General features: G+C 42.7%; 53 protein-coding genes and 1 tRNA gene (1 of these 54 only partly in view). 29 read left to right on the top strand and 25 right to left on the bottom strand.

The window, feature by feature from the left end; all coding sequences use genetic code 11:
- Positions 1–407: 407 nt before the first annotated feature.
- A complete protein-coding gene (locus ORQ98_RS14495; protein WP_274689525.1) occupies positions 408–854 on the top strand; it encodes a DUF4124 domain-containing protein in 447 nt (148 codons plus the stop codon).
- 53 nt (positions 855–907) lie between these two features.
- Here ORQ98_RS14495 and ORQ98_RS14490 read toward each other — a convergent pair whose 3' ends face one another.
- The 4 genes from ORQ98_RS14490 to mrcB form a co-directional block, all read right to left on the bottom strand.
- On the bottom strand, positions 908–1,354 hold the full coding sequence (locus ORQ98_RS14490; protein WP_274689524.1) for a DUF2195 family protein: 447 nt from the start codon (positions 1,352–1,354) through the stop codon (positions 908–910).
- 59 nt (positions 1,355–1,413) lie between these two features.
- A complete protein-coding gene (locus tag ORQ98_RS14485; RefSeq protein WP_274689523.1) occupies positions 1,414–1,728 on the bottom strand; it encodes a YqcC family protein in 315 nt (104 codons plus the stop codon).
- Between the two features lie 192 nt (positions 1,729–1,920).
- Positions 1,921–2,472 carry a tetratricopeptide repeat protein gene (locus ORQ98_RS14480; protein WP_274689522.1) on the bottom strand — a complete coding sequence of 184 codons (552 nt, stop codon included), beginning with the start codon at positions 2,470–2,472 and terminating at the stop codon, positions 1,921–1,923.
- Positions 2,473–2,487: 15 nt separating this feature from the next.
- Complete coding sequence (gene mrcB / locus ORQ98_RS14475) at positions 2,488–4,848, bottom strand: penicillin-binding protein 1B (protein ID WP_274689521.1); 2,361 nt, start codon at positions 4,846–4,848, stop codon at positions 2,488–2,490.
- Positions 4,849–5,576: 728 nt separating this feature from the next.
- Here mrcB and ORQ98_RS14470 point away from each other — a divergent pair.
- The 3 genes from ORQ98_RS14470 to ORQ98_RS14460 all read left to right on the top strand — a co-directional run bounded on the left by ORQ98_RS14470 (position 5,577) and on the right by ORQ98_RS14460 (position 8,875).
- A complete protein-coding gene (locus tag ORQ98_RS14470) occupies positions 5,577–5,852 on the top strand; it encodes a TfoX/Sxy family protein (RefSeq protein WP_163835792.1) in 276 nt (91 codons plus the stop codon).
- Between the two features lie 21 nt (positions 5,853–5,873).
- On the top strand, positions 5,874–6,692 hold the full coding sequence (locus ORQ98_RS14465; RefSeq protein ID WP_274689520.1) for a Crp/Fnr family transcriptional regulator: 819 nt from the start codon (positions 5,874–5,876) through the stop codon (positions 6,690–6,692).
- Between the two features lie 719 nt (positions 6,693–7,411).
- Positions 7,412–8,875, top strand: a complete 1,464-nt coding sequence (locus ORQ98_RS14460; protein WP_274689519.1) for an SEL1-like repeat protein — start codon at positions 7,412–7,414, stop codon at positions 8,873–8,875.
- Positions 8,876–8,960: 85 nt separating this feature from the next.
- Here ORQ98_RS14460 and ORQ98_RS14455 read toward each other — a convergent pair.
- The 9 genes from ORQ98_RS14455 to ORQ98_RS14415 form a co-directional block, all read right to left on the bottom strand.
- A tRNA-Lys gene (locus ORQ98_RS14455) sits at positions 8,961–9,036 on the bottom strand.
- Positions 9,037–9,137: 101 nt separating this feature from the next.
- A complete protein-coding gene (locus ORQ98_RS14450) occupies positions 9,138–10,055 on the bottom strand; it encodes a ChaN family lipoprotein (RefSeq protein ID WP_274689518.1) in 918 nt (305 codons plus the stop codon).
- 49 nt (positions 10,056–10,104) lie between these two features.
- A complete protein-coding gene (locus ORQ98_RS14445; protein WP_274689517.1) occupies positions 10,105–10,890 on the bottom strand; it encodes a heme ABC transporter ATP-binding protein in 786 nt (261 codons plus the stop codon).
- An 11-nt stretch (positions 10,891–10,901) separates the two neighbouring features.
- Positions 10,902–11,948: a FecCD family ABC transporter permease gene (locus ORQ98_RS14440; RefSeq protein ID WP_274689516.1), complete on the bottom strand. Its 1,047-nt coding sequence runs from the start codon at positions 11,946–11,948 to the stop codon at positions 10,902–10,904.
- 49 nt (positions 11,949–11,997) lie between these two features.
- The gene (locus ORQ98_RS14435) at positions 11,998–12,861 is read right to left on the bottom strand and encodes a heme/hemin ABC transporter substrate-binding protein (RefSeq protein WP_274689515.1); all 864 of its coding nucleotides are present in this window, start codon (positions 12,859–12,861) and stop codon (positions 11,998–12,000) included.
- A 5-nt stretch (positions 12,862–12,866) separates the two neighbouring features.
- Positions 12,867–13,289, bottom strand: coding sequence for an ExbD/TolR family protein (locus ORQ98_RS14430; RefSeq protein WP_274689514.1), 423 nt, complete (start codon positions 13,287–13,289; stop codon positions 12,867–12,869).
- Positions 13,286–13,957, bottom strand: a complete 672-nt coding sequence (locus ORQ98_RS14425; RefSeq protein ID WP_274689513.1) for a MotA/TolQ/ExbB proton channel family protein — start codon at positions 13,955–13,957, stop codon at positions 13,286–13,288. The genes ORQ98_RS14430 and ORQ98_RS14425 overlap by 4 nt, the downstream gene beginning before the upstream one ends.
- Before the next feature lie 13 nt (positions 13,958–13,970).
- Positions 13,971–14,762 (bottom strand): energy transducer TonB, encoded by a 792-nt coding sequence (locus ORQ98_RS14420; protein ID WP_274689512.1) that lies wholly within the window; start codon positions 14,760–14,762, stop codon positions 13,971–13,973.
- Positions 14,763–15,023: 261 nt separating this feature from the next.
- Positions 15,024–17,045: a TonB-dependent hemoglobin/transferrin/lactoferrin family receptor gene (locus ORQ98_RS14415; RefSeq protein WP_274689511.1), complete on the bottom strand. Its 2,022-nt coding sequence runs from the start codon at positions 17,043–17,045 to the stop codon at positions 15,024–15,026.
- 149 nt (positions 17,046–17,194) lie between these two features.
- Here ORQ98_RS14415 and ORQ98_RS14410 point away from each other — a divergent pair, with 149 nt between their 5' ends.
- Together ORQ98_RS14410 and ORQ98_RS14405 are read left to right on the top strand one after the other, a co-directional pair.
- Positions 17,195–17,347, top strand: coding sequence for a hypothetical protein (locus ORQ98_RS14410; protein ID WP_274689510.1), 153 nt, complete (start codon positions 17,195–17,197; stop codon positions 17,345–17,347).
- Positions 17,348–17,489: 142 nt separating this feature from the next.
- Positions 17,490–17,816, top strand: coding sequence for a Rieske (2Fe-2S) protein (locus ORQ98_RS14405; protein WP_274689509.1), 327 nt, complete (start codon positions 17,490–17,492; stop codon positions 17,814–17,816).
- Here ORQ98_RS14405 and sfsA read toward each other — a convergent pair.
- The gene (gene sfsA / locus ORQ98_RS14400) at positions 17,772–18,548 is read right to left on the bottom strand and encodes a DNA/RNA nuclease SfsA (RefSeq protein WP_274689508.1); all 777 of its coding nucleotides are present in this window, start codon (positions 18,546–18,548) and stop codon (positions 17,772–17,774) included. The genes ORQ98_RS14405 and sfsA overlap by 45 nt on opposite strands.
- Before the next feature lie 295 nt (positions 18,549–18,843).
- On the opposite strand from sfsA, the gene dksA reads away from it, so the two are divergent.
- Both dksA and gluQRS read left to right on the top strand, forming a co-directional pair.
- Positions 18,844–19,287 (top strand): RNA polymerase-binding protein DksA, encoded by a 444-nt coding sequence (dksA, locus tag ORQ98_RS14395; protein WP_274689507.1) that lies wholly within the window; start codon positions 18,844–18,846, stop codon positions 19,285–19,287.
- A gap of 76 nt (positions 19,288–19,363) precedes the next feature.
- A complete protein-coding gene (gluQRS, locus tag ORQ98_RS14390) occupies positions 19,364–20,269 on the top strand; it encodes a tRNA glutamyl-Q(34) synthetase GluQRS (protein ID WP_274689506.1) in 906 nt (301 codons plus the stop codon).
- Here the strand turns inward: gluQRS and ORQ98_RS14385 are convergent.
- A complete protein-coding gene (locus tag ORQ98_RS14385; protein ID WP_274689505.1) occupies positions 20,266–22,392 on the bottom strand; it encodes a flagellin N-terminal helical domain-containing protein in 2,127 nt (708 codons plus the stop codon). The two genes, gluQRS and ORQ98_RS14385, sit on opposite strands and share 4 nt — an antisense overlap.
- 199 nt (positions 22,393–22,591) lie before the next feature.
- On the opposite strand from ORQ98_RS14385, the gene ORQ98_RS14380 reads away from it, so the two are divergent.
- The 17 genes from ORQ98_RS14380 to acs all read left to right on the top strand — a co-directional run bounded on the left by ORQ98_RS14380 (position 22,592) and on the right by acs (position 43,524).
- The gene (locus ORQ98_RS14380; protein ID WP_274689504.1) at positions 22,592–23,059 is read left to right on the top strand and encodes a helix-turn-helix domain-containing protein; all 468 of its coding nucleotides are present in this window, start codon (positions 22,592–22,594) and stop codon (positions 23,057–23,059) included.
- Positions 23,056–23,370, top strand: a complete 315-nt coding sequence (locus tag ORQ98_RS14375) for a hypothetical protein (RefSeq protein WP_274689503.1) — start codon at positions 23,056–23,058, stop codon at positions 23,368–23,370. The genes ORQ98_RS14380 and ORQ98_RS14375 overlap by 4 nt, the downstream gene beginning before the upstream one ends.
- On the top strand, positions 23,370–23,615 hold the full coding sequence (locus ORQ98_RS14370) for a VapC50 family PIN domain-containing toxin (RefSeq protein ID WP_274689502.1): 246 nt from the start codon (positions 23,370–23,372) through the stop codon (positions 23,613–23,615). The genes ORQ98_RS14375 and ORQ98_RS14370 overlap by 1 nt, the downstream gene beginning before the upstream one ends.
- Positions 23,616–23,865: 250 nt before the next feature.
- The gene (locus ORQ98_RS14365; RefSeq protein WP_274689501.1) at positions 23,866–25,383 is read left to right on the top strand and encodes a hypothetical protein; all 1,518 of its coding nucleotides are present in this window, start codon (positions 23,866–23,868) and stop codon (positions 25,381–25,383) included.
- A gap of 281 nt (positions 25,384–25,664) precedes the next feature.
- Positions 25,665–28,598, top strand: coding sequence for an RHS repeat-associated core domain-containing protein (locus ORQ98_RS14360; protein ID WP_274689500.1), 2,934 nt, complete (start codon positions 25,665–25,667; stop codon positions 28,596–28,598).
- Between the two features lie 15 nt (positions 28,599–28,613).
- On the top strand, positions 28,614–29,000 hold the full coding sequence (locus tag ORQ98_RS14355) for a hypothetical protein (RefSeq protein WP_274689499.1): 387 nt from the start codon (positions 28,614–28,616) through the stop codon (positions 28,998–29,000).
- A 279-nt stretch (positions 29,001–29,279) separates the two neighbouring features.
- On the top strand, positions 29,280–29,456 hold the full coding sequence (locus tag ORQ98_RS14350; RefSeq protein ID WP_180569326.1) for a hypothetical protein: 177 nt from the start codon (positions 29,280–29,282) through the stop codon (positions 29,454–29,456).
- Positions 29,446–32,382: a sensor histidine kinase gene (locus ORQ98_RS14345; RefSeq protein ID WP_274689498.1), complete on the top strand. Its 2,937-nt coding sequence runs from the start codon at positions 29,446–29,448 to the stop codon at positions 32,380–32,382. Before ORQ98_RS14350 ends, ORQ98_RS14345 begins: the two co-directional genes overlap by 11 nt.
- Positions 32,383–32,464: 82 nt before the next feature.
- Complete coding sequence (locus ORQ98_RS14340) at positions 32,465–33,850, top strand: sigma-54-dependent transcriptional regulator (RefSeq protein WP_274689497.1); 1,386 nt, start codon at positions 32,465–32,467, stop codon at positions 33,848–33,850.
- 951 nt (positions 33,851–34,801) lie between these two features.
- Positions 34,802–36,202 (top strand): polynucleotide adenylyltransferase PcnB, encoded by a 1,401-nt coding sequence (gene pcnB / locus ORQ98_RS14335; RefSeq protein ID WP_274689496.1) that lies wholly within the window; start codon positions 34,802–34,804, stop codon positions 36,200–36,202.
- Entirely contained in the window at positions 36,199–36,714 is a 516-nt protein-coding gene (folK, locus tag ORQ98_RS14330) for a 2-amino-4-hydroxy-6-hydroxymethyldihydropteridine diphosphokinase (RefSeq protein ID WP_274689495.1), read from the top strand. Before pcnB ends, folK begins: the two co-directional genes overlap by 4 nt.
- A gap of 83 nt (positions 36,715–36,797) precedes the next feature.
- Complete coding sequence (gene panB, locus ORQ98_RS14325) at positions 36,798–37,595, top strand: 3-methyl-2-oxobutanoate hydroxymethyltransferase (protein WP_274689494.1); 798 nt, start codon at positions 36,798–36,800, stop codon at positions 37,593–37,595.
- A complete protein-coding gene (gene panC, locus ORQ98_RS14320; RefSeq protein WP_274689493.1) occupies positions 37,592–38,440 on the top strand; it encodes a pantoate--beta-alanine ligase in 849 nt (282 codons plus the stop codon). Before panB ends, panC begins: the two co-directional genes overlap by 4 nt.
- Before the next feature lie 16 nt (positions 38,441–38,456).
- Complete coding sequence (gene panD / locus ORQ98_RS14315; protein WP_274689492.1) at positions 38,457–38,837, top strand: aspartate 1-decarboxylase; 381 nt, start codon at positions 38,457–38,459, stop codon at positions 38,835–38,837.
- Positions 38,838–38,854: 17 nt separating this feature from the next.
- On the top strand, positions 38,855–40,534 hold the full coding sequence (gene pgi / locus ORQ98_RS14310; RefSeq protein WP_274689491.1) for a glucose-6-phosphate isomerase: 1,680 nt from the start codon (positions 38,855–38,857) through the stop codon (positions 40,532–40,534).
- A 175-nt stretch (positions 40,535–40,709) separates the two neighbouring features.
- Positions 40,710–41,423, top strand: a complete 714-nt coding sequence (locus ORQ98_RS14305; RefSeq protein WP_274689490.1) for a type 2 periplasmic-binding domain-containing protein — start codon at positions 40,710–40,712, stop codon at positions 41,421–41,423.
- A gap of 163 nt (positions 41,424–41,586) precedes the next feature.
- Positions 41,587–43,524 carry an acetate--CoA ligase gene (gene acs / locus ORQ98_RS14300; protein ID WP_274689489.1) on the top strand — a complete coding sequence of 646 codons (1,938 nt, stop codon included), beginning with the start codon at positions 41,587–41,589 and terminating at the stop codon, positions 43,522–43,524.
- An 80-nt stretch (positions 43,525–43,604) separates the two neighbouring features.
- Here the strand turns inward: acs and ORQ98_RS14295 are convergent, their stop codons facing one another.
- The 3 genes from ORQ98_RS14295 to ORQ98_RS14285 form a co-directional block, all read right to left on the bottom strand.
- Entirely contained in the window at positions 43,605–44,045 is a 441-nt protein-coding gene (locus ORQ98_RS14295; protein ID WP_274689488.1) for a DUF4124 domain-containing protein, read from the bottom strand.
- A 106-nt stretch (positions 44,046–44,151) separates the two neighbouring features.
- Positions 44,152–44,682 (bottom strand): DUF805 domain-containing protein, encoded by a 531-nt coding sequence (locus ORQ98_RS14290; protein ID WP_274689487.1) that lies wholly within the window; start codon positions 44,680–44,682, stop codon positions 44,152–44,154.
- A gap of 202 nt (positions 44,683–44,884) precedes the next feature.
- Positions 44,885–45,289 (bottom strand): DUF805 domain-containing protein, encoded by a 405-nt coding sequence (locus ORQ98_RS14285; protein ID WP_274689486.1) that lies wholly within the window; start codon positions 45,287–45,289, stop codon positions 44,885–44,887.
- Positions 45,290–45,811: 522 nt separating this feature from the next.
- Here ORQ98_RS14285 and ORQ98_RS14280 point away from each other — a divergent pair.
- Positions 45,812–46,168: a hypothetical protein gene (locus ORQ98_RS14280; protein ID WP_274689485.1), complete on the top strand. Its 357-nt coding sequence runs from the start codon at positions 45,812–45,814 to the stop codon at positions 46,166–46,168.
- Positions 46,169–47,247: 1,079 nt separating this feature from the next.
- Positions 47,248–48,747, top strand: a complete 1,500-nt coding sequence (locus tag ORQ98_RS14275) for a S8 family peptidase (protein WP_274689484.1) — start codon at positions 47,248–47,250, stop codon at positions 48,745–48,747.
- Positions 48,748–49,130: 383 nt separating this feature from the next.
- Here the strand turns inward: ORQ98_RS14275 and ORQ98_RS14270 are convergent, their stop codons facing one another.
- Complete coding sequence (locus ORQ98_RS14270; protein ID WP_274689483.1) at positions 49,131–50,915, bottom strand: acyl-CoA dehydrogenase C-terminal domain-containing protein; 1,785 nt, start codon at positions 50,913–50,915, stop codon at positions 49,131–49,133.
- A 192-nt stretch (positions 50,916–51,107) separates the two neighbouring features.
- Here ORQ98_RS14270 and ORQ98_RS14265 point away from each other — a divergent pair, with 192 nt between their 5' ends.
- Both ORQ98_RS14265 and ORQ98_RS14260 read left to right on the top strand, forming a co-directional pair.
- Entirely contained in the window at positions 51,108–51,704 is a 597-nt protein-coding gene (locus tag ORQ98_RS14265; protein WP_274689482.1) for an acyloxyacyl hydrolase, read from the top strand.
- A gap of 81 nt (positions 51,705–51,785) precedes the next feature.
- Positions 51,786–52,031 carry a hypothetical protein gene (locus ORQ98_RS14260; RefSeq protein ID WP_274689481.1) on the top strand — a complete coding sequence of 82 codons (246 nt, stop codon included), beginning with the start codon at positions 51,786–51,788 and terminating at the stop codon, positions 52,029–52,031.
- 145 nt (positions 52,032–52,176) lie between these two features.
- Here ORQ98_RS14260 and ORQ98_RS14255 read toward each other — a convergent pair whose 3' ends face one another.
- The 6 genes from ORQ98_RS14255 to ORQ98_RS14230 all read right to left on the bottom strand — a co-directional run.
- Entirely contained in the window at positions 52,177–53,985 is a 1,809-nt protein-coding gene (locus ORQ98_RS14255) for a phenylacyl-CoA dehydrogenase (protein ID WP_274689480.1), read from the bottom strand.
- Between the two features lie 305 nt (positions 53,986–54,290).
- Positions 54,291–55,259, bottom strand: coding sequence for a putative metalloprotease CJM1_0395 family protein (locus ORQ98_RS14250; RefSeq protein ID WP_274689479.1), 969 nt, complete (start codon positions 55,257–55,259; stop codon positions 54,291–54,293).
- Positions 55,260–55,355: 96 nt separating this feature from the next.
- Positions 55,356–55,592 carry a hypothetical protein gene (locus ORQ98_RS14245; protein ID WP_180569302.1) on the bottom strand — a complete coding sequence of 79 codons (237 nt, stop codon included), beginning with the start codon at positions 55,590–55,592 and terminating at the stop codon, positions 55,356–55,358.
- A 123-nt stretch (positions 55,593–55,715) separates the two neighbouring features.
- Positions 55,716–56,393 (bottom strand): dethiobiotin synthase, encoded by a 678-nt coding sequence (gene bioD / locus ORQ98_RS14240; RefSeq protein ID WP_274689478.1) that lies wholly within the window; start codon positions 56,391–56,393, stop codon positions 55,716–55,718.
- Positions 56,386–57,279: a malonyl-ACP O-methyltransferase BioC gene (bioC, locus tag ORQ98_RS14235; RefSeq protein WP_274689477.1), complete on the bottom strand. Its 894-nt coding sequence runs from the start codon at positions 57,277–57,279 to the stop codon at positions 56,386–56,388. The genes bioD and bioC overlap by 8 nt, the downstream gene beginning before the upstream one ends.
- On the bottom strand, positions 57,279–57,671 hold the 3' portion of the coding sequence (locus tag ORQ98_RS14230) for an alpha/beta fold hydrolase (protein WP_274689476.1). Its footprint extends 507 nt past the window's final position; only the last 393 of its 900 coding nucleotides appear in the window; the start codon falls outside the window, past its right edge — the gene reads right to left on this strand; its stop codon occupies positions 57,279–57,281. The genes bioC and ORQ98_RS14230 overlap by 1 nt, the downstream gene beginning before the upstream one ends.

The raw sequence follows: 57,671 nt of genomic DNA, 5'->3' as shown, positions 1-57,671 counted from the left end.
TGTACAAGCGGGCCGACCCAGCGCGAGGTAACGCGTCTTTGGGAAAAAACTGAAAATTAAGGTGTAAATTTCAGTGCAGAGTGGATGGCGATTTACGCAATAAACATCCAAAAAGTAAGACTGGTAATTCTTTACAGTTTAGCGACAGAAGTCAAGGACCTGCCACGTCGTCTACAATGGTAAGGATATTGCTGAATAACTTAGGGCTGCCTTCAATAAAGGTATAAGCTCCAAGCAAAGTGCTTAAATCGTAAATATTATTTCACCTTACTTTTATTTAGTGATATGTATAACAAAATTAAGGATAGAGATGTCACATCTCTACTTATCGCAATAAGTTACCTATATATTCATGTGACCACTAAACTGTGGTGTTATTGAAGATAACAGAACGTTTGGGAACACTCATGAAAAAGCTATTGCTGCTCACCAGCTTAATTCTAATCTCCACCAGCCTAACTGCAGGTAAATTCTATAAGTGGGTAGATGAAAATGGCGTTACCCATTACAGCACTGAACCACCCAAGCAAGGCCAAGGTGAAGTTGTAAATACTCGAGCCCAAAAGCCTTCCAGCAAAGAGGCTGGAGAAAAGCAGCTAAAAACGATTAAAGATTCAGAAGAAGCCAAAAAGAAAGAGCAGACAGAGAAAGAAGCGTTTGAAAAAGATTTAGCCAAAGCAAAAAAAGAAAAAGATGAAAACTGTAAGCAAGCTAAGCAAAATAAAATTCAACTAACTATCAAAAACCGGGTCAGGATGACGATGGAAGATGGCTCAGTAAAAATTCTCAGTCAAGAGGAAAAAGAGGAGCAACTAAAAAGAGCTGATGAAGCCATCAAAGAGTGGTGTAACTAAGCTTCGACACTTTGCCCAGCTAGCTATACGCTGGGCAGTTCCTCTAAGATTACTCACTCATCTTTGCAACGTAAGCTAACTATTAAAGGCCCTTGATATTGTAGTGCCGTATCATGCTTTAAGGTGATTAACTGTGGCTTAAGCTGAAACTTTGGTACTGGAGCAATAAAGTAGCCTTGTCCCCAATTAATCTGCGTCGCCTTACCATAAGCACTTCCTGAGCTAAGCAGCCTTTCTTCAACCTGATATTCAACATAAACAGACTTGCATTGACACTGGCTAATATCCTGAGAAGCAATCATCTCCGTAAGCAGCACAACATTCTCAGGTGTATGTCGTACACCCAGAGGTTTTATTGTTAAGCATTGGGAGAGGTAATTACGAATTCTCACTTTATCCAACAACATAGTTGGAGCAATAAGCATTGGCTTTTGGTATATCGCCTGGCATCCAGATAAAGCCAACACCAACATTAGAAAAACTAGCTGAAACAATCTCACCGTACGCATTGCTTTTATAAGGGCATTGTTGTTGTAGAAACGTAGTTGGTATAGAAAACTTAAGAAAGATTTTGGTCAATTTTTGTGACTATGATCAGTAGCTTTGCACAATCATTAGACTGCTGACTACAGAACTCTTCAGCGATAGGTAGAATACTACAGTTTGAGGGTAAAGGAAGGCCACCTTCAATCAAAGCACGAAGGCGAGGGATAAAAATCCACTGCAACCACTGATTCAGCGCCAAGGTGTCAACACAAAAAGGCTCTGTACTTGCTAAAGCCTCTACAGAAGGAGGGGTAGAGTCCCACATGTTCAGGTGTTGAAGCTCTTGCTCCAGCTCAGTTAATAACGCAGATATGTGATCAGTACTCATAAAAAGACAAGCGCTCGTTAAGTTTGATTCAGTAATGCTTGTGTTCTAGAAAAGATGTAACACTAGTTTAACGAGCTTGTCCATTTGCTGACAATTAAAAGCTAGCCCGAATATTTCATCTGACACCACCGCTTCCGGGCATTTTTGCTAGAAATTTAACTTTATTTTCGAATAACTAATTAGGTATTCAACCTATCCCCGGCCAACTGCACTTTGATCGATTATAGATTGCAGCCTTGCTCTCATCCCAGGATCACGCGTTAAGGATAAGCCTCGACGAGCTAGCTGTTCTGCTTGTGCATAATTTTGCTGGCTAAGTCGAATTGAAGCTAACTCGTAATAGACTTCTGGATCATTTGGGGCAACTCGCAGTGCTCTTTCTAAAGTGGCTGCAGCTGCTTCTAAATCACCACTCGCACGCTGCTCTAAAGCTCGATCAATTAACCGACGAGCAGCTGGATTGTTGCTCACTCCTGAGTCAGGGTAATCAGGTGTTACATAAGCATATTGATCTTGGTTTTCTTGGCGCGGCTGGGTCACTACCTGAGGCTGACGATATTCAGGACGAGCAGCAGGTGCCGGAGCAGCATCAACCACTTCAGGCCGCATATCCCGGCCTGGATCTTGTGATGATGGAATATATGTGTGCTGTACACAGCCAGTTAATATAGCCAGCATTCCTCCAATAACTGCTGGCTTAAACCACGATGTTTTACCCTGAAATATGTTTGTTTGTTGAAACACTATTATTGCCCCCGACTAGCGAAACAGAGTTCTGAACCACTCTACCACCTTAGACCCCCTTCTTTGGGGCTGGTGACGAATAATGCAGGAAGATTCTTCCTGGGGCTCAGAGCCTTTAATAAATGGTAAGTAACGTGCACCTGCACAAGATTCATTGGCAAGCATGCCACTAATTTCATCTACCCATACATAGCGGACCTGATCAGGCACTTTTGGCCGCAATGACTTAGGATTTACATTAAACATAAAGTCTGTCCAAACCCTTAGCGCACCACTACTACCTGTTACTGGTGTTGGCTTATTATCATCATGCCCCATCCAAACAACTGCTAAGTAGTCCTCAGAATAGCCAGCAAACCAGCTATCACGCTGTTCATTACTGGTACCGGTTTTGCCTGCAACACGCACTTTATTATTTAACAGCCGGTAGGCTCTTCTACCAGTACCCTCTCGCATAACCTCTTGCATTGCATACTGCAATAAGTGCACATACTCGCTAGGAATAACCTGTTGTATGGCCAGCGGGTAACGCTGCAGTGGTTTACCTTCAGCATCCAATACAGCCCGTATCGTCCTTAGTGGTACTTTAAAACCACCTCCTGCCAGAGTTTGATAAACAGTAGCTACATCCACAGGTGACATGGCTACAGCACCTAGCAGGGAAGAAGGATAGGCAGGAAACTCCTGATCGGCTCCCATTGTTTTAAGTAACTGTAGTATTTTTTCTACACCTACAGTCAACCCCACATTCGCTGTGGCCAAGTTATAGGATTTTGCCAAGGCCTCATGCAAGGGCACCGCGCCATGACTTTTATGATCAAAGTTGTTTGGCTCCCATAACTGACCATCCTGAGTTTTAATGCTAACTTTGCTGTCGTCCACAAAAGTGGCGAGAGTATATTGCTCAGGTTGTGTCAATGCAGATAAAAAAACTACAGGCTTAATTAAAGAACCAATATGGCGCTGGGCATCTACTGCACGGTTAAAGCCTGTATAACCTGCTTTACGATCACCAATCACTGCCAGCACATCACCACTACCTGGCGCTGTAACCACCATAGCACCTTGTAACGCTTTATGCTTTTCACTGGATTTTCTGATTTTTTTCAGGGTTTCAGTCAGGCTTTTTTGAGCTTGCTGCTGAACGATAGGGTCAAGGTTTGTAAAGATTCTCAGCCCTTGAGAAGTTAGATTATCTTCATCATAGTCACGCTTTAACTGTCTTTTAACCAGGTCGAGGTATGCATAATAGTGGTTCATTTGTACCTTGCTATGCTTCACCACGCCTAAAGGCTTCTGCTTAGCCTGGTTTGCTTCCTGCTCAGTAATTACCCCTTGTTGCGCCATTACTTTTAGCACCAGGTTACGACGCTTAAGGGCATTTTTTGGCTTACGACGAGGGTTGTATTGAGAAGGGCCTTTAATCATGCCAACTAACAGGGCAACCTTCTCAACTGACAGCTCATTAATAGGCTGACCGAAAAAAAACTGGCTGGCTAAGCCAAACCCATGGATAGCGCGATTACCTTGCTGACCTAAAAACACTTCGTTGATATAGGTTTCGAGTATTTCATCCTTGTCGTAATGAAAATCTAATAAGCCAGCCATAATAGCTTCATTAGCTTTTCTTTTCAGGCTACGCTCATTCGACAAATATAAATTTTTTACTAGCTGTTGAGTTAAAGTTGACCCACCTTGAACGGCTCTCCCTGTTTTAAAATTGACATAAAATGCTCTAATAATTGACTTGGGTGAAACACCCCAGTGGTCATAGTAATTTCTGTCTTCTACAGCTAATAAAGTAGGAATAAAGGTTTCTGGTAACTGCTCCAGTTTGGTTAACAAGCGGTCTTCATTCGAGGCAGGATAAATGCCACCAATTAACTGTGGCTCTAAACGCGCTAAAGCTTCTTGGCCAGTTTGATCTACTACCTTTTTAATTTGTTTATTTTGAAAAGTGATTTTTAGCAGGGCTGACTCTTCATAGCCATCATCAAACTGGAACCCCCTGGTTTTTACAGTAACTGTATTGCCTTTTTGGTGAAACTGTCCAGCTCGCTCAACATAACTGACAGACTGATAGCCAAGCTGATCCAGCTGTTGAGTCAGTTGTTTTGCATTAATTCTTCTAGTAGAAAATATCTCCAATGGTTGAGCATATACTTTCGCAGGAATTGCCCACTTCTTGCCTTCAAACCTTTCTGTTACTTCAATGTCTAGCTTACTGGCATAACCAACAAATAGAACACCACCAATTATTAACAGCACAGCTGCTAACTTAAATAGCTTCTTCCAAAAGCCTCCTTTTTTGGTCTTTCCATTGGACTTTTTACTTTTGTTGGCTGGCTGCCTACCAGTGCGAATACGTTCAGTCATGTGCTTATGTTTTTTCCTAAAGACTGTCAGACTGCAATCAGATATTAGTGCTTAGAAACTTTTCGTTAAAAGCGTTTCGATAGCTTAGATAGCTCAGTGCTTTGCTGGCTAATTTGTCAGCACAATAAACGAGTCTTGTTATGCTGATAATAAGGTTTGTTACTTACATGATATGTTTGGTTCACATAACACCATCAGGCTTATGTGTAACTCAAATCAGCTTTTAAGACCCTAACAAAGCCTTCTTTGCACGCTAATAATCAGCAAAGGCTTTACTATCACAGCAAAGGAGTGCCGATATCACGCTGGCTACTCACAACCTCAAGAAGCACTCATATTTTTCTTGCGTCAGTTGTCTTACAAAATAATTGGCTAAAGTGTATTCGATTAGGCTGCTGATTTTCAGAGCAAACCAACAATTTGAGGGAAATTTCTCACTTTTTAAGTGTACGGCAACTAGCGGTAGTCCTCTTAGAAGGACTTTTAGGCTAGCTTTCAAAAAAGGTAAAAGCTAAAAACTCAACAGATATAAACAGGCATATAGCTGCCTGACACCAAAGTATACCCAGGCCATACAATAAAAATTTAGCCGAGTTTCTGATCAATTATCATACAAGGCACAATAATCAGCTATTATTTATATCAAGGTGGCAAACTCGATAGTGACTGATATGAAGTTTTGTTGTCACCTGAGCAACTTGGTATTTTCAGAGGGCAAGGACTCGAAGATGGCAACAGATTTAATCGAGCTGAAAAACCTAGGGAAAACATCCGTTCAATGGCTTAATGCCGTTGGCATTAGAGACCGCGAAACACTAGAGCAAATTGGTGCGGTGGAAGCCTATTGCAAAATTAAAACACGCGGATTTAAAGTATCTAAAGTGTTGTTATATGCACTAGAAGGTGCTCTACTCAATGCGCACTGGAACCAGCTTGACCCTTCGCTAAAAGAAAGGTTAATACGGGAAGCAGAAGCCAAAGAACCCAGTGCAGTCAGCCAGTAATGTTAATTTAAGGCTACAACCATGTACTTGGTGGGAGAGCAATTCCCCTATATCAGTGAAGTCATTTCAGAGCTGCAGCTTATCCCTGCCCAGCTTGTTAATGGTTTGCCCAGCGAGGCAGCCAATATCTATTTAGACTCCGTTGCAGACCTTTATACCCAGCATGACCCTGACCAGGTTTTTTTAATTTGCGAAGGAAAGCTTGCTGGCTCTATTAATCAGCGCGAAGTTTTTTACATGCAAGAAGGTGACATCGTAGGGCTAAGACAAGGCTTTAGCTTGCCAAAGTGTAAATACAGCAGTAAAGACCCTATTGAACTCATTCCTTATAACCGCAAAGCTTTTTTTGAGCATATTCAAGCAGATCCAGCCAGACAGACCTTACTAACAAAATACTTGGTTGGTTATGCCGCTGTATTAGCCGATGGGCTATCTCGACTCACCCCATACAGCGATAAGCCTACAACTGGTTTTCTTCAAGTGAAAGCTGGAGAAACTATTATTAGTGAAGGCGAGCAAGCTGACCATGTCTTTATCTTGATGACTGGGCGTGCCGAGGTTTATGTACGTGGAGTAAAAGTAGGCAATATTTATCAAGATGAGATCTTTGGTGCCATGGCTATGTTTACACAAGAAAAACGCTCAGCAACTGTGATCGCCAAAGATGATTGCACCCTCACCGCTGTGCCTAAAGATCAGTTTATTAACCTTATTCAAACTCACCCAAGGGTTTGCCTTAACTTAATGGAAAATATGGCTAGGCGAATAAACGCTCTTAATCAAAAACTCGCTTCTCCAGGCTCGAATGATTCAGCTAGCACTGTTGGAGTCATGAGCTAGCCATAAAGAGTTATACAGCCACAGCCCTCTAATTTATACACAGGTTCTTTGCGGAAGGAAAAATTCTAAGCAGCTATTGACAATGCAAATGATAACAATTATCATTTGCATTGTTGTCGTTGCACAACAGATTTAATCTGTCGATATCACTTCTGTAAGTAACAGGATGCTATATACAGGTTATCTCCTCATCAGGCTAATCACAGACTTTTGCCACTCTTTTTAGAGTGGCTTTTTTTTGCCTGTCATCCAACTTTTCGTGCATTGCTTCCACATCATGCGCATGCAAATAAAAATAATTATCATTTGTGTTGACATTTAAAAGCTGCTTGCCTATTCTTTTCAACAGTTGCCACAGGCAACTTTGATAACTACTGTAAGACGTTTACCTGGCAGTTAAACAGCTTTTTTTACAGGTTATCTCCTCATCAGGCTAATCACGGTTCTAAGGCTACCTTTTGGTAGCCTTTTTTTTGTTCTGAAACTTTTCAGCCCCCCCTTTCCCCTAATTAATCACAGATTACTTACGACCTATGTCACCTTTTGTAATGAATGTTCACATAGGTGCATTAATTTCTTAATCAAATGCTTAATTTCACTGAAATAAATCAAATCTACTGATATGTTTAAAATAGGTTAAATAATAAACAGGTCGTCTGTTTTTGTTGTGTGATTTTTTTAGTTATATCTTATGTCGCTATTTAGCTAACAGGGCACTAATGATAAACACCAAAAAGGGAACTAGTCGTCTTTTTATAGGCTTACTTACATTAAGCCTGGCGGGACATGCAGCTGCTAGCGCCAACTCGCTTACCAAACTGAACCAGTCTGTCTCAACAATTAGCCAACAGAAGCAGTCTACACAGCACATCAGCCAAGCTTCACAAATAAAACCCGTTCACAAAAAATCTCTTGGCTTCGTTTACTATCTAATTGGTCAGTTTTATCAAGCTGACCAACATTCTCAAATAGCCTGTGACTGGTTTCAAAAGTCAGCCGAATTGACGGCACTAGAAGGACAGTATGAAGCTGCCCGCTGCATTGCTCCGAACAATACGGCAAAAGCGGTATCAATGCTTAGGCAGTCAGCTCAACAAGGACTAGCTGAAAGTCAGGTTTTATTGGGTGAGTGGTATTGGTTCGGGAACATTCTGCAAAAAGATTATAATCAAGCCCTTTACTGGTTTAATCAAGCGGCGGCTAAAAAATATCCTAAGGCGATAAATAACTTAGGTATGATGCACCAACTTGGCCAAGGCGTAGATAAAAACCTTAAGCAAGCCCTCAGCTATTATCAGACTGCTGCTAAATTAGGCCATGCAGCTGCCGAGAATAACCTAGGTTATATGTACGCAACTGGCCTTGGTGTAAAACAAGATAAAGCAGTTGCAGCACAGTGGTATAAAAAAGCAGCCGAAAAAGATCACCCTGCCGCCTTAAACAACTTAGCCAAAGCTTACTTAATAGGCGATGGAGTAACCAAAAACCCAGAGAAAGCTAGATACTGGTATCAACGAGCTATTAAAAAAGGCAACAAATATGCTCAGTACCGTCTTGGTATTTTGCTGATACAAGGCGAAAAAGTACCTAAAGACAGCAAGCGTGGTATTTATCTAGTCAGCCAGGCAGCATTACAAAATCACGTTAATGCCCAACTAGTCTTGGGTTCTTATTATCAGCAGTTTGAAGACCAACACAGTCAGTCACTTTACTGGTTTGAGCAAGCCGCCAAACAAGGAAGTGAGATTGCTATGGTCAGAGCAGCAGAGCTAATGCTAGAGCCTGAAAGCAGGTTATTTAACCAAGACCAAGCGGTGTTATGGCTAAAGGAGGCTGCTTATAAAGGTGACACCAGTGCTTATAAGCAGTTGAGCGATGTTTTTCTTAGTAATCAAAGCCAGCTATTCAACTTACATGAGGGTGTATTCTGGCTGAGCCATGCTGCCAATAATGGAGATCGAATTGCCCAATGGCAACTTGGCACGCACTACGAGCTTGGTAATGGAATTGCGAAGGATCAAACCAGGGCTGCTATGTGGTATTGGGAGGCTGCTAAACAAGGAGTTAAAACTGCTCAGTTAAAACTTGCAGAAATGTACCAGCAAGGCCGAGGCGTTAGCCATAATCAGCGACTAGCTAATTACTGGTATAACCACGCGCCTGAACAAGCTTCAATCAACTAACACAAAGTCAACAATTTAGGTTTTGCTGTAAATATAAAAAAGAAAAGATTAGATAGTAATAAGTTGCATCAAGAAATGAGAGAAATGGTGGGTCGTGCTGGACTCGAACCAGCGACCAATTGGTTAAAAGCCAACTGCTCTACCAACTGAGCTAACGACCCTTGATGGGCGCGCTATATTACTAAACTTTTAAAAAATTACAACCCCTATCTTTCACTCTCTTTTATCCTATGTGTAGAGAATTAGTTTTTAAGTCATGAGATCAACCGCAGTCAGGGCGGTCAGTATCTGCTTTTGGAGTGCGCCATAGCCAGTCTCCCCACTGTTCTACCCCCTGATACCAGGGTGCACTTACATACCGATTAGTACCTTCAACCCTTGCCTGCTGATCTTCATTTGATTCTACAAATATCACACTAGCCACTTTTACATTTGGAGCAAGCCACTGAACAAATTGGGGAGAACCTACATCTTTCCTGGCATGAAAGGAGCCAGTAATCACTACTTTCACCCCTTTTTTTATTCCATTCTTAAGGCTAACAGCCTCTTCAGCCAGCTTTTTATCTCGGGCTTGTTGAATATTTACCATTGCAACCAAAGACTTCTGATCTATTTTATTGCAGTGAGCTTCTTCTATTCTCTTCGCTAAGGGTTCTCTAATCGTATCTATGTAAGGGCCTTCTGCTTTAGGCTTAGTAGAACTGTGATATAACTCCATTATTTGCTTCCTGGTAATATTACCCGCCTTGAGTGGTATATTATTTTTAATAGCCAGCCACATCATTGGCCCATAAAAATCCCACTGCCAGCCTTTTACCTGTTGCCACTCTAACCAGTTGTATAATTCTGCTTGTGATTTTACTTTGCCATAAGCCTGATCGATTTTTGCTTGCTGATCAGAGTTAAGCATTTCCATTACCACTCCGGCCAACTTCCCTTTTGTCTGCAAATACTCAAGTATTGCTAACTGATGCTGATGATGAACGGGATTATCATGCGCTTCACCTAAATACAAAACATCAACTTCAGGTAGTTTTCTTAATAGGTCTGCTTCTGTAATCAGCTGTGAATTTTGTTGTTGCCAAATAGGCTTTTCAGATTGCTTTTCGACAGTTGCCGCACAGCCAGAAATAACACTATAAAAGCAAAATAACCAAGACAATTTTAGTAGTTTACTCACTATCAAAACCCTTCTATATAGCAAACACTAATCTTATAAGACTTCCTCTTTACCCCAACAGCACAACAGGTACTTTATAGGTTGGGTGATTAATTACCTGGCTATCAATATCAAAAACTTCTTTAATTAAATTTGGCTTTAATACTTCTAGCGGGTCACCCAAGATAACTTGCCTGCCTTCTTTTATCACCATTATCTTGTCAGCATAGCGGGCCGCTAAATTAAAATCATGAAGAATCACCAATATTGCCGTATTAGTTGCAGACAGTTGCCTGGCTAGTTGAAGCGTTAAATGTTGGTGAGAAGGATCTAATGCAGAGGTTGGCTCATCTAACAATAACAATCTAGGAGCTTGCTGCTCATCGGTAGTGATTTGTGCAATGACTCTAGCTAAATGGATACGTTGCTTTTCCCCACCTGATAGTGAAGTATAAATACGGTCACGCAAGTGCCAAGCATCAACCTGCTCCATAGCCTGTTGAATAACCTCAGCATCTTTGTCCTTGCCTGTTGACCAGGGAATCCGCCCCATCGAAACTACTTCATAGCAGCTAAAAGCAAAACTCAAAGCAGAACTTTGTGGCAAAACCCCTATTTGAGTAGCTCTCAAATTATCTGAAATTTCAGATAAAGGCTGTTGGTTAATTAACACCTGTCCAGTTGCTGGTGGACGCTCTCCAGTTAGTGCTGAAAATAAAGTACTTTTACCTGCTCCATTAGGCCCCAGCACTGCGAGCACTTCACCAGGCATGACTTCAAAGGCAATATTTTCAATAATGGTTTTGCCCTGAATACTAACCGACAGATTTTGTACTTCTAGCATAGGGTTTTTCATTGATTTACTTACTACCCACTGATTGTCTGTCGCTTTTGGAGGAGTAAAAACATAAAAAACGGCGCACCAATCAGAGCAGTCACAATCCCTATGGGTAATTCAGCAGGTGAGATTACCATACGTGCACATAGGTCAGCCAACACCATTAATATAGCTCCCAGCAACGCCGTGGCAGGCAATAAAAAGCGGTGATCCGGTCCAATGACTAAACGAACTAAATGAGGAACAACCAGCCCCACAAAGCCAATCATTCCTGCAAATGCCACTGCAACACCTACCAATACTGCAGTTACAATAATCAGCCATTTTTTAGCTTTATCAACATTAATCCCCAAGTGTCGTGCTTCAGAATCACCTAACAATAAGGCATTAAGTGTATTTGCATAGCGTGGCAGTACTAAAGCAACAGCTACAACAACTAAAGCCATTGTGCCCACATTTAACCAACTAGCAGCCCCTAAGCTTCCCATTTGCCAGAAAATAATACTTCTGAGCTGGTTATCATCTGCCATGTAATTAATCAGTCCTATTCCAGCCATGGCAAACGCATTAATGGCAATGCCTGCTAATAACATTGTGGCGACGGATGTGCCATATGGGCTGGTGCCAATTTTGAAAACCAGCCAGGTTGCAGCCAAACCACCTAAAAATGCAGCGATTGTTGTCGCCCAGTGGGCATAACCTGCCGGCCAAACACTTTCAAATAAAATAGCCAGCGCAGCACCCACCGCTGCTCCACTGGAGACACCAATAATGGCAGGGTCAGCTAATGGGTTCCTAAATAGCCCTTGCATCAAGGCACCACTAATAGCTAATGCAGCACCAATTAATGAGGCAAGTAAAACTCTGGGGGTACGGATGGATTCGATAATCAGTTGGTTTTGGGAAAAGTCATCACTTGTCGAGGTTAAGGAAAAACCTAAATTATTGAAAATAGCAGTGACCACATCAGCCAGGCCAATCGGCACAGCACCATTAGCAATTCCCAACAGCAAACAAATGGGGAGCCACACTGCCAGAACGGCAATCACTGACAGTGCTTTTTGAGATCGTTTCATAAGTAGCAGAAGAAAACCTGGTTACTCCATACCAAACACTAAATTAGATTTACGGAACTTTAACAATCGCAGAATGTAACTCAGGGTACGCTTCAGCTGCTAATTTTTGTGCAGCTTGAACAATTCTAGGGCCAATACCCCCTACTAATAAACTGCTGTCTACAGTAATAACTCGATTATTTTTTGCCGCAGGGGTTTGCTTTAAACCTGGCTGTTGGGTAATTAATTTATCCAAACTACTACTGTTTTTAAACATATGGTCAGGCACTATGATCACTTCAGGTGCCATTGCTATCAAACTTTCGCTAGTCAGTTGTCGATAGCCTTTAACTGACGTCGCAGCTGGATTTAATATGCCTGCTAATGCCATTAGAGTGTTAGCGGAAGTACCCGTTCCTGCAACCATTGGAGAACGACCGCCAGGCTGAACTAAAAAGACTCCCTTCAAAGGCTTTTTGACAGCTTTTAATTGCTTAGCCAGCTGCTGCTGATTCGCTCTAATGGCAGCAAGCAGAGCCTGCCCTTGAGACCCTTGCCCCACCAGTTTGGCAACTTTAGATATTCGCTTCTCTAATGCTGTCATGGTTACAGCAGTAGGCAGTTGTTGCACATTAATCTTTAAAGACTGCAATTGCTGGATAACATTCGGCGGCCCCATTTCAGCAGAGCCGAGTAATAGGGTAGGTTGAAGACTAATTATACCTTCTAATGACAAACTACGGTGGTAGCCTATTTTTGGCAGTTTACTGGCAGACTCAGGATATATACTGCTAGTGTCCACCGCCACCAGTTGCTTCCCCACGCCTAGCGCATAAAGTAGCTCTGTCATTGCTCCACCCGCTGAAATAATGCGCTGCTGAGCTTGAGACAACGTAGAAAGGATAATACCGAGGATTAAAGCAGTTAATTTCACTCTCATTATTCCCTCTGCATAATAATATCAGCCACCGCAATTTCGTTTTCCTGCAAATAAGCTAACAGTTTTAAGAGCTGCTCAGCCTGAGCTTGTTTATCTGCAGCAACAGTAACTTTATCCAGTTTATTTTGCTGTAACTTTTCATCAAGCACTTTGGTTAATGTATCCCACTCAGTAAACGTAGCGGATTCAATTTGCCAGCCTGTGCCGTCTTTAAGTACTGCTATTTCGATAGGATTTGGCTTTTTCTGAGGCTCTAGTGATTCTGAGGCTGCTGTAGGCAAGTCAATGGGTAGCAATAACTGAGCACTGTTTGCAGTGAGCAAAAAAAACACCAGAACAATAAATAGCACATCTAATAGGGAGGTTAAATCCGGTAAAAATGAGCCAGCTGACTGATCATCTTCATTGGAAAACTGAATCATGCTGCAGCCTTTAAGTTCTGGCCTGAATTGCTTTCAAGGCTGCCTTCTTCATGCTCCTTCACCATCATCTGACAATGAAACTCATTGAGCCAATGCTGAAGCCGCTGGCAATAACTATTGCTCCAAATATAAAACAGTTGTGCTCCAACAATCGCAGGCACAGCAATCACCAAGCCAAATGCAGTGGTATACATTGCCTGCCATAAACCATCCGCAAGAATATTAGGAGTAACCGGGCCTTGATGTTGAGCGACACCTTTAAACATCACAATCATGCCTAAAATCGTACCTAACAAACCCAGTAAAGGGCTGATCATTCCTATGAGCTGTAATAGCTTTAAGCGAGCAGTGTTGGTTTGATGCTGCTTTGCCAGCCAGCAAGATAGCTGCTGTTCTCTAACAATATTTTTACCCTGGTATTCGCTCAACAGCTTAATACCCACTGCTATACCACGCTGCTTTTTTTGCAGCCAGGCAGGCTGTTCATCCACATTATTTTTCCAACGGTTAAGCAATACAGATAATTTGCTGTCTGAAATGAGTGGTAGCAGTAAAAAATAACAAAACCGCTCTAAAATCAAAGCGATCATCAACAGTGAACAAAAGGCCAGTGGATATAACATCCAGCCCATGGCATTTAGGGATTGTTGTAAATAATCAATATTCATAAATTAGCCATTATTAATTGAGTTTAAAAACTACTGACTGGATGACTGTAGACTCAACTGGCTTACCTGCTAGCAACATGGGAGAGCATTGTGTTCTCTTTACCATTTTGAGTGCTTCCCTATCTAACACCGGATAACCAGAGCTTTTCTGAATTGAAATACTTTCCTTGCCACCCCTTTCATTTAACTCCACTTTTACTAATACCTCTCCTTGCTGATTGCGACGTTTTGCTCTAGAAGGGTAATTAAGTTCAGTCTGAGAGCAACGAGGCTTTGCTTGAGCATTCTTATGACTAGAACCCAGCGATTTTTTTGATACCACAGGTGTAGTACTTGCCACTTGAGTTTGTTTTTGTGGTTTTTTAATTGGTTTCTCAGTTTTTTTCGCAACCACGGGTTTAGGTTTAGGCTTCGCTTTTACTACCTTTTTAGCCGGTGGCTTTTTGACTGGCTTTGGTTTGACAACTTTAGCTATTTTAGGCTTTGGCTTAACGGGCTTTTTCTTAACTATTTTCTTAGCTGGTGTTTTTTTGGTAACAGGCTTAGGGGAAGGTTTTGGCTCAACTTTAGCAACTTCTTGCTTAGGTTCTGGTTGTTTGGGAGGTTCTAGCTGTTTTTCCTCAACAGGCTTTGCTTGAGCAGGCTCCACTACCCGTTGTTTAAAAGTGACATGCTGAAGTTTAAGAGGTGAACTTAACGCAGCCATTGCCTTTGGCGTCACTTGTGGTTGTTGCTGAAGGAACAACCAAAGCCAACCATGCAATAGAACAGACACACTGATGAAAAGCAGCAACAACCGGTTCATAACCAACTTTATCAAAATCAACTTAATGATAATGATTATTAACTACAAGAAAGCGCAAATCAATAGTGGACCCTCATGTGGGTTCACGTTATTTAAGTAATACATTAATGAGTTGCTGACAGAGTAGTTTCCAAAATACGGGCTAGATAAGCGATACAAAACTCGCAGCAAGTCCATCCCTGGATGCTCTAATCGGCATCCCTGCCTCATAAGGTTTTGTATCGCTCATCCATCCCCTTAAAGCTCAACGTAGAGATACCATTAGAACTTATAACTCACCGCTACTTTGGCATTAATCCCTGATTCATCCAGTTGTGAGAATGCTGTTCGATAATGGCGATCAGTAACATTATCTATACCAAAGTCTACCCTTAGCCCTTCCATTTTTTTCTGACTAGGCTCCCAACTGACATAGACATCTGTCACCGTATAGCCATCATAATTAGACTGAGGGTTACCTACAGGCACTCGGCCTTGATTCTTGGCATGAGTCACCCTTACCCCTGCCGTAACATCACCTTGCATAAAGTAACGATCTAACCCAACCACCGTTTTATCGGCAGGAATATTCTGTAAATATTGACCACTGTCTTTGTCTTTACCGCGAGTACGACCATATGAAAAATTAACCCCAAAATCACCTGTCTTATACTGGGAGTCAAACTCGTAACCTTTTAGTTCCGCATCGCGAACATTGACATAAGTAGTCGTACGTCTTTCAACTTTCTGCTCAATATAGTTATCTACATCATTTTTAAAATAAGTCAGGCGCATACTTAAAATATCGCCCTGGCTGAGCAAATCATTAAATTTAAAGCGGGTACTAAGCTCTTTATTTTCTGCCTTCTCAGGCTTTAAGTTTGGATTAGGAACAAAACGGTTTGTAACAGTTATTGGGGGTGCTGGAGGTGGAAGATCAAAGCTAAAATGGGTGCCAGATACATACAACTCTTGCAGACTAGGTGCCCTAAAGGCTTCACCATACAATGCATGCAAGGTTAACCAGTCAACAGGGTTATAGCTAATTGCCAGCGACTTAGAAAGCTCATTTTCGGTTTGATCTTTACCTACTGAATTATCGTCTGGCCTGTTATCAAACTGATCAAAACGAAAACCTGGCTGTATCGTCCAGTACTCACCTAGTGGAATCGCCAGCTTAGTGAATACACCCCATACCGTGCTCCGTCCATCGGTAAACTCTTGCCGGTCTGCACCATTACGTTTGCCTTCAACCCGATCCTGGTAATAGTCCAAACCATAAGTCCAATCAACCCAGCTGAGCTCCGAGGTATTAACTAATGAAAGACCAGTGGTACTATAACGAATAGAGTCATGCCTTGGCCCATTAGTTTTTCTAAACTCATTAAGCTTGGTGTAGTTGTGATAAACACCGGCATTTACATTTACCCAGTTATTATTTTCTGGCTTTAATTGATAGCCAACCACCCAATTATTTTGCTCAATTTTACGGTTAATTAATGGGTTAGACCGCGCTGAAATATTGGTAGAGGGATTGGACGGCACATTCTCATCAATATGCTTCATATGGTAAGAAAACTTAAGCATTTCATCTTCAGCTAAATGCCAGCGCCATTTAGCTAGCCCACCCTTGTGCCGTGTAGCAGAATTTTCTAAATCTTTACCACTACCCAGCCTTAGCTCATTACTATCTGTATAAAAGGTGCTTAGTAAATAATCGGTATTACCTAAACGGCCTGCTAATGTTGTATTGTTACGATTATCATGATCCGCTGACTGATAAGCTTGCTTTACTTTAACTGCAAAATTTTCATCAGGATCAAGAATGTCATCAGCATCAATGGTTGTCAGGCCAATAGCACCACCTATTGCGCCACTCCCCCACAAAGAACCTGCTGTACCTTTAACCACCTCAACAGACTTGAGTAATTCTGGATTAATATAAAATAACCCACGGTGAGCACCATCACTGAAATTTTGCCGCGCACCATCAATCACTTGAACAATTCTACGCTCATCTAAACCACGAATGTTAACTCGCTGTGATGTTTTCCTTGGCCCAGCTGATACCTGTACATTCGACAAGTGCTTTACTGTATCGGCAATACTATCCGGCTGCTGTAGTGAAATAGACTCGCTATCGACCTGATCTACTGATTTAGGCTCTTTCTGGGCAGTTGTTTCTGTGCGTGTGGCGGTTACCACTACCTCATCAAATGTGACTTTTTGACTGGCCCAACTAGAAACGCTAACAGCTAGTGCACTGGCTAAAGCAGTGAGCTGCCAATATGGCTGCTCTGGCATTGGAATATCCCCCCAGATATTGGAGGCTGTCGCAAAAGCACTTCAAAGCAAGTCCCTTCTCACCTGTGGGGGAGAAGGTTAGGATGAGGGGGCTAGTCTGCCACTGCAAGACTAGCGACAGCAACTTTAATTGAAATAAAGAGTGCTGGTTGTTCCGCGTAGCGGTGGCTTTAAAGCAATTACACCCTCACCCCAGCCCTCTCCCAGAGGGAGAGGGAGCTAAAAATGCTTTTTGTGACAACCTCATTGAAAAGAAAAAACTCACTGAAGCAGATACTCCAGTGAATAAGCTAAGTGAGTAGTAGCACAATGAATACAAACGCAAATGATAATAATTATTATTTACAAGTCAATAGATTAATTGCCTAACTTCCGCCCTTTGAGGTTTAAGCAAGAAGTTTTAAAGTAGGAAGAAGCAGACCGCAGGAACTATTGGAAATTGGTGTGATTAAACTGTGTCATATAGATGAAATAAAAGAAGGGGAAAGCCGAGGCTTTAAAAGTGGCGAGTACAATGTATTTGCAGTTAAAAAGCAGGGGGAGATTTACCTATACCACAACAGCTGCCCTCACCTAGGCATTAGCCTGGAATGGATGCCAGACCAGTTTTTAGATATGGAAGGCAGCTTGATTCAATGTGCTACTCATGGCGCTTTGTTTTTAATCGAATCTGGCGAGTGCATTGCAGGCCCCTGCCAAGGTGATTGCCTGCTACCGTGCCCGTTTTCAGTCCATCAAGATGGACAGATCTACATCCAAGTTACGACGTAAGCAATCATAAACAGGTAATGGCTTAACCAGTTCAATTTGCTCTGCTGATAAGTCAGCCTGATAAGCAATCACTTCAACACCCACTTTGATTGCCTCTCTCAACAGATCACTGTATGTGGAATCAATAGCATCGGCTGGAGCCACTTTTTCAATGCCATGGTGCTGCACACAAAACAGCAGCACCGCACGATGGCCAGCTTCCACCATTTCCATTAACTCACGAATATGCTTCGCACCACGGGTGGTCACTGCATCAGGAAAGATACCCCAGCCATCACCAATGGCTAACGTGACATTTTTAACCTCTACATAACAGTCCACTAAACCCTCACCTTTTAACAAAAAGTCTATGCGGCTGTTCTCTTTCCCATAGCGAACTTCTTTATTAATTTCGCTATAGCCTTGTAATTCGGTTATCACGCCCTTATCTATAGCTTCCCTGACCAGATGATTCGCTCGGCCAGTGTTAATGCCTGCCAAGTAATGGTCAACTTTGCCATCCTGATGAGTAATTGGGGTCTCTACTATTTCCCAGGTGTGAGGATATTTTCTCTTCGCTTGGTTAGAGGTAGAAAACCAAACTTTGCTACCTGGTTGGCAACAGTTTTTCATTGAGCCCGTATTGGGACAGTGAATGGTAATTTGCGAACCATCCGCTAGCTCAATATCGGCCAAAAAGCGCTTATAGCGTTTTATGAGGACGCCTTGTTGGCAAGCTGGAGTGAACTTCAAGCTGATATCCCTAGATTGAATTCAATCAAATGTGTGCAGTCTAACGATAAATCGACCATACTAGTTAAGTTGGCAGCAGTTCACAACACTTGGTAATAAAGGAGCAGCTTTTTATCACTTTGATAATTTGGGAAGCACAGCTTCCTCAAATAAATCAGTAGCTTCCTTTTAAGCTATCTGGTAGTTTCACCGCTCCTAAAAGGAATTGATCCGGTTAGAGCGGGCAGATGAACCAAAGTGACATAGCCAGCTGCTGATCGATGGGAAAATTTCTTGAATGTGAGGCTGTAAAAATATGTCAGCACAAAATAAGACAGATACCGGCAACCTGTTAAAAAGCTTCACTCCTTACCAGGCGCAAGATGGTGAGGAATATATGAATGAGAAGCAGCTTGCCCACTTTGCAGGCATCTTGCAAACCTGGAAAACAGAACTGATGGAAGAGGTTGACCGCACCGTCTCCCATATGAAAGACGAAGCAGCTAACTTTCCTGATCCTGCCGACCGCGCCAGCCAAGAAGAAGAGTTCAGCCTTGAGCTAAGAACGCGTGACCGTGAACGTAAACTAATCAAAAAAATTGAAAAGACCTTAGAGCGAATCGAAAGCGACGATTACGGCTTTTGTGATGCCTGCGGTGTAGAGATTGGTATTCGCCGACTAGAAGCAAGGCCAACAGCAACGCTATGTATCGACTGCAAAACCCTGGCTGAAATTAAAGAGCGTCAGACAGGTATCTAAGAGTAATACCGCTAATAAATACATCATATGCCATGGCTTCCTTTTACCATGGCATAAATGCTCTGCTACCAAGTGAATGACTGCCCCGCAATATATAGGACGTTTTGCCCCATCCCCCACTGGCCCATTGCACTTTGGCTCGCTAGTTGGCGCCGTTGCCAGCTATCTTGACGCCAAAGCTAACCAAGGCCAATGGCTGGTTCGTATTGAAGATATTGACCCTCCCCGTGAACAACCTGGTGCCGCTGATTTAATTTTAAAAGCCCTTGAGACATATGGCCTTTATTGGGATGGCCCGGTGATTTACCAATCACAGCGGAGCGAGCTATATCGCGCAGCCTTGGCAAACCTACAGGCTGAAGGCTTTAGTTTTTTTTGCACCTGTTCACGCAGGCAGCTAACAGGCCAACCGGTTTACCCTGGTTACTGTCATGATAAAACCTTAGCGCCAGATGATGATCACTCCATCAAAATCAAAACAGCCAACCATAAAGTGATTTTTGACGACCTAATTCAAGGGGTTCAGCAATGTCAGTTTGGTGTTGATGATGGTGACTTTGTGGTGTTTCGTAAGGATGGCTTATTTGCTTATCAACTCGCCGTAACCGTCGATGACCAAGAGCAGGGAATTACTCATATTGTTAGAGGTTCTGACCTACTGACATCCACCCCCAAGCAGTGCCTGCTACAGCAGTATTTAGATTATCAAACCCCTTTCTATGCCCATCATCCAGTGATTAATAAGGAAGACGGTAGCAAGCTCAGTAAACAGACTTTTGCTAACCCACTACCACTAGATACGCCTGCTCCACAACTGCTACGCGCTTTGACTGCTCTAGGGCACAGCCCACCCAAAGCTTTAGCCAGTAGCTCAGTAAATGAAATTATTGAGTGGGGAGTTCAGCACTGGCAACTACCAAAAGTGCCAAAAATGATGGGAATACCTGAAGCGGTATTACAGGAAAAAATCAACCAAGGCTAAAACTCTAATAGCTTTAATGCCTGCTGAGACCTTAGGTTTGCCTGGGCTAATACTGAAATAGAGGCTTGTTGTAACAATTGGGTTTTAGCCAGATTGGCCGTTTCCAATGCAAAGTCTGCATCTCTGATTCGTGACACTGCTGAAGTCAGGCTATCTCGCTGATTTAGTAAGTTGTCCACATTTGCAACAAAGCGGTTCTGTAAAGCACCCACTTGAGCCTGCTGAAAAGCCACCCGCTGCAAGCTGTTATCCACTGCGGTAAGTACTAGGTTGGCGCCAGCTACAGTACTAATGCTGGCAAACTTGAGAGGGATACTATCAGCCAAGTCACCAAACTCGCCTACGCTAAAGCCAGCATTGGCTATCCCCCCAGATGCGGTAGTTGAGCTTAAGGTGATTCTACCTGCAGACACTAGCTCAATAGCGCTTAGGTGGGGGTTATTATTGTTAATCACGCTAGGGATGGGAGGCTCTACTGTGGAAAAGCCAGCCTCTGCAATGTTGGCGGTTTGGTTTTCAAACACAATATTGCGACCATCAGCCGCTTCAAGCCGAAATGAAGGGCCAATACTACCAGCTGTAAAATGGGGGTCTACCACAAACTCAGCCACTACCCCAGTAGAGCCTGTATGCTGATTAACTGAGCTAACCACTTTTCTGGCTATTTCTTCTGTGGTATCAGCCGCACTAAAATTCACCTCAACCGTTACCCCGTTAATATCCACTGACTCTTGCCGGGTATTGCCTGGGGTAATGGTATAGCCTATAACCACATTTGGCAGTGCCCTAGCAACCACTCCCGTTTGGTCACTCACGGCATTAATGGCTGCCGCTTTGGCAATAGCACTGGCGCTTTTTGCTGTTGAGGAGGCATTGTCATCTAAGCTTGAAGAAGCCCCAACGGATACGCCATTAATCACTAAATCACCTGCAGCCAAAGCCACACTAGCCACACGTCGACCAAGTGCCACACTATTGCTGCCACTGAAAGTGTCAGACCTTAGCCCAGTAATTAAGTGGCTATCACGAAACTGTTGGTCCAACTCAATCAGCCCACCGGTTTGAGAGACCAAAGTAAAAGTACCTGAGTAAACTTGCGCCGCACCACTATTACCTATCCCCACAGCGGCAGAAATCCCTGAAAGATTGTCATCGTACTGAATGTTTCGGCCATCCGCAGCTACTAAAGAAATTCCCGTATTGGTATTGCCCGTATCAACCGCCGTAACTTGAGTTAACCCAGAAGCCCCATTAATAGCATTCACTACCCCTTGTCGGTTCACATCAGCAGACTGGGCTGAATTAGTAGAGACATTAATGGCTACACCGTTGATATTGATAGTGGTTGCCGCAACAGCCGCATTAGTAGCTACCGGGCCAGAATAACCAACAGTATTAGCATTCACTCTGGCAGTTACACCGGTTAAGGTGGTTGCTCGGTTAATCGCAGCGGCTTTAGCAATAGAGCTGAACTCTGGGTTAACCGTTGATAGCTTGTCGTCTACGCCAAGAGAGTCGCCAATTTCAATTCCATTAATAATCACATCACCAAGGGTAAAGGGAAAAATACTTCGAGAACCTCTGGTTGAAGAAACCCCAGCAGTGAGTGAAGTGCCAAGAGAAGCAGTAGTGGTATTAGGAATACTTAGCTGAATAACTTCACCTAAATCCACCCCGGTCTGAAATATATGACGATTAAAACTACCATCAAGCAACTTCTGACCATTAAAGTCAGCATTTGTCGCTGTACTGTTAATTTCTTTAATTAACTGCTGAGCCTCTTCATCCAATGCTGCCCGGTCAACCTCATCGTTATTGCCATTAGCCGCTTGCAAAGCCAGCTCCCTGATACGCTGCAAGCTTTCAGTAATAATACCCAAGGTACCTTCGACTGTTTGCAGCAAAGAAACACCATCATTGGCATTACGGACACTGGCAAACGTACTGGAAATAGTTGTATCAAGCTGAATGGTATTCGCAAACCCAGCGGCATTATCTCTTGCCCCATTAATCCGTAAACCTGAGCCTAATCGCTCAAGAGCCGTATCCTGCGCCCGCTGGTTTTGATTGAGATGCCGTTGCACCAGCAACGAAGTGAGGTTGGTATTTATAGACTGCACCATAATCCACCCACACTATCCGCCACCCTGGCGTCTGTCGCAAAACTACTGAGACATCCGCTCGGCAGATATGACAAAAACTTTAGGATTTTTTTAAGGATAGATGGTTTGGGGAGTGCCAGCACTTTTTGATTGGCTTTTGTTTATTTTGATTATTTCAGATATTTCAGTTAAGCTAAACTTGTTATAGGAGGCCCTAATAATGAGTATGAAACCAATTCCAACCGCTAGTGGTACAAAGAAAAAGCAAAAGCAGTTATTGAACTCTCTAGTTAAAGTCCGATACCAGTTTGGCAACCCTCAGCCTATTAAGTTTGAACTGGGAGGAGAACAATTTGAGTTTGTTGACTCTGAGATTAGTCAATCGTTAATCACAGTTATACAAGAGGCCGCACAGGTACTAGCTAAAAACCCCAAAGCAAAACTTCATGTTAAAGCCAGTCAGTCGGACAACCCTCTAACCGCTCAAGAGACTGCCAATATAATCGGAATGTCTAGACCAATGGTGGTTAAAGCTATAAAAGCCGGCGATTTACCTTACTTTATGGTAGGTAAGCACTATCGTATTCAAGAAAGTGATGCTCTAGCATTTAAAGCACGTCTACGTCAGCAGACAAAGCACGCATTAGAAGAAATGGCTGATTTGGACAACGAGCTAGGCATAGAATGACGATTACTGCAAATGTGCTGTATCCATTAAAGTTACGTGGAATGCTATTATGGGTTGCGTACCAAGAAGGATTTACACCTGTTTGGAGCACAGAAATCCTTGATGAATGGATACGCAACCTAAAAAGAAATAACCCTGAACTTTGTAGCAAGAAATTAGAAAAGTCATGTGCTCAAGTAAATCAAGGTTTCCCTTATGCTTGTGTAACCCATGAGAAGTTAAGCAGTTCTTATCACAAGTACCTAAATTACCAGATGAAAATGACAGGCATGTCGTGGCTGCTGCATTGGCCAGTGAAGCTAATTATATAGTGACACACAATTTAAAAGACTTCCCCAACACAGCTCTAGAACCACTGGGAATCAGAGCATTATCACCAGATAACTTTTTCAAGCTATTAATCAAAAGCCACCCCAACAAAGTTTATCAAGGTATAGAAGAAGCTCGAAAGCGCTGGAAAAACCCACCCTTTAGCCAAGAGGATCTTATTACTTGTATGCAAAAAAATAAGCTACAACAGTTAGCACGTTTTATTGCTCAGCACAAAGAAGGGTAGGCTTGGCCCTACCAACTTTCATTCTTAATTAGAAGCTCTGACTTTTTGCCCCCTACCTGATACTCAAAATGATCGAGTTAATCATTAAGGATACAAATTTTTACTTAACTCTCACTGCAATAAAAACAAGCTCATCAAATTAAGCAAGCACATACACACAAACAAATAAAGCTCAACACTTGTTGTATAACAATATCGCCAGATTATAATCGAGGGCATTTTATTGGTATGAAGTAAGGCCAAGTATTTAATGAAGCTATATAAGTATTTTCAAATTTTTGTTTTAGGTGGTAGTTCTCTTCTTTCGTCTTTTACATGGAGTAGTGCTCCTGGAGTGTGCTGGTATTACTCCTGTTATATTACAGAAGACATTCCTGAGTGTGGCACTTGTTACTCTACGCCTAAAGCTGGGTGTGATGCTGAAGTGACTGAAGATAGGTACCCAAGTAATGACAGAGTTTATCATAATTACTGGACACGTGGTTTTTACGGTACAAAATATTCATGTGGTGTAAAGGTTGACTGGGGGGGAGTAGCCTGGGTTGGTGATATGTGGCAACAGTCAACACCTTGCCAGGGAGACAAACCTTACCTTGATCCAGAAACAATGAGCTGTATTGGAAAAAACTCACCTCAGCTAAGTCAGAATGGAAGTGGAGACTGCACCGCTCCAAGTACAACACCTGCTGCAGGAAACCCAGTACGTATTTCCACAGGCAATAAATATCAAGTAGAAAAGATTTTTAACTATCCCTTACCCGTAAATATTTCTTATAACAGCAGTAACGGGCAGTGGACGCATAGTTTTTATTATCAGTTAAGTACTCTTGAAACGTTGCCTGAATACAAGCGTTATTCGCGTCCTGATGGTAAAATTATAGCATTTTATAATAATGATCCATTGGAAGCAGGCTCCATAACACTTGCTGCAACAGAACAACATAATGCTAATTGGCAGGTAAATTATCATGGCCAAAAAGAATATTATGATAATGCAGGCCATATTTTACGCATAGAATCTAAATCTGGCAATGTCCTTACCTTTACTAGGGCAGGTGAAGTATTAACAGTTGCAGACTCTACTAATAAACAGCTCAAACTAACCTTCAATGAAAAACAGCAGCTGATTAAAGCGGAGTCCATTGATCAGCAAAAAGCAGAGTTTATTTGGGATGATAAAGACCGCTTAACTCAAGTAAAACGTCCTGGAAATAAAACCCGCCAATACCATTACGAAAACGAAGCCTTCCCCTACCACCTCACGGGCATCACCGACGAAAACGGTGTTCGCTTTGCCACTTGGACCTATGACAATCAAGGCCGTGCTATCAGCTCTGAACATGCTGGCGGCAAGGAAAAAGTCACCCTGGAATTTCATGATAATAACTCCACCACTGTTACTAACCCTTTAGGCAAGAAAACTACCTACCACTTTCAGCAGTTTAATGGTGTAAATAAAGTGGTGCGTGTGGCAGGCCATCAGTCTGCTAACTGTGCTGCAGCTAATAAAGAATACAGCTATTACCCCAATGGTTTGCTCAAGACCAAAACCGATTGGAAAGGTAATACCACTGAGTATAAATACAACGATCAGGGCTTGCAGATTGAGAAGACAGAAGCTGTAGGTACGCCGCAAGCGCGCACTATTACTACAGAGTGGGATGTTGAGAAACGCTTACCTTTAAAAGCCTCAGATGGCCAGCTGGAAACTCAGTATCAGTACGATGAGAAAGGGCTGTTGATTAATAAAAAGCAGGTGAGTAAGTAGCGCTCTTTTAAAACAGGGAGCCTAAAAGCACACCGAGCCAAGTTCCTTCTCCCCCACGGGGGAGAAGGTTAGGATGAGGGGGACGAGTCTGCTTTGCAAGACTCGTGATGACTGTATTTTTCCTAAGAAAGCAATGACTTTTTTTCTACATAACGGTCACTCGAAAGAAAAGATACCCTCACCCCAGCCCTCCCCCTGAGGGAGAGGGAGCTATTAGCAGCTTCTACAACAACATCAAAACAACTTAAACAAAATCCAACCTAAAACACGGCATTAGATGTATGAAATTTAATCGGATATTTTCTGGATTATTGGCAGCAGGGTTAGCGTTTTCTGCTCAGGCCAATACTTCACTTGAACGAGAATGGCTGTATCAATATGACAGCCAAGGCAACATCACTCAGGTAGATGGCCCTCGTACGGATGTGCAAGATATTTCTCACTATGAATACGATGAGAAAGGTAATTTAGTTAAAACCATTAATGCTCTTGGCCATACCACTGAATTAAAAGACCACAATTATCGTGGAAGCCCCCAAACTCTGATTGATGCTAATGGTGTTGTTACCAAAATCACCTATAACCATGATGGCGCCGCAGAAACCATTACGGTTAAAAGCAAATCAGGCGATATCACTACTCGCTTTACTTACGACAATGTTGGGCAGGTGACTCAAATCACCTTGCCAAATATCAGCGTCATTAAATATGAGTACAGCCCTGCTCGTTATTTAATGGCCATAGAAAATAGCTTAGGTGAGCGCATTGAGTATGAGTACGACAATGCAGGCAATAAAACCAAGCAAACCGTTAAATCGGCTTCTGGCGAAATTATTAGCCAGCAAAGCTGGGTATATGATGAGTTAAGTCGATTATTGCGCCGTGTAGGCGCCAATGAGCAAACCACCCAGCATGAATATGATGTTAATGACAACCTGGTAAGCTTTACCAACCCTAATAACAACAAAACCACCCATGGTTTTGATGCCTTAAACCGTTTAACCCAAACGACTGATGCTTTAGAAGGTGTTACCCGCCTGGAGTACAACCAACAAGATCAAATTACTAAAGTAGTTGATCCTAAAGGCACTACAACTCAGTATGAGTATGATGTGTTTGGCCGCCTAATTAAACGAATCAGCCCCGATACAGGCACTACTATTTACGAATATGACTTGGCTGATAATATCACCAAGCGTACCGATGCCCGTGGTGAAGTTACAGAATACACCTATGATGCACTGAACCGCCTAACAAAAAAAACTTATCCCAGTGCTTCTGAACTAACTATCGAGTATTTATACGATGATACCAGCGATAACCATCCAGGTATTAGCAAACTCACAGGGGTTAAAGATGCAAAAGGCGTGATTGCCTATCAATATGATGATCGCGGCAATATTGTTAATTTAAGCCGTACTATCGAAACGGGTAGCCAAAGTATTCAGCAAAGTATTGGTTATCAATACAATATCAGTAACCAACTCATCCAAGTCACTTATCCCAGTCATTTAAAAATTAATTACCAACGTAATAACGAAGGGCAAATTACTAGCGTTAGTGCTGAATGGGGAGTGGGTGATGCTGCGCAAACCACTGAGCTAGCCAAAGACATCAGCTATCAAGCGTTTGGCCCTATGACTTCACTGACTTGGGGTAATGGCCTGACGTTAAACCGTCAATTTAATCTAGATGGTCAGCTCACTCAGCAAGCTATCGCAGGCTTACAGCAGCTGAATTACAAGTATGACCCTAGTGGCAATATTACCGAGATAGCCAAAAGTGAAACGGATAAAAGGCAGTTTAAGTACGACGTATTAAACCGACTTTTTCAGGAAATTGATGGCTTAAAAACCACTGAATATACCTATGATGCGGTAGGCAATCGGTTAACTAAAAAAGAAAGATTAAGGGATATGCTAGGTTTGCAAGAGCAAACTTATGCAGAAAATAGCAACCGCATTGCTACAACATTTATGGGCCCTGTTCGCACAGATGCCGCAGGAAATACCATTGGTAATGGCCCTTTAAACTTTGAGTACGCAGCTAATAATCGCTTAAGCAAAGTTAAAGAAATGGACTTTCTATTAGCCAGCTACCACTACAATGCAATAGGCGAACGAATCCATAAAACCATTCATTATGGACCTGAGCAACCCACCCACTGGATTTACACCTACAACGAAACTGGCCAAATTTTAGCAGAAACAAAATACAACAAACATTGGCAGCAACAATTAACCCGCCAATATATTTGGTTAGGCAGCCTACCACTAGCTATGGTTGAGCAAACCACTAACGGTAAAAGCTTAACTGCACCACAAGTCACGTATTTACACAGCGATCACCTCAATACCCCAAGACTGGCCACAAACCAGCAGCAACAAACTGTATGGTCTTGGGACTCCGATACCTTTGGAGTGGGAGAAGCCAGTGAAGACGTAGATGGCAATGGTCAGAAGACAGTTGTCTCCTTACGTTTTCCAGGGCAGCTAGCTGATGAAGAAAGTGGGCTGTTTTACAACTACTTCCGGGATTATGACCCAACACTAGGGCGGTATATTGAGAGTGATCCGATTGGGTTAGAAGGTGGTTTGAATACTTATGGGTATGTTGGAGCAAACCCATTAAACATCGTTGACTTATTAGGCTTAAACGGGGCAAGGCCAACAAATAGAGGAGGACGCTATGGCGCTTGGTATTCATCACCTGCTCAAGCATTACTAAATGCTCAAGCTAGAAACTTGGTTCAGCGTATTCAAAGGTATGACCCAACATTTAGCTATCAAATTGCTAGACCAAATGGACCGCAAGGAAGTTTAAACAGAACAAATATTCAGACCTTACAACAGACTTTATTGAATGTGCAGACATCAGGTATGTGTGGGCCAGGTGTCTCGCTTTTAAATAATGGCAGGGTTTCACAACAAATTCTTAATCAAATAATACCTCCAAACACACCGAACAACTGGACTACAAGGGACGGTCGTTTTTCAAGTGGTTTTAATTATAGTTGGACAAACCCTAATGGTGTGCGCTTTAGAGTTCATGGCCATGGTGCTGACCCCAATGCTCCTGCAGGAAGTAACGCTGCAAACGGACCCGTAGTTAGAGTTAGAATTGGTAATCGATTCTTAACAACAAATGGTACAACTGTGAGGAACGTAAATACTCCCGGGAATGCCAATAACACGCATATTCCACTTACCCCATAGAGAGTAATTGCGCATATGAAGTTAGACGAAATCAAAAGTTGCTTTGAAAACTCACCAACAATACTTAATGGAGATGAAATTAATATATTTATAGATAACCTTTTGTCTATTACAGATAAAGAAGAGCTATCAAGTACTAAATATGCAGAACTTCTATTAGATCTGATTTTTTGCTTATCTGATAACTACCAACAGCTAGACTCAAAAAAATCGGAAAAGGTCTTTAACTGGGTTGTTGAAAGCTGGAGTGATGTAGAAATAGCTTACTTTGATATATTACTTAGTATATTGGCTAACCTTTCTTATCCTAATACAAAAGACTTTATCAAAGAAAAAATTGAAAAAACTAATAACTCAATAGCTAAGGATATGCTAGTTGATTTGCTAAATGAGCTTCAATAAATTTAAGCTTTTAATAGCTTATAGGGTTTATTCCTTATATTAGCAAGCTATCCAAAAATATAGAGTAACAGGGTTTTCTGTAGCTATGACAGGATATCATTTTAGCTCTTGAGGGCCATGTAAGGCTCTTCAAGAGCGGTGGAAGAATATCCTGTTGCTCAATATCAAGCACCAAAGCACACCAGCCCCCTACAACCCACAATAGCCAAAAAGTTAAGACCTTCCCCCACCCCAGCTTCTGCTTTACTATGAACCAAATATCTACAGCAGGTTACGGGTATGTATATTTACCGACTGGTTTTGCTTTTGGTGGTAGGCATTTACCTGTTTTCACCCGCCATTATGGATTGGTGGATTGAATCAACTACTCAATGGTATCGGCCCTATTTGTTATGGCTGATTTTGATTGTGGTTGGTTTTTTACTGCAAACACAGCGGGGGTCTGATGAACTTTGAGCTTGGCCACCTGTTTATTATTAGTGCCGGTTATCTTGCCCTGCTATTTATCATTGCCTACTGTGCGGAAAAAGGTGTTATTAAACGCACACTGGTAAGTCATCCAGTTACTTATGTATTATCGCTTGGGGTTTATGCCAGCGCTTGGGCATTTTATGGTACGACAGGTTTGGTCCACCAATATGGCTTTTTATTTTTAGCCTATTTTCTGGGGATTTGTGGCGCTTACTTGCTGGCTCCAGTTTTATTAGCCCCCATTCTTAAGCTCACCCGCACTTATCAACTAGGCTCTTTGGCCGATTTATTTGCGTTTCGTTTTCGTAGCAGCTGGGCAGGCACCTTAACTACAGGTTTTATGCTGCTGGCAATGCTGCCACTGATTGCATTACAAATACAGGCAGTAGCCGATTCAGCGGATATTCTCAGCCAACACGGTCAGCCAGAGGAATTAGCCCTAGGCTTTTGCGGCTTAATCACATTGTTTACCGTGTTGTTCGGTACTCGCCATATTTCCAGCCGTGACAGACATACCGGGCTGGTAATGGCCATCGCCTTTGACTCGGTAATTAAACTAATAGCCATGGGGGTGGCAGGTATTTTTGCCCTGTGGTTTGTTTTCAATGGACCTGGTGACTTAGATCAGTGGCTAGCCAGCAATGCCGAAGCATTAACAGCTTTGCATACCCCGCTGCAAGAAGGCCCATGGCGCACGTTATTGCTGATTTTCTTTGCTGCGGCAATGGTCATGCCCCACATGTTTCACATGGGGTTTATTGAAAACCCTAGTCCAAAAGCGCTTTATACTGCCAGCTGGGGATTACCACTTTACTTACTGTTATTTAGTCTGGCCATTCCTCCCATCCTCTGGGCAGGGCTTAAGCTTAATAACCCCACCACCCCTGAATACTTTATTCTTGGAGCCAGCTTAACCAGTGAAAGCCCCTTGCTAGTTGGCTTAATTTTTATTGGTGGCCTGTCTGCTGCCAGCGGCGTCACCATCGTAGCCACATTGGCACTGTCAGGTATGCTGCTCAACCACGTGGTGTTACTCAGCTATCAGCCGTCCAGTAAAGTAGACATATATAAGTGGCTACTGTGGACTCGCCGTTTACTAACCTTGCTGATCATTACAGCCAGCTACGGCTTTTACTGGCTGCTGGGGGCCAAGCAAGATTTGTCTAATTTGGGGATAGCTGCATTTGTAGGCACTTTGCAGTTTTTGCCTGGCATTTTAAGTGTGCTTTATTGGCCAGCGGCCAATCGACAAGGATTTATCACTGGTTTGATCGTAGGGGCGATTGTTTGGTTTCTCACATTAATGCTGCCGCTGTTTTTTGATATTGAATTCATTACCTTCCCTATTATTAACCTGACCCTACCACTGGATGAGAACAGCTGGCATATTGCTACTATTGCATCACTATCGGCCAACACACTTACCTTTGTCTTAGTTTCCCTGCTCACCCCCATTTCAGAAGAGGAAGTCGGTGCTGCTAATGCGTGTAGTGTGGATAATGTCAGTCGCCCCCATCGCTGGATGCTCGCTGCTCAAAGCCCTGCCGAGTTCCAAGAACAACTAGGTAAAATCCTCGGTAGTAGAGCAGCCCAACGAGAAGTCAGCCAAGCACTGCAAGACCTTAATCTAGCAATGGATGAAAGCCGCCCCTATGCTTTACGCCGTTTAAGAGATCGTATTGAGGCTAACTTATCTGGGCTGATGGGGCCTGCTGTCGCAAAAGACATTGTGGATAGCTTTCTCCCCTATAAACTGCAGGCTGATGTGTATGTAACGGAAGACATCAACTTTATCGAAGGCCGGTTTGAAGCTTATCAGTCGCAGCTTACTGGCTTGGCTGCCGAGCTGAACAACTTGCGCCGATTCCATCGCCACACCCTGGAAAACTTGCCGCTGGGCGTTTGCTCAATTGGCAAAGACTCTGAAGTATTGATGTGGAATCGGGCAATGGCAGCTATTACTGGAATTGGCTCCAGCAAAGTGGTGGGCTCACGGTTTGAAGACATACCCGAACCTTGGAAATCCCTATTCAATCGCTTTGCTACCAACCCGGCCCGCAATCACCTCAGCAAAGAAAAAATAATCGTTGATGGTGAACCCCGCTGGCTCAGCTTACATAAAGCTGCCATCGGTGCCCCTTTCACTGATGACGAGGGGCTGGTCATTCTGCTGGATGATGCGACAGACACCCAGCTACTGGAAAACAAGCTGGTCCATACCGAGCGACTTGCTTCTATTGGTCAGCTGGCAGCTGGGGTAGCCCATGAGATTGGTAACCCAGTAACTGGTATTGCCTGCCTGGCTCAAGAGTTAAAATCTGAATCTCAGGAAGACAGCACCAAACAGTTTGCCGAACAAATTCTTGAACAAACCCAGCGCATTACCCGAATTGTGCAAACCCTGGTTAGCTTTGCTCATCAAGGCAGCCAGCATCAACCCACTAATCAATATACCCGAGTAGTTATTAAACCGCTGATAGAAAAAGCCATTCAGCTGCTCCAACTGGCTGATAAGCAAAAGCAGCTCGTTTTTCTTAATGAGTGCAGCGATTCAGCAGCCGTAATGGGAGACGAACAACGCTTGATGCAGGTATTCATCAATCTGCTACGCAATGCCAGTGATGCTTCCCCTGCAAAAAGCCAAATTAAAGTAACAACCGTAGCTTGCGGCTCACTATTAAAAGTTGCAGTAGCCGATCAAGGTTGCGGCATTCCCAAGCCAATTCAAAACAAATTATTTGAACCTTTCTTTACTACCAAAGACCCTGGAAAAGGCACGGGGCTTGGCCTAGCCCTGGTTTATAACATTATTGAAGACCACTCAGGCCAGATAAGTATTGAAAGCCCACTTGACCTGAAGCAAAATTCGGGTACAAAAGTAACTGTGTCGTTACCACTAGTAACAGCGTAACAACAAAAAAAATCAAACAAGTTTATAGTTAGTGGGAGAGACAGCAGAGAATTACCAATTAGTCCAGGTTCAGGTCGTAACTATGAAGCATATCTTAGTTGTTGAAGATGAGTCAGTGATTCGGGCAGCCCTCGGTCGACTGCTTGAGCGGAATAAATACACTGTTAGCGAGGCGTCATCTGTAGACGATGCCAGCAGCCAGTACGACTTATCCAGCGACTTTGATTTAATTATTTCTGACCTGAGACTGCCAGGCGCTCCTGGTACCGACATCATTAATATATCAGGCAACACCCCCGTGCTGATTATGACCAGCTATGCCAGCTTGCGATCAGCAGTTGATACCATGAAGCTTGGCGCGGTGGATTATATTGCCAAACCTTTTGATAACGATGAGTTGCTCAACACTATCAAGAATATCCTTGCCAAACACCCCAAAACTTCAAGCAACCAACAGCCCCCAGCCTCCTCTACCACAACTGACCATTCTGAAGAAAACGAACCTCATAACAGCGGCATTGTTGGCAAGTGCGAAACAATGCAAACCCTGTTTAAGCGAGTCAGCAAAGTTGCTCCTACCGACTCTACTGTGCTGATTCTGGGTGAGTCAGGTACAGGCAAAGAATTAGTGGCCAGGGCTATTCATGAAAACAGCCAACGGGCAGATAAACCCATGGTTTCAGTTAACTGTGCTGCTATCCCTGAAACATTGATTGAGTCTGAGCTGTTTGGCCATGAGAAAGGCGCCTTTACTGGTGCTACTGCTGCGCGTCATGGGCTGGTTGAGGCAGCTGACGGAGGCACACTGTTTCTGGATGAAATTGGCGAGCTACCGTTAGAGGCGCAAGCCAGGCTATTAAGGGTGCTACAAGAAGGGGAAATTCGCCGGGTTGGCTCTGTGCAATCGCAAAAAGTCAATGTCAGGTTGGTGGCAGCTACCCACCGCCAACTCAAGCAACTAGCCCAATCTGGCGAGTTTCGTGAAGACCTCTACTACCGATTAAATGTTATTCAGCTTAATTTACCCCCTTTAAGAGAGCGGGGATCTGATGTCATTGATTTGGCAAAGTATTTTCTGAATAGAATCTGCGAGAAAATGGGCAAAGAGCCTCATCAATTCTCACCTGATAGCCTTTATGCCATTCAGCAGTACAGCTGGCCAGGTAATGTGCGCGAACTGGAAAATGCTATTGAAAGATCAGTAATCTTGGCCGACCACTGCTTGATTACTACCGACCTGTTAGGCATCGATCTAAATACTTCTCCCTCCCCCCAAAGCACTGAGCCACAAAAAGCAGAAGATAGTAAAGAGCTTACTTTAGAAGATTACTTCCAAAGCTTCGTGCTAGAGAACCAAGAGCGAATGACAGAAACAGAGTTGGCTCAAAAACTGGGTATCAGTCGTAAGTGCCTGTGGGAACGCCGCCAGCGCCTAGGCATTCCTCGTCAAAAAGCAACTAACAGCTAATAAGCACGAACCTACCGTTAGTAGCAATATTTGCCACCGTTTTCCCCACAATTTTTGCCACCCTGTGGCAAATTTTTTCCACACCACTCTGGAAAGTCGTCTATATTTTAACCTATAAAAGTAATAATAAGTTTATCTATTAGGCCAAAGTGTTACCGTAACGGTAAGACAGTAACACTATGCAGTGAAATCACCTCAGATCAGGTAACACTTTTTACGTATTTATACGTATAAAAGTGCGGCTTTTATCACCCCTGTTTATAAGCATTTGATTTTAAAGATAATTTTTTTTTTGGCACAGCAAATGCTATTTATTGCTTACAACAATAATAAGAATGCTTACTAATAATAAGAATAACGATTACTCCGCCAATAAAAATAATAACTGGAGTCGACAAATTGATTTTTTTGGAGAGGGGCCTTTTTAGTGGCCAACATGAGTGGCTTTCGTTAGAAAGCAGGTAAGTAAGTCAAGAACCTAAAACGGGCGAGCTTATTTACTGAGCACACACTGTGTACACTCAGCACTGTCACACCCAGCTTCCAAAGGAATCCGTTTGTTGGTTACGGACCCGAATTTGGTTCCTGAGTAGGTTATATAACCGACTCTCCATCCAAGCATATAATAAAAATAATATTACCAAAGCAACATTTCGTTAGGAGGGTTAGCCCTCCTTTTTGCTTTCTAACTTTTCTAAAACAACACTATAAAACCAAGTCGCTTGCCTTTTGCCCCCTTATTTAAACCACCCCTTATATCAATTGCTCTTTACTTCAATCATATATTTCTGCGAGCTGATGAAATATCCAGACTGGCATCTATGCTTAGCAGTGATTATTATAGCCAGCTCTTTCAGGGCCCCATCATTGATACTAAGGCCCTGTAACTGGTTTAGGGCCTATGGGCTCTAGTAGAACTATGATTGATATAGCTAAGTTTCGATTATTACTATGCTAAAGAAGCGGTTAGGCTGGCTACAGAGTTTTCTCGGTCGGCTATCCGGCAAACCAAAACAAGCATCCGTTGGTGATGTAACAATTATTCCTCGCGATCAGCACCAGGTATCTCGTAAGCTGTTAAGCCAAAATGCGCTTAAAGTGTTACGTCGGCTTGAAAGCAATGGTTATCAAGCCTACCTAGTTGGCGGCTGTATTCGCGATATTTTAGTGGGTGGCCACCCTAAAGATTTTGATGTAGCCACCAATGCGACTCCAGAAGAAGCTCGCTCTCTGTTTCGAAACTCTCGACTCATTGGCCGCCGATTTAAACTGGTACATGTTCAGTTTGGTCGTGAGGTGATAGAAGTTGCTACTTTTAGAGCTCATCATTCTCAAGATAGCCATGGTGACGGAAACCATTCACACCATTCTGATGATGGGCAAATTCTTCGCGATAACGTATATGGCACGATTAAAGATGACGCCTCCCGTCGTGATTTTACGATTAATGCCCTTTACTACCGGTTAAGTGATTTTGCAGTCAAAGACTATGCAGGCGGTTTAGATGATATTGATAACCGACTGGTAAGGCTGATTGGTGATCCTGAACAACGCTACCGGGAAGACCCTGTGCGCATGCTTCGGGCCATACGCTTTGCGGCCAAGCTTGATTTTACAATTGAGAAATACACGGCCGAGCCAATTTATAACCTTGGCTATCTGCTGGAAAATATTCCACCAGCCCGGTTATTTGATGAAGTCTTAAAACTGTTTTTAAATGGCCATGCCGCATCGTCTTTTCAATTGCTACAAGACTACGGTTTGTTAGAGCAATTGCTGCCTGCCACTGCTGCCGCAATTGTCGAACCGGATGGTTTTCATACGCGCTTTATTCACGCTGCCCTGGTTAATAGCGATAAGCGGGTCAGACAAGGTAAAAGCCTAACCCCAGCATTTTTGTATGCTGTGTTTCTCTGGTATTCCACACTTGCTTACACTCAACAAATTGAAGAGCAAGATGTACCAAAGCTACCGGCATTAAACCAAGGTGCAATGACTGCTATTGAGAACCAAAACCAGCGGACCACAATCCCCAAGCGGTTTGCTATTCCTATGCGGGAAATTTGGGAGCTACAATATCGACTCACCCGACGGTTTGGTAAGAAAGCAGATCAAACCCTTAATCACCCAAGGTTTAGAGCAGCTTACGACTTTTTATTATTAAGAGAGCAAGCGGGTGAAGATTTAGGTGGATTAGGCCAGTGGTGGACTGATTACCAAGTCGCTGATGAGTTTGTTCGTCGCCAGATGGTTAAGGCGCTACAAAGCGGCAAATACAAAAAATCCAGAAAACCACGTCGCCACAATCGCAAACACCATCATCGTCGTAAGCCAAGTGAGAATGAGCAGTGAATAAGAACAGCGATTACTCTCGCTGTTATCTTGGGCTTGGCAGCAACCTGTCCAGCCCGATTCAGCAATTAATTGAAGCAGTAAGTGCCACTGGGAAATTGCCCAATACGACCCTGGTAGCAGTTTCGCCAGTATACCAAAGTGATCCTGTAGGGCCTGAAGGCCAACCAGATTATATAAATGCAGTTGTTGCTATCGATACTCAACTTGCACCATTGGAGTTACTGGATCACACCCAAACCATTGAGTTCGAGCAAGGGCGTGTTCGTGATATTCGTTGGGGGCCTCGTACACTGGATATCGACTTACTGCTTTATGGTGAAGAGGTTATCAGCTCAGACCGATTAACCGTTCCCCACTATCAACTGACTGTTCGCAACTTTGTACTACTCCCTTTGCAAGACATCGCTCCAAACTTGCAACTACCGACTGGTGAGTCTGTTAAAGAATTAGCTGCAAACTGTTCAAAGACTGGCATTAGCCTATTAGAAGGGGTAACGTTGACCCGTTAGGGCTACTTAGCTAGTCCAATGCGACATCCTAATAACATTTCGTATAATCCAGCCAAAATTCTGCAAAAGTCTGTGAGTTTGTTATGGCCAATATCACCCTAACTACACTAAACAAAATTAAGCAAAACAGAGAAAAGTTTGCGACGTTAACTGCCTATGACGCAACCTTTGCTCAGGTTGTTAGCACTGCTGGTGTGGAAGTAATCTTGGTGGGTGATTCGCTGGGTATGGTGTTGCAAGGCAACGACTCAACTCTGCCTGCCACCATAGAAGACATGTGCTACCACACAACATGTGTGGCAAAAGGTAACCAAGGCTCTCTCATTATTGCAGACCTGCCTTTTATGACCTTTGATACACCAGCCAATGCCCTGGAAAATGCCGCCAAGTTAATGCGCGCAGGAGCTCAAGTCGTGAAATTCGAAGGGGGAAAATGGCTGTGTGAAACAGTACAACAGTTAACCCGTAATGGTATTCCCAGTTGCCTACACCTAGGTTTAACCCCCCAGTCGGTGAATGTTTTTGGCGGTTATAAAGTGCAAGGCCGAGAAGAACAAGCAGCCAAAGCCATGCTTGAAGATGTCAAAGCCCTAGAACAAGCGGGAGCATCATTATTTGTTCTTGAGTGCGTCCCCAGTCCACTCGCTCAAGCCATTACCGAATCAGTCTCAGTTCCAGTAATTGGTATTGGTGCAGGTGCAGCTACCGATAGCCAGGTACTGGTACTGCACGATATGTTAGGTATCTCTCCAGGGAAATCCCCCCGCTTTGTGAAAAACTTTATGGCAGGAGCTGATTCTATTCAGGCTGCTATCGAAAACTATGTGACTGCCGTCAAAAGCCGTACATTTCCTGCCGCAGAGCATGAGTTTAAAGCATGAAGACTGTTTATAGCATTAATGAAGTACAGACCTTTATTTCAGAGGCTAAGGCTAGTGGTAAAACCATCGGTTTTGTCCCCACCATGGGTAATCTGCATGATGGGCATTTATCCTTAATCCATAAAGCCCGCGAACAAGCTGACATAGTGATTGCCAGTATTTATGTCAACCCACTACAGTTTGGTGCTAATGAAGATTTAGAGTCTTATCCTAAAACACTAGCGGAAGACCAAGCGCAATTAAAAGAACAAGCGGTTGATTTATTGTTCGCCCCATCTAGCAACGAAATCTACCCCTACGGCATGGAGCATCATACCTCAGTTGCCGTAGCCCATTTATCAAATTTACATTGCGGTAAAAGCCGTCCTGGCCACTTTACCGGTGTCGCGACGATTGTTTGCAAGCTTTTTAATATCATACAACCCGATGTAGCCGTGTTTGGGGAAAAAGACTTTCAACAACTGGCCGTGATTCGCAGTATGGTCAACGACCTATGCATGCCGGTTAAAGTGGTTGGCGCTCCCATTGCCAGAAATGAAGAAGGCTTAGCGCTAAGCTCTCGGAATGGTTATCTCACCCAGCAAGAATTAGCTATCGCTCCAGCATTAAATCAAATGCTGGAAAATGCCAAACACGAAGTACTTTCAGGCCGACCTTACGATCATATTTTACGGGATGGCATCGCTCGTTTAGCCCAAGCTGGGTTTAAGCCTGATTACCTCGATATTTGTAACCGCGAAACACTGCTACCTGCTACCCAGCAGGATAAATCCCTGGTTATTTTAGCAGCTGCTTACTTGGGTAAAGCCCGCTTAATTGACAATACTCAAGTAGACATCAACTAACTTAGGATCCATTTCCATGCAATCTATCATGCTAAAAGCTAAGCTTCATCAAGCTCGTGTCACTCATGCTGTACTAGAATACGAAGGTTCTTGTGCCATTGATGGTGAACTGCTGGATATGGCAGGCATCCGCGAATACGAGCAAATTCAGATATATAACCTGGCAAATGGCGAGCGCTTTACCACCTATGCCATTCGTGGTGAAGAAGGCTCAAAAATTATCTCTGTTAATGGTGCTGCTGCCCATAAAGCCAGTGTCGGTGACCGAGTGATTATTTGTGCTTATGCTAACTTTGAAGAGCACGAGCTGGAAAACTTTAAGCCTGCTTTAATTTACATGGCAGAAGGGAATGAAGTCAGCCACACAGCTAATGCCATTCCAGTACAATTAGCTTAATTAAGGAATAGATGGATATGCTTAATCAGAGTAATCGTACTATTAGTGGTGTCACCCCCCTTAGCCAATACCCATCATCTGATGCCTTGTTGCAAGAAAAACAAGCATTAGATAAAACCAATTTAAAAGCATTGTTTGCTGAAGACAGCAAACGGTTTGAGCAGTTTTCGCTGAAAGCTGCTGGGCTGTTTTTAGATTACTCTAAAAACCTGATCACGTCAGAAACTCTGCAATTGCTGGGTAAGCTAGCGGAAGATGCAAAATTACCTGCTGCTATCAAAAGCTTATTCCAAGGAGATAAAGTCAACCACACAGAGCAGCGTCCTGCATTGCATATGGCTTTACGTAAGCAAGACGATGAGGCTATTTTGGTTGATGGCCAGGATGTAATGCCTGAAATTAAAGCCACATTAGCGAAAATTGAAACGCTAACTCAACAGGTGCATTCTGGTAAATGGCGCGGTTACACGGATAAACCGATTAAGCATATTATCAATATTGGGATTGGCGGCTCTTTCTTAGGCCCCAAAATGATTATTGAAGGGCTTACGCCTTATATTAAGCCAGATATTAAACATCATTATATTGCCAATATTGACCCTAATGATGTTGCTGAAGCCTTTAAGCATATTGATCCAGAAACCAGCTTATTTATAGTTGCTTCCAAATCATTCTCCACAATAGAAACTAAACTCAATGCCGAAACCTGTCGTCAGTGGATGCTAGATCAAGGCGCTAAAGCCGAAGATATTGCCAAACACTTTTTAGCGGTTTCCAGCAATGTAAATAAAGCCGTCGAGTTTGGTATTCACCCCGACAATATTTATCCAATGTGTGATTGGGTGGGTGGCCGCTATTCGCTGTGGTCTGCTATCGGTTTACCCATTGCTCTGACTCTGGGTTTTGCTAATTTCGAAGCCTTACTAAAAGGCGCTTATCAAATGGATGAGCATTTCCGAACTGCCCCTATCACCGAAAATATGCCTGCTTTATTAGGCTTAATTGGTGTGTGGTACCACAACTACCACGGTGCTACAGCACATGCTGTATTACCTTATGACCAATATCTAAGTGAATTACCCAACCATTTACAACAGGTAGATATGGAAAGTAATGGTAAGTCGGTTAATCATGATGGGGAAATTCTGTCTTATAGTTCTGGCCCAGTTATTTGGGGTGATACTGGCACCAATGGCCAACATGCTTACCATCAGTTACTGCATCAAGGCACCCAGTTAATTCCTGTCGATTTTGTAGTACCCGCGCAAAGCCATAATGCTATTGGCGACCACCACCCGTGGTTATTTGCTAATGCACTCAGCCAAAGCCAGGCTCTAATGGCAGGTAAAACACTGGATGAAGCTAAAGCCGAATTAGCCGAGCAAGGCTTAAGCGCTGAAGAAGTCGAGAAATTAGCTCCCCATAAAGTCATTCCAGGCAACCGCCCCAGCAACATGATTTTAATGTCGAAAGTCACTCCAGAAACCTTGGGGGCTTTGGTTGCTCTTTATGAGCATAAGGTATTTACTCAAGGTGTATTGTGGCAGGTGAACTCTTTTGACCAGTGGGGTGTGGAATTAGGCAAGCAATTAGGCAACACTTTATTCCCTAAATTAAAAGATGCTGATAGCCCTCTTGATCTGGATAGCTCTACCAATGGATTAATTTCGCTGTTTAGGGAAATTAATCAGGAGTAACAGGCTAAACAACTGAACCCTTCTACCTTATTAGGGTGTTGCAAAAGGATGCAGAAAGTAAATTTAGTGTCCGACATAGAATAACAGGCATGCAAAATGAGCTATATCAATACTCATGAGAGCCAAAAAGTCTGCACACACTATTTTTAGCCCCAAATGCCTTATATATTGGCTAATGATTAGTGCTAATGGGCTTTATACTAGTACGGTAAGTTGCGCAGAAACCAAAAAGATAATTACCCTATCAGGTAGCATAGGGACAAAGAACTCTTTTTATGGAAAATGGTTAACTCTTATCTACACTGAGGCTTTTAAAAGGCTTGGCTACACCCTCAAATATAATGGCTACCCAGCCAAGCGTTCCAGTCAGCTATCAGACCAAGGCATTGTGGATGGTGAAATTCATAGAGTGGCAGATTATGCCAATAAACACCCCAACCTTATCCGGGTGGAAGAGCCTCACTTTGCTATCTACTTTTCTGCCTATGGTATTGATCCCAACATCAAACTTGATGGCTGGGGCAGTCTGAAAAATAATAACTACAGAATAGGCTACAGGCGTGGTGTTAAAAGAACTGAGTCAGTTCTACCTACTCTGCTTCCTCCAGCCAGACTGATGATCTCAGAATCATCAAAACAAGGATTAGAGCAAGTTGCTGCTGGCAGAACACAGGTATTTATAGACGTTCAACAAAACATCACATTTCAACTTAATAAAAGCCAGTTCCAAAACGTAACGTTTTATCGAGCAGGTATCATGGAGAAAACACCCGCCCATGCTTTTTTACATAAAAAACATAAAACACTAGCCCCCAAACTTTCTGTCGTCCTGAAAAAAATGCGACAAGAAGGACTGATTGAAGAATATAAAGCTAAGGCAGAGAGATAAGCCCATACAGATTATAAGTTGCTTCTTGGCTTGACCGAAATTTAGAGTATTGGTTAGGGTATGCTCTATAAAAGCCTTTAGCAGAGCAACAGAGCTATTGATGGAGCTAGTTTTCAGCAACAATCTGGCCATATGAAAAAATAACAACAAGGATTACTGCGTTATGTACCAAATTAAAAACCATAAGGTTAAGGACTCAATAAAAGCTCAGACGCATATTACCAATGAGCAATATCTACAAATGTACCAAGCCTCTATTGAGCAGCCAGAGACTTTCTGGGCTGAGCAGGCTGAAAAGTTTTTAACCTGGTTTACGCCTTGGGAAAAAGTGCATGAAAGCGACTTCAAGGAAGGACTAGCAGCCTGGTTTATTGGTGGTAAGTTAAATGTAAGTTACAACTGTATTGACCGCCACCTACCTGAAAAGGCCAACGATATTGCCATTATTTGGGAAGGTGACGACCCCAAAGATGATAAGAAGATTACCTATCAAGCATTGTATGAAAACGTTTGCCGGTTTGCCAATGTACTAAAAGAACGTGGGGTTAAAAAAGGCGACCGAGTATGTATTTATATGCCAATGATCCCTGAAGTCGTTTATGCCATGCTCGCTTGTACTCGAATTGGTGCTATCCATTCCGTGGTGTTTGGTGGTTTTTCTCCAGAGTCATTAAAAGATCGTATCCTCGATGCTGATTGCCAAACGGTTATTACAGCTGATGAAGGCATTCGTGGTGGCAAAACCATTCCATTAAAACAAAATACCGATACTGCACTAGAGCACTGCCCTAATGTACATTCGGTGATAGTTGTTAAGCATACTGATGGAAAAATTGATTGGCATGAAAAGCGAGATATCTGGTATCACGAGTTAAGTGGTCATGTAGCTTCTTCCTGCCCACCAGAAATCATGGATGCTGAAGACCCGCTCTTTATTTTATACACCTCCGGTTCCACTGGAAAACCCAAAGGGGTGCTACATACGACAGGTGGCTATATCTTGCAAGCTGCCATGAGTCATAAATATGTGTTTGACTATCAACCCGGTGAAATTTACTGGTGTACTGCAGATGTAGGCTGGGTAACAGGACACTCTTATATCGTTTATGGACCTTTAGCCAACGGCGCAACCACTTTAATGTTTGAAGGGGTGCCTACTTACCCTACAGCATCACGTTGTTGGGAGGTGGTTGATAAGCACCAGGTTAATATTTTCTATACAGCACCTACCGCTATTCGCGCCTTGATGGCCAAAGGCAATAGCTATGTAACCAGCTCTAAACGCGATTCCATTAGAATACTTGGTACCGTGGGTGAGCCTATTAACCCGGAAGCCTGGGAGTGGTATTACAATGTAGTAGGCGAAACCCGTTGCCCCATTGTGGATACCTGGTGGCAAACCGAAACGGGCTCTATTCTTATTACCCCGTTACCTGGTGCCACTGATTTAAAACCCGGTTCTGCTACTCGGCCTTTCTTCGGGGTAAAACCCGCTTTGGTGGATAATGAAGGAAAACTTATTGAGGGACCAGGCTCTGGCAACTTAGTCATCACTGGCAGCTGGCCCAGCCAAATCCGCACCGTATATGGAGATCATCAACGCTGTTTTGATACCTATTATTCCACCTATCCAGGTATGTATTTTACAGGTGATGGCGCCCGCCGTGATGAAGATGATTATTACTGGATTACTGGCCGGGTTGACGACGTACTGAATGTTTCCGGTCATCGATTAGGTACCGCTGAAATAGAAAGTGCTTTAGTACTGCATGATGCTGTTGCAGAAGCTGCAGTTGTCGGATATGAGCACCCTATCAAAGGCCAAGGGATTTACGCTTATATTATGCCAATGCATGATGCAAACCCATCAGCAGAACTAGTAAAAGAGTTAGGTGATTTTGTTACCAAAGAAATAGGCGCCATAGCCAAACCCGACCTGATTCAGTGGACAGCAGGCCTACCTAAAACCCGTTCAGGCAAAATTATGCGTCGAATATTACGCAAAATAGCAGGCAATGAGTTGGAGAACTTGGGTGATACCAGCACTCTGGCTGACCCTTCGGTGGTGGATGCGTTAATTAAAAACCGGAAAAACGCTTAGCTTCAAGCAAAGGCTGGATTCCATAAAACCTACTCAAAGTACTTTACTCCCCCCTTTTTCAAAGGGGGGAGTAAAGTACTTTATTTACAATATTTTTTAATTTGTTGCTCTAGGACTTTGGCTCGTTGTTGCCTTTCTTTTTCAGTAACTTTCAACTCATTGCCCTTTTTATCGACAAAAACAACTCTACCTTGCAACACGCTTAGACGTTGCTTAGCTTCTCTACAGGCTTTTTCGCGTGGATTCTCTTTTTTCTTAACTTGCTGTCGATCTTGCTGCTGCTTTTGAATAGCTCGATTTCTGTTAATCTGTTGTTGCTTACGTTTAGCATTTTCATCTAAGTAGTTAAAGTCAGTGTTCTGTACCTTCACTTCTACTTTTTCTGACTGTTGCTGGGCATTAGCTGGCGGCTTATCACTATAATGAACATTCCCTTGCTTATCTACCCACTTATACAGCTCTGACATAGCTGGCACAGCAACCAATAACAGTATCAAACTAATAATCTGACCAACTTTCATTTTCCTAACTCATCAATATATCTAGATCTATACCCTTTACGAATGATTTTGAGGTTTGCTCTCATTGTTCTTAAAAATCACTCGTGTTAGCTATACGTATGCATCATTAGTATATCGCGATTAGTAAAAACAATAGGTAGGTTTTGAAGATTTTATAGAAATAAAGAAATGGCGCACCGAGTAAACAGCCTAACAACATCCAAATAGCTGGAGTATTTGGCATTGGTGGCGCCCCATAACGATTTGGCTGCTTTTGTCCTGCACCAATAAACAAGTGAACGAGTACGAGTAAGTTAGCAAAGGGAATTATCAACCCTATACTAAGCCAAGCTGGCCAACCAAAATCATGTAAACGCTGAATCACTAACGGTAAAATAGCGATAACTGCACAAGCAATGATTACCCATGGAATATAAGATTCCCGCATGACGTTATCCAGCAGACCTGGCTGATGAGTTTTTGCCAAAAGCTGTACAATATCAATAGCAATGAAGATAGGAAGAACGACCGATAGAAAATAGCAAGCAAATCTTGCCCGCCCGAGCCGTCCTTTGATAGAAAACCACCTGGCTTTTGCATAATCTTGTGCTTCTACAAGGGGGTCTTCAGAAATAACTTGTTGCTTATTTCCAAACACTCAACAAATACCTTCTATTTTGACAAGTTACTATCTTATGCAAGCAAAAAGTATATGTTGACAACATTCAGGCTGATTTGTGAACAACTTCGGTGGAGAGGTAAAAAGCTTTTAAACAGAACTTTAAGAAACACTTGAGAAATAACTTAAAAAAGTGCTGCCCCCGAAGAGACAGCTAACATCAACGCTAGGTTTAGGGAAACTATTTGAGCCTTGGATCTGTACCAAAGTAGTTATCACCCTCGGTACCAGGCCGAGTGAAACACAGTGTCAATACAAAGCAGCTGCCTATAGGAAATAGTAACAGAGCTATCGCTAATGCTCCGGATATGTTGGCATCATGCAGTCGCATGATTACAGCTTTCACTAAGACCACAACACTAACAAGCAATACGCCCAGTAACAAAAAAAGAAGCATCTGCGCAAACAAGTTAGCTTTACTTGTTACAGAAAAAGTACTCACTAACGACAAAAGCGTTAAAAGACCTAAGCAGCCAACTAACCGTATAGCAAATTGCCGCCGAGACAGCCTTATTTTTTTAGCTACTGTTTGCTTTTCTACGATATTATCAATATCGAATGGCATCCACTGAGGGTGATTAATCATATAAATATTTTTTATGATAACCCTTCAATCACTGTTGATTGATTATCAGTAGAATTAAATAACAAACAATAAATTTACAACAAAAACCCAATAAAACTCTTAAATAAACAAGATTACGTTGAGAAGAAGGATAATATAAATCCCCTATACAAAAAGATAACCAGTTCAAATTAATATAAAGTGTTTGTTGTATATCTTACTAGCGACTTTCAGCACGCTTGTCCGAATTCTAGCGAATATTACCAATAGTTTTCGTAGCCGGCCTTTTTAGCATTGCTGTCATTAACTTTTATCGTAAGAAAAATGAAACCAAGACAAAAATCAGCGATTAGACGAACGCTGCCATTGTCAGCCTAGTTAACAACCACTAAGATATACGCCACACAAAAATCGTTAACCACTTCAAATTTAACCATTTTTCAAAGCTGGAACAGGCTTTGCGTTATATTTCGTGACCTACTTCCTAACGACTTTTGCCCTGCACCTGCAGGGCTTCTTTTTCTTAACCGCCAGGAGAAAGCAGTGAAGTTGTTGCATACTTTATTAGCCATAGTAATCATTTTTTTACCCACAGCTGTCCAAGCCATTCCTGTTTATTTTATTAACCCGGATATACTGCGGCCCAAAATGTTGTCAAACCATTATTTTTTCAACGCAATAAAAACACCATCTCTTGCGATCTATACACCACCCTATCTGAAGCATAAAAAGCAGCAAAACGATACAAGCGATTTATTTACTTTCAACACACCAACGCCAGAAAAAAAACCGATTCTTAGTCCGCCAAAGAAAACAATAAGAAAACAAGAGAACTTTATAAAAATCTTGGCTGCAGGAATTATTTCTATGAAATTACTAGGCAGCAAATCTGCAAATTAATGCTTTAACAGTAAAAAATTATCACATACAACTATTTTTAACTAAAAGCACTGTACAGACAGGCATAACTCAATATAACGAACATAAAGATATGCTTACCATATCTACAGCACAGCGCTTAACAGCTGCAATATCTTACAGACCAACAATTCTACTTCCCAAGATAACCAACAGACGCTCCCAGATAGTTAACTATCTATACCCAATGCGAAGGGTTTTTAGGTGAGGCCATCAAGTGACGAAGCCTCATGAGCCTATATTAATAGGTGATTGGGGTGACAGTTAAATGCTCCATGCATTAACTGCATTCACACCATCCTTGGTGATTAGGAATGAAGGCAGTTAACTGCTCCTGCTTAAACTGCATTTCCACCATCCGTGGTGGTCACAACAAAACCTGAAAATGATTCGCGACGGGTATACTTTCAACAACAATAAGAGTCATCAGCCAAACTACAACTTTTGTATAAAAAGTTGTGCCACCAAATTAAAGCACCTGCCTCAAAAACATGCACTCAAATACCAAAAAAACCTGCTTTTTTATACTTCTGAGCTGGCCTAGCTTTTGCTTACAACAATAAGCACAACTGTAGTCAGTTTTAATTCAATACACAAAACTTTGAGTATAAAAAATGACTAAAAAAAACCTTATCAACCATGTCAAACAATCGTACTAATATCAACAAAATAAGACTAATGATATTCAATAAAATAATTTGACATCGATCAATTTTTAATTAACTCTTATTCGGGGCCATCATAATAACAATAATGAATACAAAGAATACTATTTATGCCTCTAAGAAAACTTATGCAGTAAGGTAGCCGTATATAATCGACGTAACTTGTATTCAGGGGAGAGTTTAAGTTTAGAGCTGTTAACACCACTTCCCGCCTAGTATAACAAAAATACAACAAGTAAATACTCAAGACGTAGCAGTTTAATTTAGGAAAGCTAGTAATTGCGTTTTTTCAGTTTCCGAAAAAATGTTGACTGAAATTCATTATTTGACGTGCTTGCCAAAAATTTTTCGTCACGAGCATACAGGTTGAAGAAAATTATTATAAGGAGTGAGTAAATGAACCCTAAGAAATTGTTTGCTGTTGTTTCTGCGTCACTATTAGCGACTTACAGTGCAACCTCTCTAGCTGATATTGCACCAACCACCGATAGAATCATAATTAAATATAAAAAAGTACAAAGAAACGGCTCTTCTGTAGCTGATGTAAATTTAAACAGACCACTTATGGTTGCGGGCAAACCACTGAAGCATTTACGCCGCACCAGTACGGGTGCCCAGGTATATAAAATTGGCGAGTCAGTTGATCTAGCAACAGCTGAAAAAATAGCCAAGGAACTAAGTGATAAAAGTCATGTGATGTATGCTGAACCTGATTATATAATGACCAAACAACAAGTCCCTAATGATTCGCGTTTTAGTGAACAATGGAATTATCATGACTCAACTGGCGGCATCAATTTACCAAAAGCCTGGAATATTTCCACCGGCAGCAAAGATGTTGTCATAGCAGTCGTTGATACAGGGGTTCGACCTCATGCCGATCTAGAAGCAAATTTAGTATCTGGTTATGACTTTATATCTGACAGTGACAATGCTAACGACGGCAGCGGTAGAGACAGTAATGAATATGATCCTGGAGATGCCGCTCGCGCAGGTGAGTGTGGCTTCAATAGTCCCTCAAGAGATACAACAAGTTCATGGCATGGAACCCATGTTGCCGGCACCATAGCAGCCACATCTAATAATGGCAGCGGTGTTTCTGGCGTTGCTTGGAACGCTAAAATATTACCTGTTCGTGTGTTAGGTAAATGCGGTGGTTATACCTCAGATATTACTGATGGCATGCGTTGGGCCGCTGGTTTTAAAGTACAGGGAACTCCCACTAATAATTATCCAGCCCAAGTAATTAATTTAAGTTTGGGCGGTTATGGTCGTTGCTCTTCGACCTATCGCTACACAATTGAAGATATTGTCGACAAAGGCGTCACCGTAGTAGTTGCTGCTGGAAATGAAAGCATGAATGCTGCAAATGCATCTCCTGGTAACTGCCCTGGCGTTATCAATGTTGCCGCTACTAATCGTGATGGCAATAAATCCTGGTACTCGAACTATGGCAGCAAAGTCACTGTAGCAGCCCCAGGTGGTGAAACAAACTATCGAAACAGTGATAATGAGCTAGTTTGGGAAGACAAATCTCAAGGTATTTTATCTACTTTAAATACTGGTGACGATAGCCCCGGATCAGACAACTATGAATTTTATCAGGGCACCAGTATGGCAGCTCCCCATGTAGCAGGTGTAGTAGCATTAATGTACTCAGTAAATCCTGATATTACCCCAAGCCAAGTGAAGTCTATTTTAACTGACACTGCCAGAGACTTTCCAAATAACAGCAAATGCCATAGTTATGGTTGTGGAGCTGGTATTATTGACGCATATGCGGCTGTGAAAAAAGCTAAATCGTTAGTCAGAAGTACTGAAACCGAACCAGGTTCAGGCAGTACCGGTGGCAGCTGTTACTTTGACACATGGGATTGGCGCTGGGTTTGTATGTAACATATACACCTAACGTTAACCGCCATAAATATAGTCAAGTACACTTTAACCAATAATGCCCTGTTCTAAACGACAGGGTTAAGCCAAAGTTAGCCTATACTCGATCGGCTGTATAATATACCCAGGATCAGCCATAAAAAAACCCCCGCTATAGATAATAGCGGGGGGAGTATCTTACCAGACCCTACTCCATAAGAAATCCGCTTTCTTTAATCCACGTCCTGAACAACATCCCTGTTGCTACGGGCAAAGAAAACTGGCTGCTATGGTAGCTTAAAATAAAAAACTCTCAATCAGATATACACACCAATTGTCGTAAGAAATATCTTACAATTTTCTTCGCGCAACAATTTATCTATCAAACCTGACCATTAAGAGCATTTCTAAAAATGCTCTTCTTCAAACTCATACATCGGCCCACAACCAGACTGAACAGCTTCTGTCAGTCCATACACCCTCGGCAATAATCGCTGATTAAAATAGTTAGCTGTTAGCAACTTACTTTGAAAAAACTCTTCTTCAGTTTTTTTCTCTAGCGCTGATTTAACCATCAGCGCCCACATATAACTGTATGCCGTATAACCAAACACATGAAGATACTCAACAGATGCCGCCCCAACTTCATTCACATCATTTGTCGCCTGTTCAATTATCCAGTTCGTTAAATCTACCAGGTTATTTAACGCTCTTTCTAATGGCTCAATATACTTAATTAAAGCAGTATTATTTTTTTCATTGCTGATAAAAGTTTTAACCTCATCAGCAAAGCAATTAAAGAACTCACCCTTATTATGCACTACTTTTCTGCCCATCAAATCAAGAGCTTGAATACCGTTAGTACCCTCATAAATTTGAGCAATTCTCACATCTCGTACTAGCTGCTCCTGCCCCCATTCTCTAATGTAACCATGCCCACCATATACTTGCTGACCTAACACACAATTATCTAGTCCAATATCAGTGAAAAATGCTTTAGTGATTGGAGTTAGTAGTGCTACCAGCTTTTCAGCAGATGCCTTAGTAGCAGCATCAGCTGAATATTTAGCAGTATCTAATTGCATGGCTACATAAGTAGAAAATGCTCTACCTGCTTCAGTCATTGCTTTAATATTAAGCAGCATTCGCCGTACATCAGCATGCCCAATAATCGGGTCTGCAACTTTATCAGAGCGTTTACCATCAATAACTGTTTTACCTTGGATACGCTCCTTTGCATAGGAAAGTGCTTTTTGATATGACATTTCAGAGCAGCCTAACCCCTGAATGCCAATCGATAGTCTTTCATAGTTCATCATGGTAAACATACAAACCAGACCACGATTTACCTCACCAACTAAATAGCCCTTGGCGCCATCAAAGTTCATCACACAAGTAGAGGATGCTTTAATCCCCATTTTATGTTCAATTGACCCACAGTGAACGGCATTTCTCTCACTTAAAGAGCCATCTTCATTCACCATTAATTTAGGTACCAAAAATAATGAAATCCCTTTTGAGCCTGCTGGCGCATCAGGTAACTTCGCTAACACCAGATGAATAATATTGCCTGTTAAATCATGCTCGCCACCAGTAATAAAAATTTTAGTACCAGTTATCAAGTAGCTACCATCTGCTTGAGGTTCTGCTTTCGTACGAATAATCCCCAAGTCAGTACCAGCATGAGGCTCTGTTAAACACATTGAGCCAGACCATTCGCCACTGTAAATTTTTTCCAGATAAGTAGTTTTTAATTCCTCAGTAGCATGTTTATCTATAGCTAGACAGGCTCCAGATGACAGGGTTTGATAAAGCATAAATGAGTTATTGGCACTGTACCCCATTTCCTCTACTTGTACTGCTAACATTTTTGGCATACCCATACCACCGTATTCTGGATTACCTGTTAAGCCAACCCAACCACCCTCTGCATAAGTACGATGAGCTTCTTTAAAACCTGAAGGTGTTGTTACTTTTCCTTCATCCCACTTTACACCTTCTTCATCACCAGACCGGTTGATTGGTGCCAATAAATTTGTGGCTAATTTTCCTGCTTCTTCTAAAATGGCATCGGCAGTTTCACGCTCAACCAACTCTGCTAGTGACTCCCATTGAGACCACAGTTGATCTGCTTTAAAAACGTCATACAGCACAAATTGCATATCTGTGATTGGTGCTTGATACTCAGCCATGACTGTGGCCCTCCGTTTGTTTTTCTAATCAGGATATATCAATAATAAATCAAACATAACCTGCCTGTTACACCATAATTTGACTAATCAGTTTTTGGCTCATTGATATTCTTTCTAAAGGTAAATCACTAATTTAACTCTATAATTAACTGTCAATCCCATAATGGAATAAACCAGATGTAAGGACACAATATGATGCCTATAAAATTTTTGAGTATTTTTATCTTAAGTTATTTCAGTTACAGCTATTGTGCTGCTAATAACTTTATTGATGGCATGACTATTGGTTCCGGGCCAGAAACCAACTCAAACGCAGATATGGATAGCTATCGGGTTTCATTTCTTTGGGACTGGCAGCAAGACTGGTTAAAAGAGTCCAGTTGGTTGCTTTCTGGTTACTATGACTTAAGCCTGTTTTACTGGGAAAACCAACTAAACCATCAGGATAACCTGTCTGATGAAGGTAATGGGTCTACTACCGGTATTTCTTTCAGCCCAGTATTTAGAATTAAGCCTAGGCAGCCTCTATGGAACACCCTCACTCCCTACGTCGAAATCGGGGTAGGTGCAACCTTGTTAACCCATTCACGCATCGTAGCAAAAGCCACTTCTGCCGTAGACCTTGGCAGCAACTTTCAATTTGAAGACCGTATTGGTTTAGGGCTGCAAATTGGCAGCCAGCAACAGTTTGAGCTAGGCTATCGCTATATTCATTATTCGAATGCAGGTATTGCCAGTGATAATGACGGAATTGATTTTCAGCAGATACACCTCAGTTTCTGGTTTTAGATGCCTACTAATAAACCTATTTTTTTCTATCTAACTATCAACTATAGCCAGAAGCCTCTCTCAAACACTGCTGCAGTAATTATGAAGTTTATTTTTCAGTGGCTATGCTCCAAGCTCCTTCCCGGCTGGATGCATAATAAAAAGCCTGACGCCAAACACTTCTATCGTCGGTTATTTACCAATGCTTACCAAAATAAAAAACAACGACTCACTATTTACTGGTTGATACTGGGCGGCTTTCTCACTCAAATAAACTCACTACCCGCGATTGTTTGCTTATTATTAATCGCTACCTTTGCTACATTTGCAATACTTGATGAAGGTTAGTTTTTAACGGACATAATAAAAAAAGCCCGTAGTGACCTACGGGCAAATCATCGCTGCTAATACCTTCTAACCCTTTGACGAATCACTTTTAGTGATTTATCAATTTTCAACTTTACAAATAAACAACTCTTACTATTAGAAGTAATTACATTAATACTTCTCCAAACTCTGATGTTTCTATTGCCATTATGTTATCAGCACCTGACAATATAGTAGCTTTATGCATTAGTGTGCGAGGTAAAATCCGCTGGAAATAAAACTGTGCAGTTTTCAGTTTGCCTTGGTAAAAGCTTTCTTCCGTGGTACCCGCCGCCAGTTTTTCACTGGCCACTTTTGCCATTTCTGCCCAGAAATAAGCTAAGCAAGCGTAACCAGAATACATTAAGTAATCATAGGCTGCGGCCCCTACTTCATCTCTATTTTGCATGGCGGCCATACCAATTTTCATGGTTAGCTCACCCCACTCTTTATTAAGTGCCACTAATGGATCAACAAACTCTTTTATAGCCTCATTTTCTTCATTAGCTTTACAGAATTTATGCACTATTTTGGTAAAACGTTTTAACGACTCACCTTGTGTCATCAGCACTTTGCGGCCTAATAAATCCAGTGCTTGAATACCTGTTGTGCCTTCATACATTAATGCTATACGACAGTCGCGGACATTCTGCTCCATGCCCCACTCACTGATATAACCATGCCCACCAAACACCTGCATCCCGTGGTTAGCTGCCTCAAAACCCACTTCTGTCATAAAGGCTTTGGCTATAGGGGTTAAGAAAGACAACAGCTGATCTGCTTCTTCCCGTTCTTCCTCACTTTCAGCCTGTTTCGCTATATCCACTAATTTCGCGGCATAATAAGCCAGCGCCCGGTTACCTTCAGCGAATGACTTAATGGTAAGTAACATCCGTCGTACGTCGGGGTGTACAATAATTGGATCAGCTGGCTTATCTGGTGATTTCGGCCCCGTTAATGAACGCATTTGTAGTCGCTCATTGGCGTAAGCCAGTGCACCCTGATAGGCCACTTCGGTATGGGCTAATCCCTGTAAGCCAGTACCTAGTCGCGCCGTATTCATAAACGTAAACATGCAGTTTAAGCCTTTATTAGGCGGCCCAATTAAATAACCTGTGGCACTATCAAAGTTCATTACACAAGTAGCATTGCCGTGAATGCCCATTTTGTGCTCGAGTGATCCACAACTGACTTCATTACGATCGCCAAGCTCACCTTGCTCATTAGTTACGAACTTCGGCACAATAAATAACGAAATACCCTTAGTGCCGCTTGGCGCATCTGGCAGTCTTGCCAATACGATATGCACAATATTGTCTGCCATATCATGCTCACCAGCAGAAATAAATATTTTGGTGCCTGAAATTTTATAGCTACCGTCGGCTTGAGGTTCAGCTTTGGTTCTAAGCAAACCTAAATCAGTTCCACAGTGTGGCTCCGTAAGACACATGGTGCCTGTCCACTCACCTGAAATCAGTTTGGTCAAATACAACTGTTTTTGTTCTTCTGTACCGTGGGCAGCTAAGGTGTTCATCGCTCCATGGCTCAAGCCAGGATACATACCCCAGGACCAGTTGGACTCGCCAATTAGCTCACTCATCACTAGTCCTAGCGATTCTGGCAGTCCTTGGCCACCATACTCAGGCTCATGAGCTAATGAAGGCCAGCCACCTTCAACATATTGTTGATAGGCTTCTTTAAAGCCAGTTGGGGTCTTCACCTCACCATCATTTAACTGGCAGCCTTCCTGATCACCCACCTGGTTTAGAGGTGCCAATACCTGTTCACAAAATTTAGCGCCTTCTTCCAATATGGCATTGACCATATCTGGGGTGGCTTCCTCACAGCCTGGTAAAGTCGCGTAGTGCTCTGGGTAAGACAGCACTTCATCGCGTACAAACCGAATATCTCGTAAGGGGGCTTTATACTCTGGCATCGTCAACGCACCTCAATATTATTCTCGTTATACCCTGGATATATTGATAGTTTAGCTTTCTTAGTGATCACTTCTCTGAATTAGGCTCAGTGATCGAAATCCCATAAAATCAAACAATTGTTTAAAACATAAGTTCAGTTTTGTCTATTGTCAAGCATGATTGTTTTTCTAACCTAGTGTTTTTATTGACTAGTAAGCCACATAGAAGACAAAACAGGTACTTTTAAAAACCAGTCTTCACATTATGACTATGAATAGGGAAAGAGGTTTTAGGCTAACCAAAGGATAATTAAGCCTTGGGAGTATTATGCAATTAAATCAATGGGGGTTTGGCTTGTCTGTTGGCTGCTTCTGGCCAGCTCAACAAAATCATTATAGACAGTAAGGTTTCGACGATTCAGCTCAGTTTGTGGCTCTGCTATTTCAGCTTGTACTGTGGTTGTTTCTTCAGCACCTGCAGGTTGAGCCTGAACCGTTGCTTGAGCCTCTTCGGTATTTTGCGTTGTTTCTGAAGCCTCTGCTGTAGTGGTTTCTGCAGTTACCTCGTCTGACTCTGCATCAGCTTGACGCTCCGCCTCGGCAATTGCTGCTTCTTCTTGCTGTTGGATGGCTAAATCTTGTCGCGCCTGCAGCTCTAGCTGAGTCGCTTGTGCTGCGACTGCTCGATCCTGTGCAGATGGTTGTGCGGGTGCCAATGCTGCTCGTCGAACTGTTTGTGCTTTTTGGATGGTTGCTTCTGGGTTATTCGCTACTGGCCCAGCATCAATCGGTACTTCACCTCCTATAGCATAGGCAACACCATCTGGTCCGCGCTGAAACGTAAAGCTAGCCGCTCCCGCAAATCGGCCACCCACGGCCTGGTGGGCTTGCTCATGAGCACGGACTTCACGGTCACGTCGAGCCAGTTCTCTAATAACAGCTAAATCCTGTTGTTCCTGCTGAGCCTGCTGTTGTTGCTCAAGTTGCTGCTGTTCCTGAGCTTGTTGCTGTTGCTCTTGAATTTGTTGATTAGGCTGCTGTTGAATCTGTTGTGAGCTTTGCTCTTCTCTTTCTTGCTGAGCCTGCACAATTTCTTGCTGACGGTTACGTGCCTGTTCTTCAGATGAGGAAGGAGATTGTTCAATTTCTCGCTTGGGGGAAAGCTCTGGAGTTTGGTCAATAGGCGCAAAGGTAGTGGCCTCGGTTTCTGCCCGGCTAATGGCATCCGAAGGTTTACCCGGTGGAGAAAAAGGCGTTACCACCGTTGGAATTAAAACTGGAGTAACTACCTGCATTTGTATTCACCTCTTACGAGGGTTTGACCATTTTTATAGAATGTTGTTTCGGCTGCTTGTAAATCAGCTTTAGCTTTAGTTGTTAGAAATGGCTAATTACGCCAGTGTATCAATCAAGGTTCCCATATTCTCATCAGCCGCTTTTATTACTTTGGCTGACGCTTCAACGGTATGTTTGTTTACCTTTAGGTCAACAATAGCTTCCGTAATTTTATTCATGGAAAAACTATCACGAGCATTAGCCTCTGCAATGGTTTCCGCTGATGCCTGCAACCCTTGCATACCCCGTTGAATACCTGCTAAACCTGCACCAAAAGCAGAGTTTACTTGCATTGGTTAGCCCTCCTAATCAACTTCCATAGACCAAACTTGTAGCTCTGTAGATTATTTAAACACAAGCCGCTGCTGCTCGATAAAATGGATTTTTCATAATAAGGGGACTTGTTATAAATAAGGCTACAAACTCGGCGCTGTTAGGTATTCACTAACTCTCTCAGCGGTAGGCAGCTCTTGATAAGGTACCACCCCAAGACAAGGTGCTGGCAGCATTTGTTGAAGGGTTTCGATATTGGCTTCCAAACGCGACATCTCAGGCTGTACTTGATTCGCTACCCAGCCTGCCACGGTTAAACCATCTCTCATAATGGCTTCATAAGTTAATAGGGCATGGTTGATACAGCCTAGCTTCATTCCAACTACCAATATCACTTGGCAATGAAGCTGTTTGGCTACATCGGCTAGTGTTTCTCGATAATTGAGGGGTACTCGCCACCCCCCAGCACCTTCAATTAACTTAAAGTCTGCCGACTGCATTAAAGCCCCCCGGCAATAACCAACTAATCTATCAGCACGAATGGGTTTGTTAATTTCAGCCGCCGCTATATGTGGTGCAATGGGTGGTTCTAACGCAATAGGGTTGACCTGCTGATAAGGCAGCTTAACTGTGGAGCACTGCTGTAGCCGAAGCGCATCCTCATTTTGCAAACCATTAGCCGTTTGGGTACATCCAGCGGCCACAGGCTTTAATCCAATAGTGGTAAGCCCCTGTTGCTGAGCTTTGTGTAGCAAACCACAGCTAATCAGGGTTTTGCCTACTTCAGTATCTGTACCAGTAACAAAAAATGGTTTAGTCATTGGGCTTTTTTAAAATTGAATAGAAAACTTGATAAGTAGCTGGTAGACCCGAAGACTGTCGGAAAGCTTCATACTGGCTCGTTAGTTGCTGATACTGCTCACGGCTCATTAGTCCAGATCGACGCCTTCCATTGACAGTACCTGCACCTATATTTTTTAACCCTTGCAATACCACTTTCAGGTTTTGCTCATAAACCACTTCCTGCTTATTAATCGCTGCAACTGTTTGAAAACCACTGGCCTGAATCTGCTGAAGATGCCAATCAACGGAAGGATAGGTATTAACATGAACATAGTGATCAATCTGTTGCCAGGCTTGGTTTAGCTCAGTTAGCGTACCTTCAGTTAGCGTGCTGAATACAAAAAAACCACCTGGCTTTAAGGTATTTTCTATCTGGCTTAGCAGCTTAGGGAAAGACTGACACCACTGAATGGCTAGACTGGAGAAAACTAAATCAATGCTGCTTGCTCGTAAAGGCAGTTGCTCTGCATCCCCACAGCACCAATTTGCAGAAATACGTTTATGAGACCGAGCATGGGCTAACATACCATAGGCCAAATCCAAACCTAATAATTGGCCCGAAGAATAACGCTGGGTTAGTTGCTGCAAACCTTTGCCTGTACCACAACCTAGATCAGCAATAACCGAGTTATCTGGTAAGTCCGGCAGTTGCTGAACTAGCCGTTTCAACACCTGTTGCTGCAGCTTTGCAGCACTGTCATAACAGGGCGCAGCCTGACTGAAAGCCGCTGCAACTTTTTGTTTATCAATAATGGCTTGTTCACCAGCAGCTGAATGCTGGCTTTCATGAGTTGCAGGGTGATATTCACCAGTCAATAGCTTTGGTCCATCCCATGACCAGTCGAGTGTATCCAATCTTTTCATCACTGATTACACCCCATTGCAAACTGCTTTATTTTACTGACCAGCTCGACTGTGTCAGCCATTAGGTAATGGCCTGAGTTAGCAAGCATATCTACTGGTATTTCTTGCTTTTGAAACCATTCAACCAACTGGTGGTTCACTAAAGCATCCTTAGCGCCCAATAGATGCAGTTGAGGGCAAGTTAACTGCTGAAGCAGATTTCGCGTATCGAGAGTTGCCAACAGTTTAAGCCCTTCTGCCAGCACTTCATTGCTCAAACCTGCCTGAGGTTGCAATTGCTGGAGCCGTTTTGCTGTAGCCCGACATTTACCTGCCCCTTTTGCTACTAACAAGCAAAACTCTTTTAGGGTTTTAGTGGGTAATTGATTAAAGCCTTGCTGGAAAGCATTGAA

Origin of the sequence: Spartinivicinus poritis (genome assembly GCF_028858535.1) — a bacterium.
GTDB classification, from domain to species: Bacteria; Pseudomonadota; Gammaproteobacteria; order Pseudomonadales; family Zooshikellaceae; genus Spartinivicinus; species Spartinivicinus poritis.
This window is presented reverse-complemented; position numbering and strand designations above follow the sequence as displayed.

Excerpts from the sequence above, each read along its gene's own strand:
- ORQ98_RS14340 (WP_274689497.1), top strand. The coding sequence starts at position 32,465 with ATGAAGCATATCTTAGTTGTTGAAGATGAGTCAGTGATTCGGGCAGCC.
- ORQ98_RS14380 (WP_274689504.1), top strand. The coding sequence starts at position 22,592 with ATGAGTATGAAACCAATTCCAACCGCTAGTGGTACAAAGAAAAAGCAA.
- ORQ98_RS14430 (WP_274689514.1), bottom strand. The coding sequence starts at position 13,289 with ATGATTCAGTTTTCCAATGAAGATGATCAGTCAGCTGGCTCATTTTTA.
- ORQ98_RS14285 (WP_274689486.1), bottom strand. The coding sequence starts at position 45,289 with ATGATTAATCACCCTCAGTGGATGCCATTCGATATTGATAATATCGTA.
- ORQ98_RS14265 (WP_274689482.1), top strand. The coding sequence starts at position 51,108 with ATGATGCCTATAAAATTTTTGAGTATTTTTATCTTAAGTTATTTCAGT.
- ORQ98_RS14260 (WP_274689481.1), top strand. The coding sequence starts at position 51,786 with ATGAAGTTTATTTTTCAGTGGCTATGCTCCAAGCTCCTTCCCGGCTGG.
- ORQ98_RS14365 (WP_274689501.1), top strand. The coding sequence starts at position 23,866 with ATGAAGCTATATAAGTATTTTCAAATTTTTGTTTTAGGTGGTAGTTCT.
- panD (WP_274689492.1), top strand. The coding sequence starts at position 38,457 with ATGCAATCTATCATGCTAAAAGCTAAGCTTCATCAAGCTCGTGTCACT.
- ORQ98_RS14250 (WP_274689479.1), bottom strand. The coding sequence starts at position 55,259 with ATGCAGGTAGTTACTCCAGTTTTAATTCCAACGGTGGTAACGCCTTTT.
- ORQ98_RS14305 (WP_274689490.1), top strand. The coding sequence starts at position 40,710 with ATGATTAGTGCTAATGGGCTTTATACTAGTACGGTAAGTTGCGCAGAA.
- ORQ98_RS14245 (WP_180569302.1), bottom strand. The coding sequence starts at position 55,592 with ATGCAAGTAAACTCTGCTTTTGGTGCAGGTTTAGCAGGTATTCAACGG.
- ORQ98_RS14385 (WP_274689505.1), bottom strand. The coding sequence starts at position 22,392 with ATGGTGCAGTCTATAAATACCAACCTCACTTCGTTGCTGGTGCAACGG.
- ORQ98_RS14415 (WP_274689511.1), bottom strand. The coding sequence starts at position 17,045 with ATGCCAGAGCAGCCATATTGGCAGCTCACTGCTTTAGCCAGTGCACTA.
- bioD (WP_274689478.1), bottom strand. The coding sequence starts at position 56,393 with ATGACTAAACCATTTTTTGTTACTGGTACAGATACTGAAGTAGGCAAA.
- ORQ98_RS14440 (WP_274689516.1), bottom strand. The coding sequence starts at position 11,948 with ATGAAACGATCTCAAAAAGCACTGTCAGTGATTGCCGTTCTGGCAGTG.
- ORQ98_RS14355 (WP_274689499.1), top strand. The coding sequence starts at position 28,614 with ATGAAGTTAGACGAAATCAAAAGTTGCTTTGAAAACTCACCAACAATA.
- ORQ98_RS14255 (WP_274689480.1), bottom strand. The coding sequence starts at position 53,985 with ATGCCAGAGTATAAAGCCCCCTTACGAGATATTCGGTTTGTACGCGAT.
- ORQ98_RS14445 (WP_274689517.1), bottom strand. The coding sequence starts at position 10,890 with ATGAAAAACCCTATGCTAGAAGTACAAAATCTGTCGGTTAGTATTCAG.
- ORQ98_RS14460 (WP_274689519.1), top strand. The coding sequence starts at position 7,412 with ATGATAAACACCAAAAAGGGAACTAGTCGTCTTTTTATAGGCTTACTT.
- ORQ98_RS14495 (WP_274689525.1), top strand. The coding sequence starts at position 408 with ATGAAAAAGCTATTGCTGCTCACCAGCTTAATTCTAATCTCCACCAGC.
- mrcB (WP_274689521.1), bottom strand. The coding sequence starts at position 4,848 with ATGACTGAACGTATTCGCACTGGTAGGCAGCCAGCCAACAAAAGTAAA.
- ORQ98_RS14270 (WP_274689483.1), bottom strand. The coding sequence starts at position 50,915 with ATGGCTGAGTATCAAGCACCAATCACAGATATGCAATTTGTGCTGTAT.
- ORQ98_RS14420 (WP_274689512.1), bottom strand. The coding sequence starts at position 14,762 with ATGAACCGGTTGTTGCTGCTTTTCATCAGTGTGTCTGTTCTATTGCAT.
- ORQ98_RS14425 (WP_274689513.1), bottom strand. The coding sequence starts at position 13,957 with ATGAATATTGATTATTTACAACAATCCCTAAATGCCATGGGCTGGATG.
- ORQ98_RS14465 (WP_274689520.1), top strand. The coding sequence starts at position 5,874 with ATGTACTTGGTGGGAGAGCAATTCCCCTATATCAGTGAAGTCATTTCA.
- acs (WP_274689489.1), top strand. The coding sequence starts at position 41,587 with ATGTACCAAATTAAAAACCATAAGGTTAAGGACTCAATAAAAGCTCAG.
- ORQ98_RS14360 (WP_274689500.1), top strand. The coding sequence starts at position 25,665 with ATGAAATTTAATCGGATATTTTCTGGATTATTGGCAGCAGGGTTAGCG.
- ORQ98_RS14345 (WP_274689498.1), top strand. The coding sequence starts at position 29,446 with ATGAACTTTGAGCTTGGCCACCTGTTTATTATTAGTGCCGGTTATCTT.
- gluQRS (WP_274689506.1), top strand. The coding sequence starts at position 19,364 with ATGACTGCCCCGCAATATATAGGACGTTTTGCCCCATCCCCCACTGGC.
- dksA (WP_274689507.1), top strand. The coding sequence starts at position 18,844 with ATGTCAGCACAAAATAAGACAGATACCGGCAACCTGTTAAAAAGCTTC.
- ORQ98_RS14485 (WP_274689523.1), bottom strand. The coding sequence starts at position 1,728 with ATGAGTACTGATCACATATCTGCGTTATTAACTGAGCTGGAGCAAGAG.
- ORQ98_RS14350 (WP_180569326.1), top strand. The coding sequence starts at position 29,280 with ATGTATATTTACCGACTGGTTTTGCTTTTGGTGGTAGGCATTTACCTG.
- pcnB (WP_274689496.1), top strand. The coding sequence starts at position 34,802 with ATGCTAAAGAAGCGGTTAGGCTGGCTACAGAGTTTTCTCGGTCGGCTA.
- ORQ98_RS14295 (WP_274689488.1), bottom strand. The coding sequence starts at position 44,045 with ATGAAAGTTGGTCAGATTATTAGTTTGATACTGTTATTGGTTGCTGTG.
- ORQ98_RS14470 (WP_163835792.1), top strand. The coding sequence starts at position 5,577 with ATGGCAACAGATTTAATCGAGCTGAAAAACCTAGGGAAAACATCCGTT.
- panB (WP_274689494.1), top strand. The coding sequence starts at position 36,798 with ATGGCCAATATCACCCTAACTACACTAAACAAAATTAAGCAAAACAGA.
- pgi (WP_274689491.1), top strand. The coding sequence starts at position 38,855 with ATGCTTAATCAGAGTAATCGTACTATTAGTGGTGTCACCCCCCTTAGC.
- panC (WP_274689493.1), top strand. The coding sequence starts at position 37,592 with ATGAAGACTGTTTATAGCATTAATGAAGTACAGACCTTTATTTCAGAG.
- bioC (WP_274689477.1), bottom strand. The coding sequence starts at position 57,279 with ATGAAAAGATTGGATACACTCGACTGGTCATGGGATGGACCAAAGCTA.
- ORQ98_RS14375 (WP_274689503.1), top strand. The coding sequence starts at position 23,056 with ATGACGATTACTGCAAATGTGCTGTATCCATTAAAGTTACGTGGAATG.
- ORQ98_RS14275 (WP_274689484.1), top strand. The coding sequence starts at position 47,248 with ATGAACCCTAAGAAATTGTTTGCTGTTGTTTCTGCGTCACTATTAGCG.